We start from the raw sequence: 57671 nt of genomic DNA, 5'->3' as shown, positions 1-57671 counted from the left end.
AAACGACGCCCCGCTTGAACGAACGACCCCTCGTGAGCGACGGCAAGCAGGGCGGTAAGCTCATCAATATGTCGACTGTTCACTATATGAACTCTTTGTAGGGCTAATCAGTTATGGGTTAGTGGGCCACGTCAATCACAATCTTGCCGACATGACTCCCGCTGGCAAGGCGCTGGTACGCATCACGGTATTGCGCGAACGGATAAACCTTATCAATGACCGGCTTCATTTCATGCTGAGCCATGGCGGCGAGCAGCGCCTCGAAATTAATCCGAGGGCCAATGGCCGTGCCGGCAACCCGAAGAGAGCGCGCCAGTATGTCGATAGGTGGCAAGCCACCACCGACGCCGCTGGTGAATCCGACTTGCGCAATTTCTCCTCCAATTCGGCACGATGCCGCAGACTTGACGATGGTTTTCTCGCCCGCGATATCGATCACTTTGTCGACGCCCTTGCCATTGGTCAATTCAAGGATTTCTCGATCCCAATCCGGGAAGGTGCTGTAGTTGACCACCGACTCGGCACCCAATGTTTTCAGTGTCTCGGCCTTTTCATCGGTAGACGTAATTGCCAGGACGCGCGCACCGAACAACCGTGCCACCTGGAGCGAAAATAGCGCGACACCGCCAGTCCCCTGTACTAAAACGGTTTGACCCGGCTGAAGAGGAGATGACAGATTGAGGCCTGTCCAAGCCGTAACAGCTGCGCAGGGCAATGATGCTGCCTCAATGTACGATAGGTAATCAGGCAAATGCACAATGGCGTTCTCGTGCACAACAATATACTCACCCAACCACCCATCTGCTGATATTCCCAAGCTGTTCAAATGGTATTCTGCCAGCATAGGCCCGCCGATCCAGGATGGGCTGCAGCTTGCGGTGACCCGGTCGCCGACTTTGGTTCGGGTTACACGCTTGCCAACCGCAACCACCTCTCCCGCGCCATCCGATAGAGGGATACCGTTTTCTTGGGTGGGTCCGCCATATTGGCCATCCAGTATCACCTGGTCGCGAAAGTTCAGTGAGGCAGCATGAACGCGAACAAGCACCTCATGCTCTGTTGGGGTCGGCGTAGGTTCGTCATGGTGTTCCAGGTCTGGCTTTTCAGCAGTCGTCCATCTGACAGCTTTCATCTTTTTTCTCCTTGCGTGGAATAATTGGATATATCACTACCGGTCTGCCCACTTAGTCGGGCCAATTCAAAGACCGGTTAAGAGCGACGATATCGGCATGGGTCGGGTTCGAACTGAGTGCAGCAAATTGCTCAGGTAACTGAGCGCGCTTGCGAGGTGCCTCGCCTTCCACCGCGGCAGCCAGCGCTTTGCGCATTGTCTCGGCATCCCAATCGCAGCAGTAGGAGGGTGTGGATGGCTGCTGCCGCCACGATTCATCCAGAGTTCCGCCATCGACCGGGTCAAAACCGATCTCATCGACGAGCTCCATGACCTTCTGTTTCTGGTTAACGTCATCACCGGCTACCGCCACCGCAAGCCGGTCTTCTGCTCCTCGCGGGCGGCCCAACTCGGCCAAGGAGTAAGCCAGAATGTTATTGAAAGCCTTGATCACAGGGCGGCCAATTTGCTCCGCAACCCATACGCTCTCCACCTGTCCCGCATCAATGTCGGGAATACGCGGATCGCCTAGCTCTGGGTAGTAGTTGCTTGTGCTGACGATAGGCGTCGTTTGAGGCGTGTTTTCAAATAGCGTTTTAGGAAACGTTGCAATGGCTGATAGCGGGATCGCCAGGATAACCAGTTCCACTCCGTCGACCGCGCCGTGAGTGTCGGCCGCCTCAGCGCCGATTTCGTCCGCGAACGGCCGAACGTCGTCCCGCCCCTTGGAGTTTGCGACGCGAACCTGATGTCCCGCAGTGGTTAACTTGCGGGCAAGCGTGCCGCCGATGCTGCCCGTACCGATTACACCGATTTTCATTGCTATACCTAGCCTTCTAAGTTGCTTTACAGCAAAATAGAGACAAGCGAACATAAGTGCAAGAACCTACTAAAAAGTGCAATACCCACCAGAAGGTAAGTATGACTGATCGAGATTGGCGTTGCGAAGACCCTGAACAGCAGCTCGTTTGGGCTTCCGCAACCAGCGAAGCCTTACGAGTGCTGGAAGGAAAATGGAAAATTGTCATTATCATTCAGCTGTTTGCGGCAAAAAAACCGTTACGCTTTTCCGAGCTGGAACGTCGCGTCGACGGTGTCAACCAGAAGATGCTCATACAACAGCTCCGACAGCTGGAGAAAGACGGCATTGTGACAAGGACGATTTATCCGCAAGTGCCGCCAAAGGTGGAGTATACGTTGACCGAGATGGGCATCGCGCTCGGCCCTTCTCTGGAGGCACTGATTGACTGGGCCTTTATGCGTCGCGAAGCCCTTGGCAAATGATTTGAGAAGGTAGATAAGAGGCGAAACGACTCTTACATAGGTGTCTACCGGTCCATTTTTTTCCTAGTTGATAAATATCACTCGGTTTGAAGGGAGAGAATCCGTAACCCAGAATGTCCTTCTGATTAAATGAAAAAGCTGGTCGACAATACGAAACGGATTGGTATTCAACTGAAGGTGGAGAGGCGCATGCTGGGTGCCAAAGACAGCTAGCAATATATTGCAGGTGAAGTATGACCCGCACGAGCCTTTGTTTCGGAATGAGCACTCATCCCTCATTAACACCTGAACATAGGCGTTATATCAGTGTCACCTAAAAGACTGCTCTTGGCCGGGTAACGACGGCCCGAAATAGGCCGTCGTTTATCCTCATCAAACTTCTGTCTGTTCTGCCATTTCCAACGCATCATCTACCTCTATCCCTAGATACCTGACGGTGCTTTCCAGCTTCGTGTGTCCCAGGAGCAGTTGCACTGCCCTCAAGTTTTTCGTGCGGCGGTATATCAGCGAAGCTTTTGTACGACGCATCGTGTGCGTGCCATAAATTGATGCATCTAGACCTATTTCGGTAACCCAGGCTTTCACAATACGGGCATATTGCCGCGTTGAGAGATGCTTTGCGCTATTGATTCGACTGGGAAACAAGAAGTCCCCGCTCCCGAGCTGAGCAAGCTGTATCCAGTCGATAATAGCGATGCGAGTTTGCTCGGTAATTTCGAATTGGACAGGTCGATGTGTCTTTTGCTGCATCACAATGGCTCTTGGGGATATGCACGTACCATGGGCTATATCCCGTATTCGTAAATTGACGAGGTCGCAGCCTCGTAATTTGCTATCGATGGCTAAATTGAAGAGGGCGAGGTCTCTCGTCTTTTGGGCAAGCTGTAGGCGAACACGGATGGCCCAGATATCTCGAAGACGCAGAGGCGCCTTCTGCCCAACCAACTTGCCTTTATTCCAAGGTGTGGGTGTACAGGAGATTTCTGTCGAGACGTTCATGGCATTTTCCTCCATCGGGTGGAGGTCAAAGAATGGCTCAATACAAGCTCGACATGTGCTAAGGTTAATTTACAGTCGGGGGTCGACCCAAAGCAGCCTTTTAGGAGCTTTGTATATCCGCTCAAAACGTCTAGTTGGGTGCTGGATAGCCAATCACATGAGAGCTGATAGCTATTGGCCGTTACCGGCAGTCAGCATGCCGTAAAGAAATTGCGTAAAGATTTCTATGGTAAGAAAACGTAGATTTTTTCTAAAGTATCGTTAATAATTGTCGATATAACAAGATATGAACCAATAAATCCCGCTATGAAGAGGTTATGTAATGCTTAAATCAATGTTGAAGATCGCACAAAATACAATTAACTCAAGAACAGGAAGTGGGTATCGCCAAATTTATTTAAGCCGATACCCACAGGACGAGCATGTCTGTGCTGGGTGCAAAATGACTTTCCCTACTTCCCGTATTCAAGTTGATCACATCATTCCTCAAAAACATGGAGGAAGCAACGCCATAACCAACTTACAAGCCATGTGTGCTCCTTGTAACAATGCTAAAAGGGCTAAAATAGACCAGCTTTCTCTTCAGTACTCAGGAGCGGCCCTGGTAAGAGAAATCAAAAAATTATAGGAGTGATAAAATGTCAGAAAGTATATTCTACAATGGCGAAAATTCGACGCTCGTGAAGAGCGTTGATGCTAGTGATTTTTTAAAAAGGATAAGTATTAGCTCAAATAAATTAAGCAGCATCTCCATAAAGGAGTTTGAAAAAGGGAATGAGACGCTTTGGCTGTTAGAAGAAGAAGGAATGGTGTTAGCTATTTGTAGGCCGCCACCACGCGAGCCAACGGAAATACATAATCCTGTTCATAAAGAAATGGCTGAGACTTTCGGCGAAGTGATAGAGGTTTTAGGGAAGAAAGAGTTTGAAAACATATTTGAGATTTTTTCATTTGACGACCGGCTTGAAGAAGCTTTTTCTTTAATAAGGGAAGACTACACAAAAAAGGCCGGCGAGATTGAAGAGCCAATAGATTTAGATTGTTTGTATTATTTGGGTAGAGAGTCTGACGGAAAAATATACCTTTACGACAATCAGGGGAAAATATTGGTATATGCTTACGATCATGAAATAAATGATACGTCCCTGCTTGCTGTAGAAGGGCAGCCCTCTGATACATTCTATTACTCAAGCAGCTTTAAAACAGTCGCTGGAGTTTTGTGTAAGTGTATAAGTCAAGAGTAGTAAGAGATGATAATTTTTAGAATACTTCTTTTTTTTGCCATAAACTATGCATTCTTATGGCTTCATGTTTTCGTCTTTGTTGCGTTTTTTGTTCTTCTTGTAATAACCATACCTCTACATTTGGCTTATATAGGTAGCTCTTTGCGCCGCCTTAAGTCAGGTTGAAGGATAAAGTGCTATCATGTCAGGCTTGAACCTGCCTTATGCATCGTGAGAGGTGTGATTAAAAGTATATTGGCTAAAAATCTTAGGATTACATCCAGTGAATCCCTAAAGCTGGCTTCACCCAATCGGTGAAGCCAACTGCATATTCATTAATAAAATAACTCACTTATTTTCCAATTCTTTCATTATTCTTCTATTGTTTTCCATGGATAAGACGGGATGAAGCCATGCAGAGGCTGTATGCAGCCTATCCGCTGGGCACCATGACGTAGTATGCCATTCAACATTAGCATGAATGCCAACCAGGCTTAGTATGTAAAGAAAACGAAGGTTTCTTTACATCAGGGCTCACTAAACGTCCGCTCTTGGCCGATAGCTGAATTACCCAGCATCTCACTCACCACCAGAGGTGCACAAAACTGGTAAGGTTAAGTGCATTTACGTGACTGCTTACCAAGGATTTGGCATGGCGAATTCCCAACCATTCATTACGTCGATGCGTTTCTACGACGACCACGCCCATCAATTGCTTGACCAGTACCAGTCGCTAGGCTTTGAAAATGTCCATGGCGAGTGGCTGCATCAACTCCCTGAGCAAGTCGGCTTAGCACTAGACGTTGGCGCTGGAAGCGGGCGCGATGCTAAAGCGCTTGCAGAGCGTGGTTGGCAGGTAATGGCAGTAGAGCCAGCAGAAAAGCTGAGAACGTTAGGGCAAATGTATACGCACGAAAGGGATGTCAGTTGGATTGACGATACTTTGCCTGCTTTAAATTGCATCCGTCAGCTTTCACAGCGCTTTCAACTGATTCTGGTATCAGCGGTGTGGATGCATTTACCACCTAATGAACAGCAACGTGCTTTGAGGGTTCTTAGCTCCCTGCTTGCGCCGGGTGGGCTTATGGTAATCACCTGCCGTGAAGGCCCGGATAGCAATGAGCGCCAGCTTCATTCGGTCAACATGAGCATATTGGATAGCTGGGCTCGTGATCTGGCGCTACTCCCCGTGCAGGCAAGTCATAGCGACGACCAACTTGGCCGCCAGGGTGTTGCTTGGCATCTACGTGTTTTCAGGCTACCTGATGATGGCACTGGGGCACTGCCTTCCCTTCGGCATATTATCGTTAATGATGACAAGGCATCTTCTTACAAGCTCGGTTTGCTACGCACACTGACACGCCTTGCCGATAGCGCACCTGGCATAGTGATTTCACGAACAGAAGAATGGGTGACAGTGCCTCTGGGAGCAGTAGGTCTCTTCTGGATAAAGCTGTATCGTCCCTTATTGATAGAGCGTGATTTGCGCCAATCTCCCGGCGAGAAGGGGTATGGTTTCGCTAAGGATGATTTCTATCGCTTAAAGCAACTATCGCCACATGATCTGCGCATTGGCTCAGCCTTTTATGATCCTCAATGTGCTGCCACCGTCATGCGAGCAATCCGCGATGCCTGCCAAACAGTTCTAAAGATGCCTGCTCACTTCACCACCTGGCCCGGCAGCCAGCGGCCTGTGTTTGATGGAAGTTATCAAGGGCTACGTATACGCGAACAGGCCGTTCGACTTGATAGCGCCACGCTGGCTTCTTTCGGAATATTTCGTATTCCTACCTCACTATGGGACTCTATGAGCCGCTACGCCTGCTGGATCGAGCCCGCCATTGTTCATGAGTGGGCTCACTTAATGCAGCGGTATGACACCACCTACGATATCGGCACATTGCATCTCGCCTTGCAGTGGCAAGAAAGTCGCCGTGACACACAGCAGGCGCGGCAACTGGTCACTCAACGTTTACATGAACCGGCTCCACTGTCTTGCGTCTGGTCACAAAATGAACTGCACAGGCGAAATTACGCTATCGACCACTGCTTTCCCTGGTCACGCTGGAACAACAATGATCTATGGAATTTGCTGCCAGCGACAGCAAAAGCCAATCAATCCAAATCGGATCGACTGCCTGCAGCTCAAGTGATGCAAAAGGCTAAACAGGACATTATGCACTGGTGGCAATATCTCGATGCCAGTACAGTCTGTCAGCAATTTCGTGATGAAGCTGCCGTAGCACTGCCGCTTGCCACGCCAACGTCTTCTCTGGATGGAATTTTTAACAGCGCATTACTACAACGCCAACGATTGAAGGCGAATCAGCAACTTGCGGAATGGATGGGAGTGCACTGATAAGCCTGTGACACACCTTGTGTCAGGTAAGAGCTAAAGGTCATTAGCTTGATGACAGTTATTAGATCAAATGTTGATGAGCTTGGCACACTGATGACACAGATTTGACACACGCAAAACAAAAGGGCCTACGCGTTAACGTAAGCCCTTGATATTATGGCGCGCCCGGCAGGATTTGAACCTGCGACCCTCGGCTTCGGAGGCCGATACTCTATCCAACTGAGCTACGGGCGCATTGGGTGCGTATCGTACCTGTGCGGGCGTGCTGTGTCTAGCCGCGCGGCGGCTTTACTGCTCGCTTAATTGACCGTTTTGCCTCGTGTGATGCATGCTTTGCAGGCACTTTCCTTTATTACACATCCGGAACCTATAAAAATGAAAACATTCGCACAACATACGCTGGCACTCTCTGTTTCCTTGGCGTTTTGTAGCTCAGCCTTCGCGGCTAATTTTGACGATATGGACCCCGTGACCCTGCGCTTGGCGCACGTGGTCAACGAGCAGGATGGCTTTCATATCGCCGCCACCAAGTTTGAGGAGTTGGTGGAAGAACGCACCGACGGCAAGGTGATCATTGATATCTACCCCAATGCTTCATTAGGCGATGAGCGTACGTTGTTGGAAGGCATGCAGATTGGCACCGTGGATATGGGGCTGATTACCAATGGTCCGGTAGCCAACTTTGTAGAAGAGATGGCAGTGTTTGAGCTGCCCTTCCTGTTCCCGTCCCCTGAGGCGGCTTACGGGGTTTTGGATGGCGAAATCGGCCAAGAGCTTTTAGATAAGCTTTCCGACGTTAACCTGAAAGGCCTGGCCTACGCCGAACGCGGCTTTCGCAACCTGACCAATAGCGAGCGCGCAGTGAACACGCCGGCCGATATGGACGGCCTGCGCATTCGTGTGATGGAGAACCCGGTATACACCGATACCTTCCGCGAGTTGGGCGCCAACGCCATCCCGATGGCTTGGACCGAAGCACTCACGGCGATGCAGCAGGGCACCATCGACGGTCAGGAAAATCCGGTAAACGTGGTCTACTCCTTTAAGCTGGGCGAAACACAGAACTATATGACGCTCTCGCGCCATACCTATGCCCCGGCTATTTTTGTGATGGGCATGTCGGCCTGGAACCAACTGCCGGAAGAAGCACAGGCCGTTTTGGAAGAGGCTGCCCAGGAAGCCGCCGAGTATGAGCGTCAGGTTAATGCCGATATGGAAGCCGAACAGCTAGCCGCTCTGCAGGAAGCCGGTATGGAGATTAATGACTCGCCTGATATTGAGGCCTTCCAAGCTGCGGTGGTGCCGGTGTACGAGAAGTACGGCCAGCAGTTTGGCGACTATCTGCCACGCATCCAAGAAGCACTGGCGGAGTAAGCCACGCCTCACCAGTTGATTGATTGATGACCCCAACAGGCTACCTCACGGCGGCCTGTTGGCTGAATGCGATGACTAACCAAGTGCTCAGGCCAGAATTTTTCCGGGGTTAAGCAGCCCTTTAGGGTCCATTGCCTGTTTCAGGCGCATCATCAGGGCGATCTCTTCTGGTGAGCGTGAAAGTGTCAGGTAGTCGCGCTTTTCCAGGCCCACCCCGTGTTCAGCGGAGATCGAGCCGTTGTATTTCACCAGCGAGCCGTACACCAACTCTTCGACCTGACGCCGGGCATCCTGGCTGGCGTCACGCACCGTGACGATGATGTGCAGGTTGCCATCGCCCAAGTGGCCAAACACGACCAGCTCGCAGGTTTCTGGCCATTGCGCCTTCAACTTGCCTTCCAGTGCCGTTACGTACTCATCCATGTGGGTGATCGGCAGGCTAATGTCGTAGGAGAACATCGGGTCAAGCGCGTGCACCAGGGTTTCGATATCCTCGCGCACGGCCCAGATACCTTCGCGCTGGCTGCGGGAACTGGCCAGCACGGCATCTGTGATCAGCTCTGCTTCGAGGGCTTTTTCCAGTACGTTTGAAAACGCTTCGGCATCTTTCTCATCGTCCGAGCCAAGCGTTTCAATAATGGCGTAGAACGGCGAGTCGTTGGCCAGCAATGCGGTGTGTTTGGTCGTTGCGCAAGTCATCAACGCGTAGTGATTGTTCCATAGCGCTTCGAAGGCACTCAGGCTGTTGGCAAGCTCTTTGGAGGCCATATTTAACAGCGATGTCAGCGCGTCGAACGAGGGCACCGCGACGAACGCGGTCTGCTCGCTGGGCATATTCGGATGCAGGCGCAGCACGGCCCGGGTAACAATCCCCAAGGTGCCTTCGCTACCCATAAACATCTGCTTTAAATCGTAACCGGCGTTGTTTTTCAGCATAGTGTTCATGGAACTGACCACGGTGCCATCGCTGAGAACCACTTCCAGCCCCAACACCTGCTGGCGCATCATGCCGTAGCGAATTACCCGAATGCCGCCCGCGTTAGTGGCGATGTTACCGCCAATGGTGCAGGAACCGCGCGCGCCCAAGTCCAGCGCAAACTGCATGTCAATCTCTTGAGCGGCTTCCTGAACATGCTGCAGCGTCACGCCCGCCTGTACCTGCATCGTGGAACCCACGGCATCGATATGCTCAATCTGGTTCATTAGCTCCAGCGACACAACGAGTTCGTCTGGGCTGGCAACGGCGCCATGCACGACGCCGGTTAATCCACCGTGGGTGACCACCGGCTGATTGGCATCATAACAAAGCGTCATGACCTGGCTGAGCTGTTCAGTGGATTGCGGTCGAATAATTGCTTTTGCCTGACAAGACGCTTTGGTGAACCAGTCGACACTGCGCTGGGCAACATCATCACCCAGCAGTACGCCTGTTTTTCCTACGATGTCGGTAAGGCTATTAATCAGCGTGTCCATTCTCTGTTCCTGTCAGGGCCGGTCGGTGCGCGGCGTGAAGCCTGGCTATGTATTTATGCGTAGGCAGAGAGGCTATCGCCAACCGTGTATTTGCTCAAGGCTACGATCTAAAACGTTTTTTATTGCCAGCGTGGTTTTCCGGTAGGCTCTACGACGAATGACGGGATTACAATCAATTATTTGTTCGCTAAAACCAATATGGTATAGATGACGCGCTGATTAAGGCCTCCCCCTCTACACTATAAAAAACAGATCATTCCAAGGAGATAACGTGGATAACGTCCCCTCTTCCCACATGCCCCGCCATTTACTTAAACGCGCTACACGGGCGATTGCCTGCATAATGAATAGCGACGACAGCGCCCCAAGTGCGCCGGCATACCAAGAGCTACTTGGCGAACAGTTCAGTAACCGCCTTCCTCGCATCCAAGAGGCACTGCTGTAACGTGGCCACTTTCTCTCAACCTTTATTGGCACTATTAAGAGGCATAGAGCGCGGTCTGGATACGGTTCTCCAGCCGGTGGTCTTTGCGGGCATGGCGGCCTTGATCGGCGTGATTACGCTGCAAATTGTCTCTCGCGTATTTTTCACCGCCTTTGGCTGGACCGAAGAGGTCGCCCGTTTTCTGCTCATCTGGATTACCTTTCTAGCCGGCACGCTGGCCTTTCAGCGCGGCCATCATATCGCCGTTACCTTTGCCGTCGACGCGCTTCCCGCTCGTTTACGCCAAATAGCACGAATACTGGCGGTGATGGTGGTTATCGCTTTTATGATCACGCTGGTAGTGATCGGCTATCGCTACATGCAGGTACAGAGCTTTCAGAAATCCGCCTCGCTGCGCGTGCCGATGTCGTACGTGTATGCCGTGATGCCGATCAGTGCGGCCATCATGGCCTGGTATGCGTTGGTCGATCTGCTTGAACTGGTGCTTGAAGGCAAACCCTCGCAACCCATGGGAGAACAGACACCATGACCATGCTGCTATTTGGCCTGTTCTTCCTGTTTATGCTAATGGGCGTGCCGATTGCCTTTGCGATTGGCGCAAGCACTCTGTTTGCCCTGTACCAGTCGGGCGTGCCGCTGATGGTGGTGACCCAGCAGATGTTTCAGGGCATCAACTCCTTCGCGCTGGTGGCGATTCCCATGTTCATCCTGGCCGGAGACTTAATGGCCCAAGGCAAGGTGAGCGAACGGTTGGTGAGTTTTGCCGATTCGCTGGTGGGCTTTATGCGCGGCGGGCTTTCGATTGTATCGGTTATGGCGGGCATGTTCTTTGCCGCTATTTCGGGTTCGGGGGCAGCCACTACGGCGGCGGTCGGTTCAAGCCTGGTGCCGGAGCTTAAGCGAAAGGGCTACGACCCCGCCTCGGCAGCTAGCCTGATTGCCGCCAGTGGCACGATTGGCGTGGTCATTCCGCCCTCGGTGCCCATGATTATCTATGCGGTGATTGCCCAGCAATCGGTATCCAAGCTATTTTTAAGCGGCTTTTTGCCCGGTTTGGCCATGGGCTTGGGGCTAATGGCCATTGCTATCACCCAAGCCTATAAACGCCAGTACCCCAAGGGCACGCCGCTATCTCTGGCCACCATCTGGCGTACGTTGAAAGCTGCTAGCTGGGGGCTGATGACGCCGGTGATTATTCTGGGCGGCATCTTTTCAGGCATTTTCACGCCTTCCGAGGCGGCGGTGGTAGCCGTCAACTATGCGCTGCTGGTGTCGCTATTCATCTATCGTGATTTAACCCTGCCCCAGGTGTATCGGCTGCTGATCCGCTCAGCCATCACCACTGCAGTGATCATGCTAGTGATTGCCATGTCGGCGGTGCTGAGCTGGACGCTGTCTAGCTGGCAGGTGCCTGGTGCTATCGCGCAATCGGTGTTGTCGCTCTCCACCAACCCGCTGATTATCATGCTGCTGGTGGTCGCCGTCATCCTGCTGACCGGTGTGTTTATCGAAACGGCAAGCGCGCTGATTATCTTAACGCCGGTGCTGCTACCGCTGGTGCTGCAGTTGGGGATCGATCCGATCCACTTCGGTCTGATTATCGTGGTAGGGCTCTCGATAGGCATGATCACGCCACCCGTGGCGATCAACCTGTACGTTGCATCTTCAGTGACACAGCTACCGCTTGAGCGTATAACACGCGCCATCGTGCCTTATCTGCTGGGGCTAATCGGCGTGCTGCTGCTAGTGGTCTATGTCCCCATATTCATGGGGTGGTCGGGAAATTAATATCGTTCAGATATGCTCTTCAAGGGAGCCTGCCCGGCTCCCTTTGAACCTCGTATTTATCAGCACGCCGCCATTCATGCACAAGGTCACAGGAAACGGCCACCCTTTTGAAACGACTTTCTAAACTGGCCAGGGGACACGCCAAACAGTTGATAAAAGCAGTTTCTAAAGTGCGAAATACTCACAAATCCTGTCGCCACGGTCACCTCTGCTATCGGTTTATTTGTTTGCTGCAATAGCTGCCGCGCCCGTGTTAAGCGTAACTCCATGTAATACCGCGAAGGGCTAGCGACAATATAGCGGCAGAACAATCGCTCTAGCTGGCGCCGCGAAATACCCACCCAATTGGCTATTTCAACAATAGATAACGGCTCTTCAATATTGTTTTTCATCAACTGAAGGGCTGTTTTAAGCGTTTCTGGTAACGTATGGTTTTGATCAACGTTAATCGTTGAAATGTCTGGCAGCTCTATTTCTTTGTCACAGCTGAGCATTTCCTCAACCGCACTGGCTACCTGGTCACCGCAATCGGCTCTAACCACTTCTAGCATGAGACTTAGGGAGCTGCTCGCGCCCGCGCAGCTTAATCTCTTTCTATCCACAACGTAGCTTCGAGCAGAGATAGTAACGTCTTGAAACTCCTCAGCCATCATGGCGCGTCCGTCAGGATGGTACGCGCACTGATAGCCACTCAACAGACCTGCGTCTGCAAGAAAGTAGGCGCCATTCCATAAACCACCCAATACAACGCCGTGACTATCTGCCTTTCTTAGCTTATTACGCACAAGCGCTGAGGATTGCGCTTTAACTCTCAAGCCACCACACACTATCAATACATCTACTTTTTCGTTGGAAAGATCAAAATCCGCAAGAGATGCATCCGCGTTAATTTCAATCCCCAAGTCTGATTGCACAGCGGCGCTGCCATTACCGACAACCCTTATGTTGTAAGTGGTCGTTGCGTTCATCAAATTCGTTGTTACCAACGCATCAACAGCACCTGTAAATGCCATCATGGAAAAATTTTCCATCAACAAAAAAACGACTGTTTTCACTTTTGCGGGCACTGCCAGCGTTTGTTCTGGTGGTAAATAGGCCATATTTTTATTTTTCAACAAGCTACAAAACTTATCTTTCATATATTCCCTCAACCTGACCACGACGACGGTGCAAAAGGGGGCATTTTCAAGATACCAACATAACCTGAAAGGTAATCAATTGGCATCGCATCACTGCTGGCCAGGATAAGTGTGCAAGGAATTGTTAGCTATCCTATGGTCGCCCATCGCCATTCATGAATATAAAACCGTGCATGAAGCGTCAATAAGGGCGCTTTAAACATGCTTCTATCATGTTTTCCGCGATTGGCAGCTGATGATTGTTATCATTTATATCGTACCGGGTTGCTTCTTTGATGGCATATCGCTACTGCTAATGACGCTGCCTATTACGTTTCCCATGATCACAAGCCTGGGGTTTGATCCCATCTGGTTTGGCATCATTTTATGGATTACCAGCTACTAAACGCTCCTCCATCCAACGCTCCAGGATGAGCAAAACGGCCCGCTCTTGTGTTGAGGGCGGGCCGTTGAGTTTATTATGCAGGGGCTATAGGTTTGGGTTATTGATCGCTGGATAAGCGAAGTTCTGCTCTTCATGCACCCTGGTGTTTAACAGAGCACTCATTTTTTTGCCATGAGCACATCCTCGGGCCGCATCACCTCACCACACTGACTTGGGCTATAACCCGGCAGGCGCTTGACCGCTTCCTGAAAGGGCTCACCCTGCAATGCCTTCAGAAAGGCACATAGCCGTGGTTCTTCTAACGAACGGTGATGGCAGGCCAAAAGATAGTCTTCGATAGCCAGCGGTAAAAAATCAAGCCCAAACTTTTGAGCGGCAGCCTCGACACCAAAGCCGCAATCAGCCATGCCAGCGGCGACGTAAGCAGCTACCGCAGAGTGGGTAAACTCCTCTATTTCAAACCCACGAATCTTTTTGCTGGAAACCGCCGCCTCTTTTAACAGGCAGTCCAGCAGCGAGCGCGTGCCTGACGAGGCCTGGCGGTTGACGAACCGCACGGACTTATCCGCCAGCGATGCGACCCCCGTGATACCAAGCGGATTACCCGGCGCCACCATCAGCCCCTGAGTCCTGGCGATAAAGCCAATCACTCGGTGCTGGCGTGGCTTTAAAAGCGCCTGGTAAGTATCGCGTACGCGCTCGCCGACCTTGCCACGCGGCAGATGAAAACCCGCCACATCGCAACTGCCCCGGTGAAGGGCCGTTAACGACTCTTGCGGGCTGCAGTACTGTAAGTCCAGGGGTGTTTCGTGCAGGTATTTGGGAAGTAGCTCGACAGCAAAACCATGGCTGGCGTGCAGCCGCAACACCGATAGCGCCCCTTGCTGCTGCTGTTGAATCGCCAGGTTCAGCTCAGAGCCCAGGCTTTCCAGCTGCGGCCCCAGGCGGGCAATCGCACGCTGCTCGGCCCACAGTAACTTTTCACCTAGCAGTGAAAGCCGGGCGCCGCGCCCACGCTGCATCTCCACCAGCGGTACGCCAAAGAACTCCCCACCCTGGCGCAAAAGGTTCCAAGCGTGGCGATACGAGATGCCGACATCGCTTGCGGCGAGCGTGAGCTTTCCTCGTCGATAAACCGCTTCAAGCAAGCGAAGTAGGTGTATATCAAGCTGATTCCCCGCCTCATCACGAAAGCACCAAGAGGGGATAACGCTGATTTTTTGCATGGCTTTTTTCATAGGCATAATCTTTCATATTTTGTACTTATAGCGTTGATGCTAGCGTTGCACTGACCGTGGTGCACGCTCTTTTTAATACATCGCTTAAAATAGGCAGAGCTGTGCATGTTTACTAAATAATAAATCAGCACCAGGAGAGACATGATGAATGAGTCTCGAGAATGGTCGTCGCAGTCGATTCAGGCCGAGATCAATGCGCTACGCCACAAACCAGGCGCGTTGCTGCCGATTCTTCATGCCCTCCAGGACCGCTTCGGCTTTATTCCTCCGGATGCCGTGCCTCTCATCGCCGAGTCATTACAGCTGACCAGCGCTGAAGTACACGGGGTCATTAGCTTTTATCACCACTTTCGGACCGCACCGCCGGGTCGCCACGTGGTGCAGATCTGTCGCGCCGAGGCATGCCAGGCCGTCGGCGCGCGCCAGCTTGAGGCTCATGCCAAAGCGCGCCTGGGCATTGATTACCACCAGACCACCAGCGACCGCGACATCACCCTTGAGGCCGTTTACTGTCTGGGCAACTGCGCCTGTGGCCCCTCCGTTCGCGTGGATAATGGCGTGTGCGGTCGGGTAACGCCTGAAGCTTTCGATGCATTATTGGATGAGCTGCAAACCAGGCCGCTGGAGGTGATCGCATGAGCATTCGTGTTTTCGTACCCCGAGATACCACCGCGCTGGCGCTGGGCGCCGATGCCATCGCCAACCGGCTGGCACGAGAAGCCGCTGCCCGTGGTGAATCCATTACGCTGGTGCGCAATGGCTCACGCGGGCTTGCCTGGCTTGAGCCACTGGTTGAGGTGGAAACACCCACCGGCCGCTTTGCCTATGGCCCGGTGGCACTTGCCGATATCCCCGCGCTGCTGGACAGCGGCATGCTGCAGGGCAGCATCACCCATTCATTGGCCCTGGGGCCAACCGAAGAGATCGATTACCTCGCTCGCCAGCAGCGCCTGACGTTCGCCCGTATTGGTATTACCGACCCACTCTCGATTGAAGATTACCGGGCGCATAGTGGGTTTCGCGGTCTGGAGGCAGCGCTGCAAAGCGCGCCACAGGACATTGTTGAGGAAGTAAAAGCCTCTGGGCTGCGCGGGCGCGGTGGGGCGGCGTTTCCTACTGGCATCAAGTGGCAGACGGTGCTGGACACACCGGCCGATCAAAAGTATATCGTCTGCAACGCTGATGAAGGCGACTCCGGCACCTTCGCCGACCGGTTGGTGATGGAGTGCGACCCCTACCTGCTGATTGAGGGCATGACGATTGCCGGGCTTGCGGTAGGCGCAACCCAAGGCTATATCTACCTGCGCTCAGAATACCCGCTGGCCAAGGAGATTCTTGACGAGGCCATCGCCCATGCCGAACAGGCCGGTTATCTGGGTGAGAACCTGTGTGGCAGTGGCCGCGTTTTTCATTTGGAAGTGCGCTTGGGCGCTGGGGCATACATTTGCGGTGAAGAAACCTCGCTGCTCGAAAGCCTGGAAGGCAAACGCGGCCTAGTACGCTTCAAGCCGCCGCTGCCCGCTATTGAAGGACTATTCGGCCTTCCTACCGTGGTTAACAACGTGCTTTCGTTGGCAGCAGTGCCGTTTATTCTTGCCGAAGGCGCCGAGGCCTACGCCACCCACGGCATGGGCCGCTCCCGGGGCACTCTGGCGCTTCAACTGGCGGGCAACGTCAAACGTGGCGGGCTAGTAGAGCTAGCCTTCGGCACCACGCTGCGCACCCTAATGGAGGAGTTCGGTGGCGGCACGTTAAGCGACAAACCGCTGCGTGCCGTGCAGGTGGGAGGCCCGCTGGGCGCCTACCTGCCGGAGTCCCAGTGGGACTTACCGCTGGACTACGAAGCCTTTGCCGCCGAGAGCGCGGTGCTGGGCCACGGCGGTGTGGTGATGTTTGATGAGAGCGTGGATATGGCCGAACAGGCGCGCTTCTCGATGGAATTCTGCAAGGTGGAGTCCTGCGGCAAGTGTACGCCATGCCGTATCGGCTCAACCCGTGGCGTGGAAGTGATTGATCGTATCCGCGCCGACCAAAACCGCGAGGCCAACCTCGCCCTGCTCCATGACCTCTGCGAAACGATGGAGGATGGTTCGCTCTGTGCCATGGGGGGCATGACCCCCTTCCCGGTGCAAAGCGCCCTGAACCACTTCCCTGACGATTTCCAGCGGGCCGCGAACGGAGACAGATCATGATCGGACACTTTGACCCCAAACAGTACACCAGAAGCGCTGCCCACGATAAAGACCTGGGCACGCCTTTCCCAACCGGTACGGCGCTGGTGAACCTGGAAATTGATGGTATTACCATCACGGTACCGGAAGGCACTTCGGTACTGCGCGCAGCGGCACTGGCCGACATCAATATTCCCAAATTGTGTGCCACCGACAGCCTGGAGCCGTTCGGCTCTTGCCGGTTATGCGCCGTACAGGTAGAGGGCCGCCGTGGGCTGCCAGCCTCCTGCACCACCCCCGTGGTGGAAGGCATGCAGGTGACCACCCAGAACGAGCGACTCGCCAAACTGCGCCGCAACGTGATGGAGCTGTATATCTCTGATCACCCGCTGGACTGTTTGACCTGCCCGGCCAATGGCGACTGCGAGCTACAAGACATGGCGGGCAGCGTTGGTCTTCGCGAGGTACGCTATGGGTTTGACGGTGAGAACCATCTTCAGGCCACCAAAGATACCTCCAACCCCTACTTCAGCTTCGACCCCAGCAAGTGCATCGTCTGCTCCCGCTGCGTGCGCGCCTGCGAGGAGGTGCAGGGCACCTTCGCCTTGACCATCGACGGTCGCGGGTTTGATTCCAAAGTGGCCGCGGGACAAGACGAAGCGTTTATGGATTCAGACTGCGTTTCGTGTGGCGCCTGTGTACAGGCCTGCCCGACCGCCACGCTGATGGAAAACAGCGTCATTGATCACGGCGTGCCGGACCGCAGCGTAGTCACGACCTGTGCCTATTGTGGCGTGGGCTGCTCGTTTGAAGCGCAGATGAAAGGTGACAAGCTGGTGCGCATGGTGCCCTACAAGGGCGGCGACGCTAACCACGGCCACTCGTGTGTGAAGGGGCGCTTTGCGTTCGGCTACTCTTCTCACCCGGACCGCCTGACCACGCCGATGATCCGCGACAGCATCGACCAGCCCTGGCGCGAGGCCAGCTGGGAAGAAGCCATTGGCTTTGCCGCTAATCGCCTAAAAGCGATTCAGGCCGAGCATGGCCGCGAGAGCATTGGCGGCATCACCTCATCGCGCTGCACCAACGAAGAGACCTACCTGGTGCAGAAACTGATTCGCGCAGCGTTTGGCAACAACAACACCGATACCTGCGCACGCGTCTGCCACTCGCCCACCGGCTACGGCTTAAAAACCACGCTGGGCGAATCCGCCGGTACGCAGACCTTTGATTCGGTGATGAAAGCCGACGCGATTATCGTGATTGGCGCTAACCCCACCGACGCCCACCCGGTATTTGGCTCGCTGATGCGCAAGCGCCTGCGTCAGGGCGCGAAGCTAATCGTCGCTGACCCACGCTCTATCGATCTGCTCAAAACGCCTCACCTGAGCGACGCCCAGCATTTGCCGCTGCGCCCTGGTACCAACGTCGCGCTGATCAACGCACTTGGGCATGTGGTGGTCACTGAAGGTCTTGAAGACAAGGCGTTCGTGGCTAGCCGCTGCGACACCGAAGCGTACCAAAGCTGGCGTGCGTTTATCGCCGACCCGCGCCACTCTCCGGAAGCCAGCGAAGCGATTACCAGCGTGCCCGCCGAGGCTGTACGCCAGGCAGCGCGCACCTACGCCACCGCTGGCAACGGCGCTATTTACTACGGTTTGGGCGTCACCGAGCACAGCCAAGGCTCCACCATGGTCATGGGGATTGCCAACCTGGCCCTGGCCACCGGCAATATTGGCCGCGAAGGCGTGGGCGTAAACCCGCTGCGTGGTCAGAATAACGTGCAAGGCTCCTGCGATATGGGCTCCTTCCCGCATGAGTTGCCGGGCTACCAGCACGTGGCCGACCCGATTGCCCGTGGCCGCTTTGAAAGCGTCTGGGGCGTCAAGCTCGACGATGAACCGGGGCTGCGCATTCCCAACATGTTTGATGCCGCCATCGAAGGAACTTTCAAGGCGCTTTACGTGCAGGGCGAAGATATCGCCCAGTCTGACCCCAACACGCAGCACGTTGAGGCTGCGCTGCGTTCGCTGGACTGCCTGATTGTTCAGGATATCTTCTTGAACGAGACGGCCAAATTCGCCCATGTACTTCTACCGGGTTCCAGCTTTTTGGAGAAGAACGGCACCTTCACCAACGCCGAACGGCGCATTAACCGGGTGCGCAAGGTCATGCCGCCGCTGGCTGGTAAGCAGGATTGGGAAATCACCCAGGACCTGGCCAACGCGCTGGGCTACCCGATGCGCTACACGCACCCGTCTGAAATCATGGACGAGATCGCCCTGCTAACGCCGAGCTTTACCGGGGTGAGCTACGAAAAGCTGGAAGCCTATGGCAGCCTACAGTGGCCGTGTAATGCCGAGCATCCTGAGGGGATGCCGACCATGCACGAAATCAACTTCCCCATTGGCCTCGGGCGCTTTGCGATTACCGAATACGTGCCCACTGAGGAGCGCGCTACCCGCCGCTTCCCACTGCTGCTCACCACCGGACGGATTCTTAGCCAATACAACGTGGGTGCCCAAACTCGCCGCACCGACAACCAACACTGGCACGACGAGGACATACTGGAACTGCACCCCAGCGATGCCGAGCTGCGTGGCGTGCGCGACGGCGACTGGCTCGGCATTACCAGCCGATCAGGCCATACGGTGCTCCGTGCACAGCTGAGCGAGCGAATGCAGCCGGGAGTGGTCTACACTACATTCCATCATCCCGGTAGTGGCGCCAATGTGATTACTACCGATAATTCGGACTGGGCCACCAACTGCCCTGAATACAAGGTTACCGCCGTGCAAGTAGAAAAAGTCAGCCAACCCTCCGCGTGGCAGCAGCGTTTCTCCTCCTTTGATGAGGCCCAGCGTGGCCACCTGGCAAAGGCGCAGCAGGAGGCGTCATGAGTGAAGTGCGTGAATGCGACGCACGCACACAGCCGCCTGCTGCCCTGACACGCCAGCCGGTTGAGGTTCACAGTAGCGCGGCCTATTGGCGCGCTACTGTGCAGGAGGATGCACTGGCGCTAGAGGTGCCGGTAGCGATGGTTTACAACGGCATTTCTCATGCAGTAATGATGGCAAGTCCTTCGTATCTTGAAGATTTGGCCCTGGGGTTCAGTCTTTCTGAAGGCATCCTGGCCCATCCTCACGAGTGCTACGACCTTGAGCTTCATGAAGAGGCTCAAGGCTTGGCCGTTCATCTAAGCATTGCCAGCCAGCGGCTGGCCGAACTTAAGCAGCGCCGCCGTAGCACAACCGGACGCACCGGTTGCGGACTGTGCGGCACCGAAGCGTTGGAGCAGGCCATTCGACCCATCCCTACGGTGAGTGCGCCACACCTTGACGACACAGCCATTCAGCATGCGCTCTGTACACTGGACGACCATCAGCCTCTAAAGGAAGCGACAGGCGCCGTGCATGGCGCGGCCTGGTGCGATCTGCAGGGGCGCATTCAAAGAGTGCGCGAAGACGTGGGTCGTCACAACGCACTGGATAAACTGATCGGTTCGCTGGCGCATGATAACGTGCCGCTCCAGCAAGGCTTTGTGATGGTCTCCAGCCGAGCCAGCTATGAAATGGTACACAAGTGTGCAAGCGTTGGCATCGGCGCGCTGGTTGCCGTGTCGGCAGCCACCGCCCTGGCCGTTCAACAGGCGCAGGCAGCAGGCCTTCTGTTAGCAGGTTTTGCACGCCCAGGCCGTCATTTAATCTATCACCGCCCTGTCTCTGCAAAGGACTGAGCCCTTTACCGCGTTGAGGAGAGACCCTATGTCAAACAACAACGATGCCAATTTGGTCCGTATGACTAACCAGATCGCCACCAACCTGGGCAGCGGTCGTGATGAAGAGGCAGCAGCAGCGGCTATCTGCCGTCACCTGGAAACCTTTTGGGCACGCTCAATGAAGCAGCGCCTTGTTGCCAGCCTGGCACTTGAGAGCGTGGAGTTTTCCCCCTTGGCACGCCGCGCTGCAACACTGCTGGCTACCCGGCTATCAGAACAGCAAGTCTCTCGTTAGCACATCACAATAAAAGCTCAATAACATTAGCTTTTAGTCTTGCCACAGCGACTTACACGAGAAGCTCAATGGTTTTAGCAAAAGTTAATAAAAATCATTATTTCCGTTAAAAATCGGACATTTCGAGTCTACTAGTTGCTATTTTAGAATATAAACCTGTTTCCATAACCCAAGTTAAGGTGTTTACCGAGCATAAGGTGCACTGTGTGGATGTGGTGGCCAAGGATGGCCCGTTTTTGGCAAAGATGCCGACCTACAGTTTAGCTGCCATGACCTTGTACCGCCTGGTCATGGCAGCTTTTTATTGCACTGCATTTTACTTTTTAACGTCACGTTACTTTGGCAGCCATGTCTCAATAGCGGCTGTCCCGCAGCGGATTTTCAACAGCGAACGTTCAAAGACAGCGTTTCAACCACTACGCCAGCGCTGCCTGAGGGCGCCGCTCATCCAGCATTCCTTTATCAAGAATAAAGCGAACAATCTCTTCAAGCCCTACGCCATCGTAAAGGTTGGTAAATACAAAGGGCCGCTCGCCGCGCATTTTCTTTGAATCACGCTCCATTACCTCTAACGACGCGTGCACCTGCTCGGCGATATCGATCTTGTTGATAATTAGTAGATCCGACTTGGTAATCCCCGGCCCACCCTTACGCGGAATTTTGTCTCCCGCCGAGACATCAATCACATAAAGCGTGAGGTCAGAAAGCTCGGGACTAAACGTCGCAGAAAGGTTATCTCCCCCAGACTCTACCAATACCAGCTCAAGCTTAGGATGGCGCGCCTGTAATTCATCGATAGCCGCCAGGTTCATCGAGGCGTCTTCACGAATCGCCGTATGCGGACACCCCCCGGTTTCGACGCCCAGAATGCGATCAGCGGCCAAGGCGTCATGCTTAAGCAGAAAGTCAGCGTCTTCGCGGGTATAAATATCGTTCGTCACCACCGCGATATCGTAATAGTCGCGCAGCGCCAGACAGAGCTGCTTGAGTAGCGCCGTTTTACCCGAACCAACGGGGCCGCCCACACCAATACGTAAACAGTGAGTCATGGTAAGTATCTCCTAACTTCTAAATAGGCGTGAATATTGAGTTTCGTGTAGGGCACTGGCTAGCGCCAGCCCCGGCAATATGGGGCCAAGGTCGTGATCGTCGAGCGTTAATGCTTCATCTACCGCGCTAACCAGCGGCGATCGCAGCTGTTCGATAATCCGCTGAGCGGCCGTATGCCCAAGAGGTAGCGCTTTACAGGCCACCGCCAGCTGGTTTTCAAGCCATGCCCAGCCAAATCCAAGTAACGCCTGGCGGCAAGGCACGCGCCGCATGTGCGCGGTAAAGGCAAAGAGCGTGACATAGCCTGCATGGGGCGGTAGTAAGCCATTTGGCAATAGCTCAAGACTTCCCAGCAAGCGCTTTAATGAAGCGCCCAGGCGGCTATCTTCAGCAGACAGCTCAGCGGTTTCTCGCGTAGCGGCCAGCCATTCATCCCACTGAGCTATCGCATCCCGGTCGGCGTGCTCAAAAGCATGGTACAAGCGGGCAATCAGCGGCAACTCACAAAGCGTCAGGCCATCTTCCAGTACGCCAGTGAGCCACTCCGCCAGGCTGGACTCGTCATTTACCCAGCCAAGTTCAAAGGCACTCTCAAGCCCTTGAGAGAATGCGAAGGCACCAATGGGCAGCGCCGGACTAACCAGCTGCAACAAGCCCAACAGCGCCAAGTCTCCCGTTGCAGCCTGCTCAGTGAGCATGATGATGCTCGTGCGGATGGTCGTGATCGTGAGCATGAGAATGCGAGTGGCCATGTCCGCCTATCTGATTATAGGCGCCCGGCTCTGGATCAAACGTGGCTTCGTGGTGTTCAAGCGTCGCGCCCAGCAACACAGCCAGTTCCTCCAATACGTGATCAGGTGGGAAGCGTACCCAACCGCCGCGCTCGTCTTCACCCAGCGCCAGCTGCACATGGCGGTTGCCCAAATGGTAGGCAAGCCGCGCCAAGGGTAAGCCATTCCTTATTCGTGCGGTCACCACCGGCTCAATAGCAGCGCACACGCGAATAACTTCGCCGCTTTCCGCTTTTAAGCCTTCGCCACTTCGCAGTACCGGGCCACGATCCAAAAACAGCCCCAGCGCCTGGCCATTGTCGCTTTCCGCTTTTAGGCGCCCGCGGGTGCGAAGTTCAAAGGGTAACGTAAGCGTATCGCTGGCTGCGCTTTCATCCACCGGGCCTAAACGTTCTATCAGTTTCAGCATAATTAACCTCTTGATCGACCAATGAGTTGAGCCTTTGCAATGAGCCTACGCCCCCGCAGGAGCAGCTCACACACCCCCTGTAGGAGTAGCTCTTGCACCCCCTGTAGGAGTAGCTCTTGCACCCCCTGTAGGAGCAGCTTCAGCTAGCGATGCCGTGCGCAGCGCTGCCGGGGTTGGTGGCTAACACCATGCACCGCGCCCCGCCACCCAAGGGCGGCTGCGCCGCCATCGCCGAGTGGAACTCAGCTCCTACCAGTTAAAGTGCATGCACCTCCCTCACGCCCCTCTGTAGGAGTAGCTCACCCCCCTGTAGGAGTAGCTTCAGCTAGCGACGCAGTGCGCAGCGCTGCCGGGGTTGGTGGCTAACACCATGCACCGCGCCCCGCCACACAAGGGCAGCTGCGCCGCCATCGCCGAGTGAACTCAGCTCCTACCGGTTAAAGTGCATGCATCCCCTGTAGGAGCAGCTTCAGCTAGCGATGCAGTGCGCAGCGCTGCCGGGGTTGGTGGCTAACACCATGCACCGCGCCCCGCCACCCAAGGGCGGCTACGCCGCCATCGCCGAGTGAACTCAGCTCCTACCGGTTAAAGTGCATGCACCCCCCGCCGGAGTAGCTCACACACCCCCTGTAGGAGTAGCTTCAGCTAGCGATGCAGTGCGCAGCACTGCCGGGGTTGCATCTAAAACAGGTGATAGCGCTGGGCCAGCGGCAGCTCGGTGGCGGGCTCGCAGGTCAAAAGCTCGCCGTCGCAGCGCACTTCATAGGTCTGCGGGTCCACGGTCAGCTCGGGGCAGGCGTCGTTGAGCTTCATATCCTTCTTGCGCACCCCACGGACGTTCTTGCACGCGGCAAGCGCACTCTGAAGTCCCAAGCGCTCCTTGAGGCCTGCATCAATCGCCGCCTGGCTGACAAAATTGAGCCGAGTTTGGCTGGCCGCGCGGCCAAAAGCGCCGAACATGCGCCGATAATGCACCGGCTGGGGCGTGGGGATTGAGGCGTTGGGATCGCCCATGGGGGCAGCAGCAATCATCCCGCCTTTCAATATCAACGAGGGCTTCACACCGAAAAACGCCGGCTTCCAGAGCACTAAATCCGCCAGTTTACCCACTTCAATAGAGCCCACCTCATGAGCGATACCGTGAGTAATTGCCGGGTTGATGGTGTATTTGGCGATATAGCGCTTGGCACGCAGGTTATCGGCACCCAAGGCTTCGTCTTCAGGTAGCAAGCCACGCTGTACTTTCATCTTGTGCGCGGTTTGCCAAGTGCGGCAGACCACTTCGCCTACCCGTCCCATTGCCTGAGAGTCGGAGGCGATCATCGAGATCACGCCCAAATCGTGCAGGATATCTTCGGCGGCAATCGTTTCACGGCGAATGCGTGAGTCGGCAAATGCCACGTCTTCGGGAATGTTGGGGTCCAAGTGGTGGCAGACCATGAGCATATCCAGATGCTCATCAATAGTATTCACCGTGTAGGGCCGCGTGGGGTTAGTGGATGACGGCAGCACGTACTCTTTGGAACACGCAGTGAGGATATCCGGCGCGTGCCCGCCGCCCGCGCCTTCAGTGTGGTAGGTGTGAATGCCGCGCTCTTTAAACGCCGCCGAAGTGTCTTCCACAAAGCCCGATTCGTTAAGCGTGTCGGTGTGAATGGCTATCTGCACGTCATAACGCTCGGCCACGCTCAGGCAGGTATCAATCGAGGCGGGCGTCGTGCCCCAGTCTTCGTGAAGCTTGAGGCCCATGGCGCCTGCTTCCAGCTGGGCTTCCAAAGCTTCCGGCAGGCTGGCATTACCTTTACCCAGCAGGCCGATGTTCATGGGCAGGTCATCCACTGCCTGAAGCATTTTGCCAAGGTGCCACGCGCCCGGCGTACAGGTGGTGGCATTCGACCCGGTGGCCGGACCGGTGCCGCCGCCCAGCATGGTAGTGACACCGCTCATCAGCGCTTCGTCTACCTGCTGGGGACAGATAAAGTGGATATGCGCGTCGATGCCACCTGCGGTCAGGATCTTGCCTTCGCCCGAGATAATTTCAGTGCCGGGGCCAATCACGATATCTACATCGGGCTGCACGTCAGGGTTGCCCGCTTTGCCAATCGCAGCAATACGTCCGTTCTGTAGCCCCACATCGGCTTTGACGATGCCCCACCAGTCGAGAATCAGCGCGTTAGTGATGACGGTGTCCATGACGGTTTCATCGTTACGTTGGCTCTGACCCATGCCATCGCGGATCACCTTGCCGCCGCCGAATTTGACCTCGTCGCCATAGTGGGTGGCATCTTTTTCAACCTCGATCCACAGCTCGGTATCGCCCAGGCGCACCCGGTCGCCTACCGTGGGGCCGTACATATCGGCGTAGGCCTGCCGACTAATCTTGTTACCCGGTTTCATTGTTTATCTCCGTCCAGCGGTCCCATTACCTCGCCACGAAAGCCATAGATTTCCCGCTTACCCACAAACGGAATCAGCGTGACTTCACGGGTCTGGCCAGGTTCAAAGCGGATCGCGGTACCTGCGGCGACATCAAGGCGAAAACCGCGGGTCTTGTCGCGATCAAACACGAGCGCCGGGTTGGCCTCGGCAAAGTGGTAGTGGGAGCCGAGCTGAATCGGTCGGTCGCCGGTGTTCGCCACGTCTACCGTGATGCGCTCGCGGCCTACGCACAGCTCGATATCACCCTCTTTTAACTGATACTGTCCTGGAATCATTGGGCCGGGAATCATGGCAGCCTCCTGATGGCTGATTGCTGGTTGCTGATAACTAGTTGATAGGCGTATGAACAGTCACGAGTTTCGTACCATCCGGGAAAGTGGCTTCGACCTGAACTTCGTCGACCATTTCAGCCACGCCTTCCATCACGTCATCACGGCCAAGAATCTCGCGCCCGTAGCTCATCAAATCAGCCACACTGCGACCATCCCGGGCACCTTCGATAATCTCGAAACTGATCAGCGCGACCGCTTCGGGATAATTGAGCTTTAATCCTCGCGCTTTGCGCCGCTCGGCAAGCTGGGCGGCGGAAAACAGCAACAGCTTGTCTTTATCTCTTGGGGTTAATTCCATAGAGCGTCTCCAACAGAGTCGATTAAGTTAACCAAATACGCGGAATATGGGCCTCACGCTCAATCCAGCGCGGGCGCAGCAATTTCCAGGCCTGTTCGCACAACGCCCAGGCTTCATTTCGCGAGTTACCCAGATAGCGCAGCAATAAAACGCCCTGGCGCACCGTTACCGCCCAGCGTGGATTATCCGGCAGGGCATTACGCAACTCCTCAATCGCCGCTGGCGCATCACTCATTCCCACCGCCCAAAGCGTGGCCTGCACCGTAGCGCCGCCCTGCCCCCAGCGTCCCGTAAAGCGCGGGTGTAACGGGTCTAACGGCTGGCGTTCTAGCCATAGCGGCTTGCCATCCAGCGTCAAACGAAAAAACTGTTCAATGCGCCCTGACAAGTACGGCAACTCGCTCGCGGGGCGACCCAAGGCCATGACTTCCCAGCCTAAACAGCGAGCACTACCATGAAGATCAATATGCGTACGCTGTTCACCTTTAGAGCCATCAAAGGCAATGGTTTCCTGAGGTAGCCACTCAAGCGTTGCGCTATCGGCGACCTCAAGCTCGGTACACTGGCTCTAGGCAACCCCCTGGCTGTCAGCCTTATAAAGCTTATTCGCCGCGGGGGTAGTCAGCAGGGCATGTGCGCCTTGCTCGACGTGCGCCTTGATGGTGAGCGCATCGCCGCTGACCAATCCTCCGGGTGGGTGCAGCACGTAGATATGGCACGCCTCCTGGCGGCCTTCAGGATAAAACGGCCGCTGGACCCGAAGTGGCCCCTGGTGACGTGCCTGGATTAACCGCGTAGCGCCATCGCGCTTGGCAAAACGCAGCGCCAGTGAGGCCGCCCAGTGGCGTTCCTGATCAAAGCGGTGGCCGGACGGTGTAGCGAGTTCGCGCAAGGTCATGGAAGACGATCGCATCCTTTTGAATAGGTCATAGCCTTTCAAATGCAAGGAATGCGCCAAAATGGTGAAAAGTGGACTTTTACTATCGCTGCAAAGTTTTAGCCGTCATAACCCATCAGCACTAACGGCTTTTTGCACCAAAAAAGATCATTAAAAGGGTCGGCCGCACCAAAAAGAACAAGTAGTTAACCGCCCCTTGTGTGTCAAAAGACCACACGCCCAACACTTCTTATTTGGGAACTTTCCGATACTATTGGGCCATCCTCCGTCAACAGCTTGTCTGTTGCCCACCAAGGTAGATGGCTTCGTGCAGTTACAATGCTCAGCAAACAAGCTCTGGTATCGCATTGCGCTTTGTATGGCGTTTGTGGCGATGCAGCTGCTGTTAGTTGGGCCGCTGATTTCACAGTATCAGTCCGATGGGCAACATCACGCACATCACGAAGCTAGTCATCACTCTAACCATCAAGGCGGCGGTCATCATCAACATACTGCCCCTCAAGCAAACCACCACCATGCGGGCCATGCTGATGAAGTAGAACCGATATTTAACTGGTTCCACCAATGTGGTTACTGTGCCATCTGGCAACAGTTCCCAACGGCGCATACCTCTCTCCCTCCGATCAGCTTACAAGCGTTTATTACGCATAATAAGCTGCTGACGCAACCGACGCAGGCTATAAAGTCCTGTGATAACTACCCCCACGCGCTAACGCGCGCTCCGCCCTTTTTTCGGATCGTGTAACGCCACATCGTCAGCCTTTTTAGCCTGAAGTTTGCTTCTGGCTGGCGTCTGTCTACACCCAAAAAAGGGATCATCATGCCGCATCTAACTATTGGGCATGGCGTCGTTACGCCTGCCCGCTTAAAAAAACGTTTTCAACGACACGTACTGACATTAAGCGTCGCTGCCGCATCGAGCGTTGTTGCTCAAGGCGTATGGGCACAGGCGACTGCCGCTCACCACGAGCATCATCATGCGTTAAACACGATGGTCGTGACCGCTGTACCGCTAAGCTCACCGCTCACGGTGGAAACCGACCCGCGTATACCGCGGCAACCGGCCCCTGCCAGCGACGGCGCCGACTATCTTCAGACCATCCCTGGGTTCTCTGCCATTCGCAATGGCGGCACCAACGGTGACCCGGTGTTCCGTGGCATGTTTGGCTCACGTCTTCGCGTGCTGACCAATGGCAGCCAAATGCTAGGCGCCTGCCCGGCAAGAATGGATGCGCCTACGTCTTATATCTCACCTGAAAATTACGACAGCCTCACCGTCACCAAAGGGCCGCAGTCCGTTCTGTGGGGCCCCGGCGCTTCAGCGGCAACGGTGCGCTTTGACCGCGGCCCGGAGGAGTTCGATGAAGCCGGTGTGCGAGTGGATGGCAGCGTCATGCTGGGTACCTATGGGCGCTTTGATCGCCGCATTGATGCCGCTTTAGGCAATAAAGACGGCTACCTGCGCATTACCGGCAATCAATCCGAAGCTAATGACTATCAGGATGGCGATGGCAACGCCGTGCCCTCGTTATGGGATAAGTGGAACGGTGACATAGCGCTTGGATGGACACCCGACAACGATACCTGGCTTGAAGTCACCGCAGGCCGAGGAAACGGCGAAGCGCGCTATGCCGGGCGAGGTATGGATGGCAGCAAATTTCTGCGCGAAACCGTGGGCATCCGTTTTCAGCGCGAGAATTTAGGTGAACACTGGAAACGTCTGGAAATGCAGGCCAACTATGCCTATGCCGACCATATTATGGATAACTTCACGCTGCGCTCACCGGGCAGCATGGACATGGGTGGTGGCATGGACATGGGCAGCGGCATGGACATGGGTGGTGGCATGGACATGGGCGGCGGCATGGACATGGGCAGCGGCATGGATATGGATGGCGGTATGGACATGAGTGACGGCATGGCCATGCGGCTAGACCGTCGCACCCGCAGCGCGCGCGTCGCATCAACGTGGGAGTGGGAAAACACCACGTGGACGGCCGGTGTCGATGTCGAGCATCAGGTACATCGCAATCTGGATGGCGAACACTGGCAGCCCGACTACGAGCAGACCCAGTTTGGCGCCTTCAGCGAAGTCACCCGTTTTATCGATGAACGTGACCGTCTTATTGGCGGCGCCCGCGTAGACCGCTACCGCGTCAGTGACGAAAGCCTGGACACAGCTACCACAGGCCTCACCCGCCGCGACACTCTGCCCAGCGCTTTTATCCGCTATGAGCAGGATTTAGCCTCAGCACCGGTCACCTGGTATGCCGGGGTCGGGCATGTGGAGCGCTTTCCCGATTACTGGGAATTGAGCTCTAGTCAGGCAGGCCCGGCCGGTAGTTTGAATGCCTTTGACGGTGTTCAACCCGAAAAAACCACCCAGTTGGATATAGGCGCGCAGTATAACGACCAGCGCTTAAGCGCATGGGTGTCCGGGTATGCAGGATACGTTAACGATTTCATCTTGTTTGATTACAACACCGCGGGCATGGGCGGTACTCAGATCGATAACATTGATGCTCAGATTGCGGGTGCCGAAGTGGGCGCTAGCTATCAACTAACCGACAACTGGGTAAGCAATGCCTCGCTGGCCTATGCCTGGGGGCGAAATGCCAACGACGATGAGGCATTACCACAGATCCCACCGCTGGAAGCCAAGGTCGGCCTGACCTATGCACACGATGACTACTCTGTGGGTGGCCTATGGCGTGGTGTTGCGGCACAAAACCGTATTGCGCTCGAAAAAGGCAATGTCGTCGGCCAGGATCTGGAATCGTCGTCAGGCTTCGGGGTGTTCTCGCTTAACGGTGCCTATCAAGCAAGCAACCACCTAACGCTAAGTGTGGGGGTGGATAACGTTTTCGATACCACCTACACCGAACACTTGAATCTGGCGGGTAATGCAGCCTTTGGCTATCCCGCTGATTTGGATCGCGGCATTAATGAGCCTGGCCGCATGGTGTGGGCACGGGCCGACTTCAGCTTCTGATTCATTCAGGTGCTCAGTAGAGCACCTGTTTACCCTTACCGCTTAAAACCACCAGGCTAGATGCCTGGTGGTCTGGAGAGACTTCATGTCGACCACGTCACCCCCACAAGAAGGTAAACGCAAGACCTTCGACCTGTATCGCGCCGTTTGGCGCTGGCACTTTTACGCCGGCCTTTTGGTTCTGCCGTTCATGATCACCCTGGCAATTACTGGGGGCCTTTATCTTTTCAAGGACGAACTGGATGCACTCATACACGCTGATGTGAAGCGCGTAGCCGTTCAAGAGGCGACGCTCCCTCCCTCTACGCTGGTAAGCGCAGCCCTTACGGCTCACCCTGGCACTGCCGTAAAATTCACCGACCCCGCCACGCCGAAAAGCTCGGCGGAGATCACAGTGAATACTGCCTCGGGCGAGCGGTTAGCCGTTTACGTCAATCCGTATACTGCCAATGTGCTGGGGGCGCTGGATGACCGCGGCACGGTGATGTGGACCGTTCGCTATCTGCACAGTTTGAAATACTTTGGACCTACAGCGCGCAAACTGATTGAAATAGCCGGCGGCTGGGCAACCCTGCTAGTGCTCACCGGCATTTACCTCTGGTGGCCACGGCGTAAAGGCAAAGGCGGCGTGATTAGCGTGCGCGGCAAGCCAAAAAGCCGCGTGTTCTGGCGTGATCTGCATGCCGTGCTGGGTATTTTTGTCGGTGGGTTTATCGTCTTTCTGGCGATCACCGGAATGCCTTGGTCGGGCGTGTGGGGCGCGCAGGTTAATCAGTGGGCTAACGGTAACAATTTCGGCTACCCCTCTGGTGTGCGCGTTGAAGTGCCCATGTCGGAAGCGCGTTTAAACGCGCAAAGCCCGACAAACTGGTCACTCGAACAGGCACAAATTCCAGAATCCACACAGGGACCAGGCCAGGCAACGAGCATTGGCCTTGACGGCGCTGTCGCCATCTTCGATGAGCTGGGATTGCATCATGGCTATGCGGTCAGCCTGCCCACCACAGAGACCGGCGTGTACACCGGATCAGTCTATCCTAATGACCTTAGCCAACAGCGCGTGGTGCATCTTGATCAGTACAGCGGCGAGCGCTTGATCGACATGAGCTACTCCGATTACGGGCCCCTGGGTCGCTGGTTGGAATTTGGTATCAACGTGCATATGGGCCAGCAGTTTGGTCTGGCCAACCAACTGCTCTTTTTGACCGTGTGCGTGGCGATTATCCTGCTGGCGGTATCGGCCGCAGTAATGTGGTGGAAGCGCCGCCCCTCACGCGCAATGGGCGTACCGCCACTACCGGCAGACAAACGCGTTTTCCGGGGTCTGATTGCCATTCTGGCGATAGGCGGATTGATTTTCCCGCTGGTAGGCGCGTCGTTGATCGTCATGCTGCTGCTTGATTGGCTGATTGTGCGCCCGCTCCAGGAGCGGAGGCTGGTTAACCAGCCAAGGTAACACCTCAGTTTCTATCACTCCCTCTTTCTGGCCCCCTTGGGGCCAGAAGCTCAGGTTTATCTAAATCTCAATTTACGCCTCTCGCTCTATCTTTCCCGCTACTCACACGCGCCACAGAATAGCCACTATCGGTATGCCTTCAAGTATCGAACGATGCCAGCGCAAGACCCGTTGATGCCTTGGCCAACTAAAGCGATACATTAATAGCGCATTTGCGCTTATTGCCTCATAAACTCATGCCTATTTCAGTCTACCTCAGCACGTTTATCCGCTTGACATTAAATTATTTGCGCCACAAACTTAGCCGAGGCTATACTTGTTTCCACAGCGCAAAATGATTACACGGAGTAACACTGCTTCGTCTACTATCTACCTCATGTCGAGTCTGGAGCTTAATAATGGCAACAAAACATGCTGTGATTCTATTGGGAATGCTGCCTTTCAGTACCTTGGCAGCGGCTGATGAAACGCCCCTCAACGTGGTGGCAACCATTGGCATGATTGCCGATGTGGCACAGGAGGTAGGCGGCGAATGCGTTAGCGTCCAGGCCATGATGGGCCCCGGGATCGACCCGCATCTTTTCCAGGCCAGCGCCAGCGATGTTTCGCTGTTGCGCGGCGCCGAACAGATTCTTTACTCGGGCTACGCCCTGGAAGGCCAGCTGGGTTCGGTGCTGGAAAATTTCTCTTCGCGCACCCCGACGCTTGCTGTCGCGCCCTCTTCGATCGACCCTTCATCGCTGATTACCGCGCAGGATATCTACGGCATCGATCCGCACCTGTGGATGGATGTTTCGCTTTGGGCGCAAACGCTGCCGACGCTAAGCGATACCTTTATTGAAGCGCGCCCCGACTGCGCGGATACTATTGAGGCCAACACCGAACGATACCAGACCGAACTGTTGGCGCTCCACAAGTGGGTCAAGGAGAGTATCGCGACCATTCCCGAGAGTCAGCGCGTGCTGGTGACCGCCCACGATGCGTTTAGCTACTATGGGCGCGCCTACGATATCGACGTTGAAGGTATTCAAGGCATCAGCACCGAAACCGAAACCGGCATTGCCGATATCCGCAACATGGCGACGAGTGTGGTAGAGCGCGACGTACCGGCGGTGTTCGTTGAAAGCACCATCAATCCGCGCACCGTCCAGGCGGTGATCGACGCGGCCAAGCAGCGTGGCCATGACGTTGTGGTTGGCGGCGAGCTTTATTCCGACGCCATGGGCGATGACGGTACCGTCGACGGCACCTATATGGGTATGATCTACCGTAATACCCAGCATATCGTTAACGCACTCGGCGGCACACTTTCCCCACTGCCCGATGAGCTCAACGACTGGGCAAGCGAGTGGCAGCTCGACCAACAGGGATAAAAGGGCATACTCTCGATGGTAACATCTGCAAGTGCCGAGCCCGCTCTCAGCATCAACAATTTGACCGTGAGCTATCACAACCAGCCCGTGCTTTGGGATATCAATCTCGATATCCCGGCGGGCGTGATGGCGGGAATTGTCGGCCCCAACGGCGCAGGCAAAAGCACGCTGATCAAAAGCCTTTTAGGGCTGGTGCCATCGCTTTCCGGCGAGGTGCTGGTGCACGGCAAGCCTTATGCCGCCCAGCGCAAGCGAGTGGGCTACGTGCCCCAGCGCTCGAGCGTGGATTGGGACTTTCCCACCACCGCGCTCGATGTGGTGACCATGGGCCTTTACGGGCGCCTTGGCTGGTTCAAGCGCCCCGGGCGCCGAGAACGTAAAGAGGCGATGGACGCGCTCGACATGGTCAGCATGAGCGAGCTTGCCCACCGCCAGATCAGCCAGCTTTCCGGCGGCCAGCAACAACGCGTGTTTCTGGCCCGCGCACTGGTGCAACAGGCCGACGTTTACTTTCTGGACGAACCCATGGCCGGGGTCGATGCCACCACCGAACGGGCGATCATCGATATACTGCGCCGCCTGCGTGATGCGGGAAAGACGCTTATCGTCGTCCACCACGATCTGCAAACTGTCGGTACCTACTTCGACTGGCTATTGCTACTGAACGTGCGCGTGATTGCCAGTGGCGACGCCAAAGACGTTTTCAAGATCGACAACCTCCGCCAGGCCTACGGCGGCCAGATCGCGCTGCTGGGTGACCACGAGTCATTAACGTTTCCCGCCTCAAAAGTGACCTGACCCATGCAGTGGCTCGAACTTCTATCGGATTATACCTTTCAAAACGTGGTGATCGGCGCCTCGCTTCTGGGCCTGATCAGCGGCCCCTTGGGCTGCTTTGCGGTGCTGCGCCGTCAAAGCCTGCTGGGCGACGCCATCTCCCACGCGGCTCTTCCGGGAATATGCCTGAGCTTCATCATTACCGGCAGCCGCGATATTGGCGGCATCATGATCGGCTCGCTTGCTACCGGCTCTCTTGCCGCGCTGATCATGCTGCTGCTCACCCGCAAAAGCCGCCTGAAAACCGATGCGGGGCTAGGCGTTTGCCTGAGCCTCTTCTTTGCCGTTGGTATCGTGCTGCTCACCTACATTCAAGGCACCAGCAACGCCGCCCAGGGCGGGCTTGAGGCCTTTTTATTCGGCCAGGCCGCCGCCACGCTGCGCTCGGATCTGTGGGTGATGGGTGGCGTGACGCTGGTAACGCTTTCGCTGCTCGCCGCCTTCTGGAAGCAGGCCAAGCTGGTCACGTTCGACGCCGAGTACGCCCGAACGCTTGGCATGCCCGCCACGGCCATCGAGGCGACACTGACCGCCATGGTCGCACTGGCGGTGGTGGTCGGCTTGCAGATGGTCGGCGTCATTTTGATGGCGGCGATGATCGTTGCCCCGGCGGCGGCCGCGCGCCAGTGGAGCCGCCACCTGGGCACCATGCTTGCCATCGCGGCGGGCGTGGGTATCGTCAGCGGAGTCTCCGGCGCGACGATCAGCACGCTGTCGCGCGGGCTTGCTACCGGCCCGCTGATCGTACTAACCGCCACGGCCATCGTGCTGCTGTCGCTGGCGCTGGCGCCAGGGCGCGGGCTTTTATGGGGCATCATGAAACACTACCTCCAGAAAGCCGAGCTTCAAAAACGCCAGCTTCTCTACACGCTATATAAACACCCGGCCCGGCCTGCATCACGGCGTTTATCGCTGAGCGCACGGCTCACCCTTGCCCTGTTAAAACGCCAAGGCTACCTGACCCGCTCACAAGGTGAAGCGGACTGGGGGCTGACGACAACAGGGCAGGCAAAAGCGCGCCAGGTGGTCGCCACGTTCGAGGAGGTCGCGCCATGATCGCAGAGCTTCTCAACAGTACCGCGCTTCCCATCATTCTGGTCGGCGCCATGGTGGGTATCGCCTCATCAGCGGTGGGCACGTTTTTGGTGCTGCGCGGCAACAGCATGCTGTCGGATGCCATCAGCCATTCGATCGTGTTCGGCATCGTGATCGTCTGGATACTGACCAAGCAGCAGAGCGGGCCGGTGCAGCTCATCGGCGCCGCGCTGACCGGGCTTTTGACAGTATTTCTCACCGAGGCGCTGGCCAATACCAAGCGGGTGAAGCAGGACGCCGCCATCGGACTGGTGTTCCCAGCACTCTTCTCCATTGGCGTGTTACTACTCAATATCTACGCCCACGACGTGCATATCGACACCCACACCGTGCTGTTGGGTGAAATCGGGTTTGTCTGGCTGGATACCGTCGAGCTTTTCGGCCTGCCGATTCCCCAGGCGCTGGTCTCGATGAGCGTAATGACGCTGCTCAACTACGCGTTTATCGGGCTCTTCTATAAAGAGCTGAAGCTCGCCACCTTCGATCCCGCGCTGGCCAAAACCTTTGGCTTCATGCCGACGATCCTGTTCTATGTACTTTTGATGCTGACCAGCTCCACCGCCGTGGCGGCCTTCGACGCCGTGGGGGCGGTGCTGTTCATCGCCTTTGCCATTGTTCCCGCCTCCGCCGCCTATTTGCTGACTGACCGCCTGTGGATGATGTTCATTTTCGGCGCGCTGATCTCGATCGCCTCGAGCATTTCCGGCTATTTCCTCGCGGTGCATTTCAACGTCTCCATCGGTGGCATGATGGCGGTAATGACCGGCGTATTTCTGATACTGGCCTTTTTGGGCGGGCCGCGCTACGGGCTGATTACCCAAATGCTGAAGCGCCGCCGGGCGCGGCAGGCGCCGATGGAGCCGCCTTCATTGTTTTGAAAGGCTAAACGCCAGACCAGGGCGCCACTTGCAACGACGAAGACGCACGCTTTTATAAAGGCCCTATCCACGTGAGCGCTCGTTCAGTATTACTAGCGCACCAGTAATAAGCGCTCGCATACCTTCCTCTAATTCCGCCTCCATTTCGGCCTCCTCCAGGCCGCGGCTCGCCCCCTCGACAGGCTCTTTCCCCACTACCGAATAAATCGTATCGGCGACGGAAAAGCATTGAAAAGCTATAGTCGCCAGAAGCCAGCGAGCTTGCTCCTGGGAGATATCATAAACCTCAGCAATATGGTTTTGATGTGCACGAATTTTTTCAATCATGGGCTGAGTGGCAGCCAAGCGACGGATCACATAGGGCGTTAATCCTGGGTGAGCTTTGACAAACTCGCTTATCGATGCGGCAAAAGTGGATAGATACTCTTTCAATTCCCCGGGCGCATCATTGGAAGCTCGTGGAATATTCCAACGTTGAAATATTTCTTCGGCCACTAAGCATTTCAGCGCCTTTAAATTGGGCACATGCTTATAAAGCGCCATATGGCTGATGCCTAGCGCGCTGGCCACCCCGACAAAGGTGATGTTGGGTAGGCCGATTTCGATACCCGCATTCGCAATACGCTCAAGCGTGATGGTAGGCGGCCGCCCGCGTGCTTTAACTGGCTGTTGCGTGGTCATATTGCATCCTTAATCGCTGACGTTCCTTATCTAGCCACTCACTCACTTTAGGGTCAATTAGTTGATTGGCATGCAATTATATTAATTAGTTTATTGCCATGAAACTAATTATCTATTAGCCTATTTAAACGCGACTAATTCTCGTTACAAACTACTGCTATGCAGGTTCGATAATCCCCTATGGCCGAGTCATAACGCTTCATGAGCACGCACGATACATCGAGATCCCAAGGTAAGAGCCCCATCAGCCAAGTGTTGGCCCCTATACGCACACGGCTTTTTGCCGCGGCAATGCTGGCGGGCATCGGCACGATATTAACGATGGTGCCGCTTGCCGGTATGGCACATATCGCCAAGATTCTTGTGTCTGATCCAGGCGCCGCCTGGGAGTTATCAACCGCCAGCATGCGTGAAATCGGCTGGGTGGTAGCAGCCAGCATCGTGAGCCTCTTTGTCGGCATGGGGTGCATGTTTCTCGGCGAGCTGGTAGCGCACCTGGCGGATAACAAACTCACCTACCAGCTACGCTTGGCTGTTATGCGACGCTTGTCCCAAGCACCGCTTGGCTGGTTTACCAGCCGCGCATCCGGCGACGTAAAACAGGCGATGCAAGACGATATTGCGACGCTGCACAGCCTGACCGCGCACTTTTACACGGCGGTAGGACGCGCGTTTGGCGCCTTACTGATCTCGGTGGTCTACCTGATCATGCTGGATTGGAAAATCGCCGTTATTACGTTACTGCCTCTTCCCGGTTTCTTTCTTTTCCTGCGCCGACTCATGCAAGCCAGCAAAGCCAATATGGGTGAGTTTATTGCCCAGCTTGAGCGCATGAATAACGCCATTAATGAATTTGTCTGCGGCATTCCCGTCGTCAAGGCCTTCGGTACGACCGGACAAGCCTATCGTGGCTACCAAGCAGCAGTGGATAGCTTTGCCCATGCATTTGAGCAATTTACCCGCCCTCTGGTCGCTTCTATGGCACATGTTCATGCGATGGTGACAACGGTGACGATATTGGGACTGGCGCTCACGGTTGGCATATTTTGCGTCGCCAACGGCTGGTCAGAACCGGTCGATCTGTTGCCATTCATTCTAGTAGCCCCCGGTATCTGTGCTCCGTTACTGCTGCTGCATACCTTGCTGCACGACTTAGGCAGTGCCGTTGGCGCCGCCCAACGCGTCATGGCACTGCTTGAAACGCCGGTATTGCCATCAATCCCCTCCAGTGAGTGCCAGCTCCCCAACGATCATGAAGTTCGCTTTGAAAATGTCAGTTACGTCTATAACAATGCCCAAAACGGGCTATCGAACCTGCACTTTACTCTTGCACCTGGCAGCGTTACGGCGATTGTTGGCCCTTCGGGGGCAGGCAAATCCACCCTGGCACGCCTGATGCTGCGCTTTTTTGACCCCACCCATGGGCGCATTACGTTAGGCGGGGTGGATCTGCGCCATCTTGAGATGTCAACGCTCTACCAGCGGATTGGTTTTGTTCTGCAGGACGTGCGTCTGATCCATGCCAGCATTCGAGACAACATTGCGTTGGGCCGCCCTTCGGCCAGCCAACAGGAAATCGAGGATGCCGCTCGCGCGGCGAATATTCACGAACGTATCGCCGCACTCCCTAACGGCTATCGATCGATGGTTGGCGAGGATATTCAACTGTCAGGTGGCGAGCAACAGCGCGTCAGTATTGCCCGCGCCATGTTACTTGATCCGCCTCTATTGGTGCTGGACGAGCCGACAGCAGCGGTTGACGCCAGCAATGAGCTGGCCATCCAGCAGGCTCTGTCGCGTTTAACCCGGGGGCGGACGCTTGTGATTATTTCGCATCACCTAAAGTCGATCATCCACGCCGACCATATTCTGGTACTCGATGGCGGCACGGTTGCTGAGCAAGGCAATCACGACCAGCTACTGGCCAGCAATGACCTTTATGCTCGCCTTTGGGCACTGGAAGAGAAAACAAACTCACTGGAATCGAAGGTGGCAGCGTGCTGAAAATGCTCAATCAACTGCTTGGCGAAGACACCGCGCTCTTGCGTCGCTATCTCGGTCTGGTCACTGTCTATGGTGTGCTAAGCGGTCTGACCATCTTGGCCCTTATCCCTCTTCTCTATTACCTCCTGATTGGCCAACTCAGTGTGGCCACCACATGGCTAGTAGTGCTGCTTTTCGGCATCCTAATCTGTTGGGGAGTGCGATGGCACGTGGAGCAGGCAGGCGTCCGTGTCGGCGTCGCCATCTTGCAGTCGGGCCGCCATCGCCTTGGCGAACACGTGATCCATCTGCCGGTTGGCTGGTTTACCGCGACAAATACCGCGCGCCTTAGCCATGTAACCACGCAGGGTATGATGGCGGTGGCCCAGCTTCCTGCTCACGTCTTTACACCGGTGATCAGCGGGCTTGTCACGCCTATCGTTCTCCTTGCCGCGCTATTGGTGTTGCATGCACCGCTGGGCATTGCGGCGCTGGTCGCGCTGCCGCTACTTTTGGGGGTTTTATTACTCACCGCCAAGCTTGCCCAGCATGCCGACAGGGCCTTCCAGCAACACTTTTCTGATACCAGTCAGCGCATGGTCGAGTTCGCCAGTGCCCAGACAGTCTTACGCGCCTTTAGTGGGAACAACCACAGCACACGCTTCTTAGAACAGGCCATGGAACAACAGCACCGCTCGGGAACAAGGCTGGCTTGCCTATCGGCACTTTCGGCGCTGCTCAATGCCTGGGCAGTGCAGACAGTCTTTGCCGTGCTGCTGATCGTCACAACCCTGTGGATCAATACGCTTTTGGAAGGATCACTGACGGCAGCGAGCATTATAAGCGTCATCATTGCGCTGGTACTGGTAAGCCGGTTCGTCGAACCGCTGCTGGACATCGCTCAACACAGCGACATTTTGCGTAGTGCAAGGGGGCAACTCGAAGAGATCCAGGCGATTTTCGACGCTGCCCCCCTAACCGAGCCAACGGTCCCTCAGCCACCGCGCGATGCCTCCATCGAATTGAGAGCCGTCCGCTTTCGCTATGCGCCGCATGAGCCCGACGTGCTCAACGGGGTTAGCCTATCTATCACGCCCGGTAGCATGACCGCATTGATCGGTGAGTCAGGTTCAGGCAAGACCACTCTGGCGCGCCTGGTCGCGAGATTTTTCGATGCAGATCACGGTAGTGTGCTCGTCGGCGGCGTGGACGTCCGCGATATGTCTAGTACCCAGCTGGCGGATCACGTCAGCCAGATCTTCCAGGAGAGCTACCTGTTTGCCGGCAGCATTGCTGACAATATTCGCTTTGGCCATCCCGACGCCAGCGATGCCGACCTGATGGACGCCGTGCGTCTGGCCGGTGTCATCGAGATCGTCGAACGCCTGCCCCAAGGATTGGACACACCAGTGGGCGAGGGAGGCGCCCGCCTTTCCGGCGGCGAACGGCAGCGTATCGCCATCGCCCGAGCACTCATTAAGAATGCGCCCATTCTGCTGGTGGATGAAGCGACTGCCGCACTGGATGCGGAAAATCAAGCCATCATTACCCAGGCGCTGGTGCGACTGAGAGGCCAACGTACGCTATTGGTGATCGCCCACCAACTCTCTACGGTGAGCATGGCTGATCAGATCATCGTGCTAGATGACGGACGCATCATTGAGCAAGGCGCGCCCGATGAACTGCTCGCTCAGCAGGGGCGATACGCCACGTTTCTTGACCAACGCCAAACCACCAAAGGGTGGCGCATCACCCCGGATAAAACGGGAGAAACCTCACAGTGATGCGCGTGTATCTGCCTCTCCTGTTTGTATTGCTGTGCGGGATGTCATTACTGACAGGCGCGCGGCAGATAAGCGGGTACCAACTTATCACCCTGTCAGATGATGCTTGGTTGACGTTGACGGCCAGCCGACTGCCGCGCCTGATCACGGTGTCCTTGACCGGAGTGGGCCTCGCGATTTGCGGTGTGATTTTGCAGCATATCGTGCGCAATAAGTTCGTGGAGCCCGCCACCTCGGGTGGGCTTGATGCCGCCAAACTGGGCATTCTCGTATCGCTGTCTCTAATGCCTACGGCTGGCGCTGGATCACGAATGCTTGCAGCCCTGCTCTTCTGCTTCGCTGCGAATGTTGTCTTTATCGCTATCGTTCGCCGCATCAAGTTCACCAACACGGTACTGGTTCCCGTCATCGGTTTGATGTACGGCGGCGTGCTAAGCGCCCTAGCCGAGTTCTACGCCTACCGCCATAACATCCTGCAAAGCATGCAGGGCTGGCTGCTGGGAGATTTTTCAAAGATCGTCCAGGGCCATTACGAAATCATCTACCTAATCCTGCCGGTCGTTGTGCTCGCCTACGTCTACGCTCATCGCTTCACGGTGCTGGGCATGGGCGAAGACATGGCGACGAGTTTAGGCGTGAACTATCTCGTCACCTCCGCCATTGGGCTGATGCTGGTGGCCATTACTGTCTCGGTCACGGTCATCGCGGTGGGCGCCATCCCCTTTGTCGGATTAGTGGTTCCCAATCTGGTAGCGCTCTACTACGGCGATAACCTGGCTCGCACCCTACCCGCCGTAGCACTGTCGGGGGCAACACTGCTGCTGGTCTGCGACATTGCGGGACGCCTGCTGATCTATCCCTTTGAAGTGCCCATCGGCTTAACGTCGGCTTGTGTCGGAGGCGTGCTGTTTCTGATCCTGATTGTCAGGAGGGCACAGTGATGACTATCAAAGCTCGCCACACCGTTTGGGCGGCCGTGATCGCTCTTGCGCTCGCTTTTGTCTTTGTACGCTCCGGTTTCGACTTCGAGTATGTGATACCGAAACGACTTGAGCGCTTGGCCACCATGGTGATCGGTGGCATTTGTGTCGCCTGGTCCGCCATTACGTTTCAGAGCCTTACCGGTAACCGGATATTAACGCCTGCCATCATGGGCTATGAGGCCGTCTATCTGCTGTTTCAGGCCCTGTTGATGCTGGTGCTGGGCACCCACAGTCTGATGGTGCTCGGCGAGCATGGCAACGCCGCACTCTCGGTCCTGCTGATGCTTGGCTACTCCTGGACGCTGCATCGATGGCTGTTTAGAGACGGCAGAGACAATGTCTATTTCCTGCTGCTGGTAGGACTGGTACTGACAATGGTCATTACCACTTTCACACAGTTCGTTCAGCTCAAAATGAGTCCAGGCGAGTTTTCCATTCTGATGGGTTACAGCCAAGCCGCTTTCGGTAACGCCAGCACCACACAACTGCTATACGCCACACTGATCGTGGCCGCGATTTGTCTGGTGGGACTGAAAAGCCTCCCAATGCTAGATGTGCTCTTGCTGGGCAGAGAGCAGGCCATGTCACTTGGCATCGATTATCGACGCTGCGTGCAACACCAGCTCTTTCTGATCGCCTCGCTGGTGGCTGTATCGACCAGCCTGCTTGGCCCCACGGCGTTCATGGGCATTTTCGTGGCCAATACGGCCTATGCGCTTGCAGGCACTTACCGTCATCGGGTCACGCTACCGGTGGGTTGTGCCCTCGCCATCGCCCTTTTCATCCTCGCCCAACTGCTGGTCGAACATCTCTTCAACTACACAACCACCGTCGGCATCCTCGTCAACCTCGTATGTGGGGCTTACTTCCTGTCGCTGATGGTGCGTACGCGAGGCGCAGCATGATCACGGTTCAAGACCTTCATAAAACCTACGGCGACCGTTCGGTGCTATCGGCGATCAATCTCTGCTTTCCATCAGGTCAGTTGACGTCCCTGGTGGGCCCCAACGGCGCGGGTAAGACGACGCTTCTGATGATGCTCGCGAGACTACTTAAGCCCTCTCGGGGGGATATTCGACTCGACGGCTCCCAGGTAACGCGCATTCCCATCAGCGAGTATGCCAGGCAGGTGGCCACGCTACGCCAGACGCCTGAGTTCAACCTACGCCTGACCGTCGAGGAGTTGGTCGCCTTTGGCCGCTTTCCCTATAGCCGTGGCACACTCACTCGGCACGACCATCGTGTGATTGACGACGCCCTGTCGTTTCTATCGCTGACGGCACTACGCGGTGCTTATCTGAACGAGCTCAGCGGCGGCCAACGCCAGATGACGTTCCTGGCCATGACCATTGCACAGCAAACCGATTACCTGCTGCTCGACGAGCCACTGAATAACCTCGATATCAAACATGCCGTTCAGATCATGCAGGCTCTTCGCCGTCTCTGCGACGAGCATGGACGAACGGTCATCCTGGTCGTTCATGACATCAACTTTGCCGCCAACTACTCCGATTACATCGTCGCCATGAAGGATGGGGAAGTGCACTGCGATGGCAACGTCACCGACGTCATCACCGAACGGCGCTTGAGTGAGCTTTACGGACTGAAGTTCGACATCGCCCATAACGAACGCGGTTATCTATGTAATTACTTCAAGCCCTCAGGAAACCTGGAATGAAACGATCTCTAAACAACCGCTTGGCACGCCTTCTCCCACTCGCCTTGGTGGCGTTGCTACAAGGGTGCGATCAGCCCTCAGCCAACAATATGTCCGCACAGGAGGCCATAACACCGATCACGATTCACCACGCGCTGGGAAGCACCGTGATCGATCACCGTCCACACCGGGTAGCGGCATTAGACATGAATGAAGTCGATTTTCTGGATCAGTTGGACGTTCCGGTGGTGGGCATGCCAAAGGACTTTATTCCCCATTTTCTGGAGAAGTATCGAGACGACCCGACGATTGAAGATCTGGGCGCTATCGTACGCCCTAACCTTGAGCGAGTGCATCGCGCTAACCCTGACCTCATTCTTATGACGTCGTTACAGGCCAACGACTATAACGAGCTGACTCAGATCGCACCCACGCTGCACTTTGACGTGGATTACCGCAACAGTCAGACCAACCACATTGACGTTGTCATGGATCATCTCATGGATCTTGGGCAGATCTTTGGCAAACAGAAATTGGCCCGTCAGCGGGCAGCCGAGCTGGTTCATACCGTCGAGGAGGTCCGGCGTGTTACCCAAGGCCGCCCTGAGAAAGCCCTTATCCTGCTGCATAATAATGGGGCCTTCCACTCCTTTGGCGTGCAGTCACGCTACGGCTTCATCTTCACTGAATTCGGCGTTGCCCCCGCCGCTCCCGACATCGATACCGGCCTGCACGGCCAGCCGGTTTCTAGCGAATTCATCCAGCAGGCCGACCCCGACATCATCTATGTCGTGGATCGTACTGCCGTAATGGAGCACCGGCCCACCATGAGTACCGACAGCCTGGCCAACCCCCTATTACGCCAAACTAACGCCTGGCGAAATGACCGGGTGGTCTTTGTCGACCCCGAAGCCTGGTATGTCACCGCCGCCAGCGTCAGCGCTCTGGCGATCATCGCGGATGACATTATCGACGGCTACCGGCACTAGCAGACCATAGCACTAAAGCACTAAAGCACCTAAAAAAACGCTTTCATCGACTGCTTCAATGCGCCTTTTAACAGGCGCTCAATTGAAGCGGTGTAGTTCCTCTGTGTTTAAAAATGGAGATCGACATGCCCTTACATTGCCACCACCGTCCCCTACAGCCGACGAGAGCACTACATTGCGCCTCTTGCTCAAACCCTTTATCGCTCGTCAGGAGCGCATTTCTGCTCGCTCTGAGCGCGAGTGCTGTCATGCTGCTGTCTTCACAAGCTCTCGCACAGGCCCAGGAGACCGAGACCCGCAGTACTACTGCCCTAGCACCCATCACCGTACACGGAGAAGCGACATCCGTTAACGATACGTATGCCGGCGGCCAAGTCACCTACAGCAACCGGGCGGGCTTCCTGGGGAAAAGAGACTTCATGGAGACGCCTTTCAATGCCATCAGCTATACGGATCGCTTTATCCAGGATCAACAAGCTCAGAGTATTACCGATGTAATTGCAGCGACGGATCCGAGTGTCTTCAGCAACGGCGTCACCAGTGCCTGGAGCGAAACCTATTCGATCCGTGGTTTTGACGCCAGCACACGTGACGTCACGTTCGGTGGTCTGGCCGGGATGGCCCCCTACTACCGTACGTCTCCAGAAATGTTCGAGCGTATCGAGGTGCTCAAGGGGCCTTCGGCACTACTCAACGGGATGCCGCCAGGTGGCTCCGTTGGCGGTGCCATTAACCTGGTTCCCAAACGGGCTGGCGATGAACCGTTGACGCGTTTCACCACCACGTATATGTCCGACGCCCAGATTGGCGGGCACCTTGATGTCGGCCGACGCCTGGGTGACGACCAGCAGTTTGGCGTTCGCGTTAACGGCGTATACCGCGACGGCGAGGGGGCTGTGGATAACCAGACACCAAAGGTTCAAATGGGCTCTCTGGGGTTGGACTGGCGCGGTGATCACGCTCGACTATCAGCCGACTTGTACAGTGCGGACGACCATATTGATGGACCCGCTCGAGGTATCAACCTGGCCCCCGGCCTGGCAGTTCCGACGCCTCCCGCCCCCGATACACTGATCAACCCGGACTGGGCCTTTGCCGACACGCGCGACAAGGGGGCCATATTGCGTGGCGAATTCGACTTTACCGACGAGATCATGGGGTACGCGTCAATAGGTCAAAGCGAAACCAATTACACCTACAACGGTGCCATGTCAGCCCAGGTGCTTGATGATCAAGGCAACTATCGCACAAGCGTTGGTCAGCTTGCCTTCGATGTCGAAAAAACATCGGCGGAAGTCGGGGTTCGCGGTCACTTCCAGACCGGCGCTGTCAGTCACGACATCAGCGTCAATGCCACCCATTATGAGCACGAGCAGCACGATTACGGGCGCAGAAGCGTTCCCGATGCGGACTGGATCACCAACCTATACAATCCGCAATGGGGCCCCGCCGCTGATTTCATTACACCGCACATCATGCATACAGAGCTACGCTTGAACAGCTACGGTTTGGCAGACACGCTCTCGTTTGCCGATGATCGCATACAGCTGACGCTCGGCGCCCGACGCCAGGAAGTGGTGAGCGACACCTACAGCGTGATGACCGGCACACGTATCTCCCGCTATGATGAAAGCGCGGTCACACCCGCCGCAGCACTACTTTTCAAAGCGACCGACCAGGTATCGCTCTACGCCAACTATATCGAGGGGCTCAGCCAGGGGGCCACGGCACCTATGACTGCCGCCAACGCTGGTGAGGTGTTCGAGCCTTACAAGACCAAACAGAGCGAGGTTGGCGTGAAACTTGATCTGGGTGATTTTTCACACACGCTTAGCCTGTATGAAATAAAGCGGCCCAGCAGCTACACCGACCTGGCAACCAATATCTTCTCGGTTGGGGGCGAGCAGCGGAACCGAGGAGTGGAGTGGAGTTTCTTCGGCAGTCCTCTCAGCAACCTGCGCCTGATGGGGGGCATCGCTTATGTAAACCCAGAAATCACGCGCGCCGCGAGCGATGAAGAACAAGGCAATCAGGCAACCGGCGTACCAGACCTGCAAGCCAAGCTAGGCACTGAATGGGATCTATCCGTAGCACCAGGGCTGACACTGACCGCTAATGCCACCGCGATGTCAGAGCAGTACATTAATAGTGACAACTCCCTATCAGTACCCGGACACACTATTTATGACGTTGGAGCACGCTACGCCTCTAACCTTTCCGGCTATCCACTCACACTGCGTGCCACTGTTAACAATGTGACCGATAAAACGTACTGGGCAATGCCACAACTCTCAAGCCTCGCATTAGGCGCCCCCCGCACCTTTATGTTTTCGGCCTCACTGGACTTCTAGACGACTGTAACAAGCGGTGCTAATGCCATAACACCGAATATTTTTCACTACTAACTCCGTAAAACCTCCCCACCTACGCTCGCCGAGCGGGCGTAGGTGTGGATAACTTAAACCGTTAGGTGCTGCTTGATCAGCTCGTTGGAAAGCTCGCTGATATCACCTTTGGCCACCGGGCGGCCGCGGTCCATTATCACAAAGCGGTCGGCGTATTTGCGCGCAAAGGGCAGCTTCTGCTCGACCAGCAGCACCGTTAGGGCGTCTTCGGCAATCAGCTGGCGAATCACCTGGCCAATTTGCGCGACGATATTGGGCTGAATGCCCTCCCCCGGCTCATCCAGAATCAAGAGTTTGGGCTCGATTACCAGCGCTCGGCCAATGGCAAGCTGCTGCTGTTGCCCGCCGGATAAGTCACCGCCGCGGCGGTGCTTCATCTCCTTGAGCACTGGAAACAGTTCATAGATACGCTCGGGGATTTTTTTCAGCTTGTCACTGCGTGCAGCAAGGCCGGTACGCAGATTCTCTTCTACGGTGAGTAGCGGGAAAATCTGCCGCCCTTGCGGTACAAAGCCAATGCCCAGCCGTGAACGTGCTTCCACGGCTTTTTGGGTTAACTCAACCGCTTCGCTGCTCGACTGGTAGCGCAACTGGCCACTTTTTACCGCCACTTCACCCATGATGGCTTTCATCAGCGTGGTTTTACCCACTCCGTTGCGGCCCATCACGCAGGTGCACTGGCCAGCGGGTACGTCCAGGTCCAGATCCCAAAGTGTATGGCTTTCCCCATAAAACTGGTTGAGCTTTTCAATTGCCAGCATCAGGCAGCCTCCTCATCGTCAGCACCCAGGTACACTTCGACTACGTTGGGGTCGCTTGAGACCTGATCCATGCTGCCTTCGGCCAACACACTGCCTTGGTGAAGCACGGTCACTTTGCGGGCAATTGAGCGCACAAAGCCCATATCGTGTTCCACGACGACCACCGACTGCTTACCCGCCAAACCGGTCAGCAGTTCGGCTGTACGCTCCATTTCCTGCTCGGTCATACCGGCGACCGGCTCATCCACCAGCAGTAACCGTGGGCGCTGCATTAACAGCATGCCGATTTCCAACCACTGTTTCTGACCATGAGAGAGAATGCCCGCAGGCTGAAAGCGCAACTGAGTCAAACCAATGGTCTCCAGCACTTCGTCGATGCGGTCTTTGATCTCACCGGTCATACGCGCAGTCAGGGTGGGAAAGATCCGTTTGTCGGCGGCCATGGCCAGCTCCAGGTTTTCGAACACGCTCAGTACTTCAAACACCGTGGGCTTTTGAAACTTGCGCCCGATCCCGAGGCTGGCAATTTCCGGCTCGTTCATATTGAGCAGGTTATGACGGCTGCCAAACCATACGCTGCCCTCAGTGGGCCGCGTCTTGCCGGTGATAATATCCATCATGGTGGTCTTTCCCGCCCCGTTGGGGCCAATAATGCAACGCAGCTCGCCGTCGTCGATGGTCAAATTCAGCTTGTTGATCGCTTTAAAGCCATCAAAGCTCACCGTGACGTCTTCCATATACAGAATCGGGCCGTGGCGTACGTCCACCGGGGAGGCGGCTGGCGCTATAAAGTCAAATACCCGGTCGCGGGTTTTGAATGACTGCAGCAAGCTCATGCAATAGCCTCCTTGGTGCCTGCGTTATCGGATTCAACAGCGCGACGGCGCTTGCGCAACAGCCCCGCCACGCCCTTGGGCAGCAGTACCGTGACGAGTACAAACATTGCGCCCAAAGCAAACAGCCACGCATCAGGCATGACACCGGTGAAAATAGTTTTGGCATAGTTGACTAGAATTGCGCCGATCACCGCGCCGTACAGCGTGGCCCGACCACCCAGCGCCACCCATAGCACGATCTCAATCGAGAACAGCGGCGAGAATTCGCTAGGGTTGATGATGCCCACCTGAGGTACGTAAAGCGCGCCTGCCAGGCCCGCGAGCATCGCGGACACCACAAACACGAAGAGTTGAAAGCGCTCTACCCGGTAGCCGATAAAGCGCGTGCGCGCCTCGGCGTCGCGAGTGGCCACGCACACACGCCCCAGCTTGCTGGTCACGATCGCCCGACAGAGGATATAACCCAGCGCCAGCGCCACGCCGGTGGCCAGAAAAAGTCCCAGACGAGTATCGTTGCTGCGCAGGTTGAAGCCCAAAAGTTCGCGGAAGTCGGTCAGCCCGTTATTGCCGCCAAAGCCCATCTCATTGCGGAAAAATGCCAGCATCAGCGCAAAGGTCAACGCCTGGGTAATGATCGAGAGATAAACCCCCGTCACCCGCGAGCGAAACGCCAAAAAGCCGAACACCAGCGCCAGCATACCCGGCGCCAGCAGCACCATGGCAAAGGCGAACCAAGCCATATCAAAGCCCTGCCAGTACCAGGGCAGACTTTCCCAGTTTAGGAACACCATGAAGTCCGGCAGCACCGGGTGGCCGTAAGTGCCCCGGTCACCAATCTGGCGCATCAGGTACATGCCCATGGCGTAACCGCCAATCGCAAAAAACGCCCCGTGGCCCAGGCTAAGAATGCCGAGATATCCCCACACCAGATCAACCGCCACGGCCAGCAGCGCGTAGCTTAGGTACTTGCCAAACAGGTTCACCGTGTAGGCGTTCACATGCAGCGGGCTGCCTTGAGGCAGTGCCACGTGGAGTACCGTCACGACCAGCAGCGCGGTGAACAGTACTCCTAAAAAGACCTGTGTGGCACGCTCACCAAACGGGCGGGTTAGCCAAAACTGGCTTGAAGGTAGTTGTGACATCATGGGTTAGCCCTCCGCAGCCCGGCCCTTCTGCGGGAAGAGTCCACGCGGGCGTTTTTGAATAAACAGAATGATAAAGACCAGCACGATAATCTTGGCGAGTACCGCGCCCGCCCAGGGTTCCAGCACCTGATTGATCACCCCCAATGACAGCCCGGCCACGAGCGTCCCCCAGAGATTGCCCACACCGCCGAACACCACCACCATGAACGAGTCGATGATGTAGTTCTGGCCGAGGTTCGGGCCGACATTGGTAAGCTGGGAAAGCGCCACGCCGGCAAGGCCGGCTACACCAGAGCCGAGTGCAAAGGTCAGGATATCCACACGGGTCGCGCGAATTCCCATGGAGCGTGCCATAGCGCGGTTCTGGGTCACGGCACGTACTTCAAGGCCCAGGCGGGTGCGGCGCATGATCAGCATCAAACCGGCAAACACCACCAGCGCAAAACCCAGTACCACCATGCGGTTTATGGTCAGCGACAGCGCGTCATTGATAATGAGCGACCCGCTCATCCACTCCGGAGTAATTACCGTGCGGTTGAGCGGCGAGATCACCGTACGCACCAGCTGCTGCAGGATCAGACTGATACCGAAGGTGGCGAGGAGCGTCTCCAGCGGGCGGCCTTTCAAAAACTGAATCACGCTGCGCTCAATGGCAACCCCCACCAATGCGGCGACCAGAAAACCTGCCGGAATAGAGAGAATCAACGCCAGCCCCGGCTGGCCGGGCAACAGCTGTTGCATCATCCAGGTAGTGTAGGCGCCCAGCATCATCAGCTCACCGTGGGCCATGTTGATGACGCCCATCACGCCAAAGGTAATCGCAAGACCAATGGCGGCCAGTACCAGCACTGACCCCAGGCTCAAGCCAAAGTAGAGCGTTTCAACCCCACGGTTGATTTTCAGGTTCTGTTCCACGCTGGCAAGCGCGGCGCGGGCGGCATCCGCAGCTACGGTGTCGTCGCCATTGGCCGCACGACTTAGCGCAACTCTAGCGCGTGGATGAAGGCTTCCGGTTAGCGCTTCGATACCCGCCATTTCACCCTGCTCAGCACGGTAAATGGCGACCGCTTGGCTCAGCCGATAACGTACCTGGCTATCCTTTTCTTCCAGAATGAGCGCATTGATGGGTTCAAGCAGCTCACCATCGACTTCACCCAGCAAACGTTCGGCAGAGATACGGCGGCGATCCAGATTGGGCGAGTAAAGGTCCACCACAGCAATCGCGCTGCGCAGCTGGTTTCGCAGGGCGTTATTGATGCCCATGCGGTCCAGGTCGCGGCGTGACATCTCACCCAGCGGTTCATTCGTCAAGGCGTCGGCCACCGGCCACTCTCGGCCACTGTTATCGAGTACGACAACAAACTGACCATCGTCGGCACGCTGCAAGCGGCCATCCAGCAGAGCCTGCAGCCAATCACGGGCGCGCTCGTCGTCGCTTTGCAATATGGCGGTAATCGCCTCGCCTTTATCGCGGTAGGAATCGACATCCAGCGCCTCAAGAAGCTCAAGCGCGGCGTCATTATCAGAAGTATCGGGGCCTGTCTGTGCCTGTACGTTGAGTGTTATGCCCAACAACACAGCGCACAAAAACCCCCAGGAAAGGAAACGCCTCATGGGGTTGTTCCTTTGGTGGTCAAGGTGGAGAGTTAGCGTGCTCCCTTGCCGCCCGATCAGGCGGGCGGCAAGGGGTGGCCAGTATTATTCGGCGAGCGCCGCTTCGGCTTCTTCAGTAGCGGTGCTGCCACCGCATGAGCCGTTCACAACGTTGAAGTTGCCGCACTCCATGGGCTTGCGCCAATCGGCAATCAGGTCGCGCGAGCCGGGCAAGTAGTCGGACCAGGCATCGCCGGCAACGGTTGAGGGCGTTTGCCAGACGATATCGAACTGGCCATTGTCCTGCACTTCGCCAATCAGTACCGGCTTAGTGATGTGGTGGTTGGGCATCATCGCCGCATAGCCACCCGAGAGATTGGGCACACTCACGCCGATAATGGCATCCTTCACCGCGCCTACATCGGTGGTACCCGCTTTACGCACCGCCTCGGCCCACATGTTGAAACCGATGTAATGGGCTTCCATTGGGTCGTTGGTGACCGCTTCTTCATTACCGGTGTGCTCAATCCAGGCGTCGATAAAGTCGTAGTTGTCATCGGTATCCACGCTCATGAAGTAGTTCCAGGCAGCCAGATGGCCAACGAGCGGCGCAGTGTCGATACCGGAAAGCTCCTGCTCACCTACCGAAAACGCAATCACTGGAATATCAGCGGCATCAATACCCTGGTTGGCAAGCTCGCGGTAGAACGGCACGTTGGCGTCGCCGTTGATGGTCGAGATCACCGCGGTAGACTTGCCCTCTTCACCGAAGCGACGAATCTCGGAGACGATGTTCTGCCAGTCGGAGTGGCCGAAGGGCGTGTAGTTGACCATGATGTCGTCGCCTGCCACGCCGTGCTCATCTTTCAGAAACGCTTCGAGAATGCGGTTGGTGGTGCGCGGATAGACATAGTCGGTACCCACCAGAGCAAAGCGCTCAATGCCGACTTCGTTAATCAAATACTCGACAGCGGGAATCGCCTGCTGGTTGGGCGCGGCACCGGTGTAGAAAACATTTTCAGACGACTCTTCTCCCTCGTACTGCACCGGGTAGAACAGCAGACCATTGAGTTCTTCAAACACCGGCAGCACCGCTTTACGTGATACCGATGTCCAGTTGCCGAACACCACGTCTACCTCATGCTGGGCCAGCAGCTCGCGGGCGCGTTCGGCAAACAGCGGCCAGTTGGAGGCCGGGTCCACTACCACGGCTTCCAGCTGACGACCCAGCAGACCACCGGCTTCGTTCTGCTGCTGGATCAGCATTTCAACAGTGTCTTTTAACGTCGACTCACTGATAGCCATGGTGCCAGAAAGGGAGTGAAGGATACCCACCTTGATAGGGTCATCATTGGCTGACGCATGAAACGATACCGAAAGGGCCAGTGCAGAAAGACCCAGCAGTGCCTGTTTTTTCAAGTTCATGTTTCGCATCCCCAAGCTGCAAGCGGGCAGCTAGATATTTGTCATTAATCAGGTGTACTCAATTGCCTGAAAGCGCCTGTAACTCGTCCTGCACATTGCACGATGCGTTCCACACTTTAAAAAAACATAAAAAATTCAAACATATAAAAAGTATACAAGTTACTTTACAGGAGTTTTCCATCTTTGATTCAGGGTCTTAAAGCACTTCATTGGTGCTAAAGCGGTCTGATTCGCACGATAAAAGTGCATAAAAACTGTCCATTTTTATCCTTTTATCGCCAAGCTTCTGTTTTTAAAACATTTAGCGTTTTCTTGGCCTGTGGTTTGCAAAATGACTTGTATACAAGACCATGGATAACCAAGGGCCAAACATGATGACCACACGCGGCTGGACACTCGAACAATGGCGGCAGGCATATAACGAGGGCGCAACCCCGGAAGCCTTACTCGGTGAGTTGATCACGCAACTGGCCAAACCTGACAGTACCGACAATGCCTGGATTTCACTTCTCGACCAAGAGGGGCTGGCTCATGCCCTGGCAGCACTTCAAACACGCCTGGACGAGGCGGACGGCAAGATAGACAAGCTGCCGCTTTACGGCATTCCGTTTGCGGCGAAAGACAACATTGATGCCGCCGGGTTTGCCACCACGGCGGGCTGCCCGGCCTATGCCTATCAACCCACCCGTGACGCTGCTCTGATTGATAAGCTGCGCACCGCGGGCGCAGTACTCATCGGCAAGACCAATCTGGATCAGTTTGCCACCGGCCTGGTGGGTACCCGCTCTCCGTTTGGTGCCGTGGCCAATAGCTTCAATCCTGAAGTGGTGAGCGGCGGCTCAAGTTCTGGGTCGGCGTCCGTGGTGGCACGCGGGCTAGTGCCGTTCTCACTGGGTACCGACACGGCAGGCTCCGGTCGCGTGCCCGCCGGCTTGAATAACCTGGTCGGGCTTAAACCCACCAAAGGCCTGTTCAGCATCGATGGGGTGGTACCGGCGTGCCGTTCGCTGGACTGTGTCTCCATCTTCTCGTTGACTGTCAATGATGCCGGGCAGATCGCCGAGCTAATGGCCGGCTTCGAGCCTGCCGACGCTTTCTCACGCAAGGCGCCAAGCGCCCTCCCCCTGGATGCCCCGGCCATACGCCGTCCTGGCCCGCTAGCCAAGCTTGCCATTCCCCAGTCGCCCCAGTTCTTCGGCGACGTGGTGGCTGAAAAGGCATGGCAAACGGCCGTGGAAAAATGGCAAAAGCTTGAAGGGGTAACGCTCGTCGAACTTGATTTTGCCCCCATGCTTGAACTGGCCGCCCTGCTTTATGAAGGGCCGTGGGTAGCAGAGCGCCACGCCGCCGTGGAAACCTTCATGGCCGAACATGCCCAGAACATGAATGACGTGGTGCGCGGCATTATTAGTAACGCGGGTAAATACAGCGCCACCGATACGTTCAAGGCGCAATACCGCAAGGAAGAGCTGGTTAGGGTGATCGATAATCTTTTGGATGATATCGATGGCCTGTTAGTCCCCACCGCCCCTACCGCGCCCACTATCGAAGCGGTTAATGCTGACCCGGTAACGCTCAATAGCCAGCTCGGCACCTATACCAACTTCGTTAACCTGGCCGATTTTTGCGCATTGGCGGTACCCGCCGGGTTCCGCGACGATGGACTGCCTTTTGGCGTTACCTTGGTGAGCGGCGCCTGGAAGGATCGGGAACTGCAGACCCTGGCCAGCCGCTGGCTAAATGCCCACCCGACGCCGCTGGGTGCCACTGACCAGGCACGCCCGCCGGAAACCGTTCATACCACCCTTGCCGTCCCCACCGTTCAGGTCGCTGTGGTAGGCGCTCATCTTTCCGGCATGCCGCTGAATACCCAACTGACCGAGCGCCATGCCTGGCGCGTGGCATCCACGACAACGTCCGCCAATTACCGCTTGTTTGCCCTGCCCAACACCGTACCGCCCAAGCCCGGCCTGCAGCGCGTTCACGAAAACGGTGCCGCCATCATTGTTGAAGTATGGGAAATGGCCGCGTCGGAATTTGGCTCGTTTGTCGACCTGATCCCCGCGCCGCTGGGTATCGGGAGTGTCGAGCTTGCCGACGGCCGCTGGATCAACGGCTTTATCTGCGAAGGGCATGGAACCACAGATGCTCAGGATGTCACCGAGTTTGGTGGCTGGCGTGCCTATATCAAGGCGCAAACCTCCCACGCATAACGAGGCTATGACTCATGTTCAACAAAGTATTGGTTGCCAACCGCGGTGAGATTGCCGTACGTACCAACCGCACGCTTAAGGCGCTCAGTGTCGGCAGCGTTGCTGTCTATTCCCATGAAGACCGCCACAGCCTGCATGTGGAAAGCGCCAGCGAAGCCGTGGCCCTTACAGGCAATGGCGCCAGCGAAACTTACCTGGATAAACGCCAGATTCTGGATGCCGCCCGAAAGACCGGTGCGCAGGCCATTATCCCCGGCTACGGCTTTCTGTCTGAAAATGCCGACTTCTCCGAAACCTGTGAGCGTGAGGGCATCGTCTTTATCGGCCCCACGCCCACACAGATGCGCGAGTTCGGGTTAAAGCACCGTGCCCGTGAGCTGGCCGAAGCAGCAGGCGTGCCGCTAGCCCCAGGCAGTGGGCTGCTCGACAGCGTGGAAGAGGCACTGACCACCGCTGAACGCCTGGGTTACCCGGTCATGCTCAAAAGCACCGCAGGCGGCGGCGGAATCGGACTGACCCGCTGCAATAGTGCCAAAGAGCTGCAAGACGCCTTTGAAACCGTTCAACGCCAGGGCAAAAATTTCTTTAACGACAGCGGCGTCTTTCTTGAGCGCTTTATCGCCCGTGCCCGCCACGTGGAAGTCCAGATTATCGGCGATGGCCACGGCAACGTAGTGGCATTAGGTGAGCGTGACTGCTCACTGCAACGCCGCAATCAGAAAGTCGTGGAAGAGACGCCGGCCCCCAGCCTGCCCACGGCCACCCGTCAAAGGATGCTGGATGCGGCCGTGGCGCTGGGTGAATCGGTCAACTACCGTTCAGCGGGTACCGTTGAGTACATCTACGACGCCGAGCGTGATGAGTTCTACTTTCTGGAGGTCAACACCCGACTGCAGGTAGAGCACCCAATCACCGAAGCCGTGACCGGCCTTGACCTGATCGAATGGATGCTCAAGATCGCCGCGGGCGACCACCTGGACCTGGCTAATTTTACGCTCAGCTTGAGCGGTGCGGCCATGGAAGTGCGCATCTATGCCGAAAACCCGTTAAAGGATTTTCAGCCCTCGCCCGGTGAATTAACCGACGTACACTGGCCCGGTGATGGCGTGCGTATCGACACCTGGGTCGAAAATGGCAGCCAGGTATCCGCTCACTACGACCCCATGATCGCCAAGCTGATCGTGCATGGTAACGACCGCGCGGATGCTCTGGCCAAGCTGCGTAAAGCACTGGATGAAACCCGCCTGATGGGTATTGCCACCAACCTTGACTACTTGCGTCAGGTGGTCGCCCAAGCGAGTTTTGCCGAAGGCAAGGTCTCGACCCGCGCGTTGGAAAGCTTTCACTTTCAACCCTGCGTTGCCGAGGTAGTCTATCCAGGTACTTACACCACGGTGCAAGACTTCCCGGGACGGGTCGGCTACTGGAACATCGGCGTGCCGCCCAGCGGCCCGATGGATGACTTCGCCTTTCGCATCGCCAACCGGATTGTCGGTAACCACCCGGAGGCTGCCGGGCTGGAAGCTACGCTGATAGGCCCAAGTCTTACGTTTCATCAGGCAACCGTCGTGGCGCTGACCGGCGCTGTTACCGACGCTACGCTCGACAATACCCCGGTGGATTTCTGGACGCCTATCCACGTCAACGCCGGCCAAACGCTCGTGGTGGGCAAGGCCAGCCAGGGATGCCGCACTTACCTTGCCGTGCGTGGCGGATTCGATGTACCAGTGTATCTTGGCAGCCGGGCAACCTTTGCCCTCGGCCAGTTTGGCGGTCACGGCGGACGACCACTGCGCCCGGGCGATCTGCTCGGCATCAGCCAGCCGGGGTTACCTGCCTGCACCACGCCAGCGCCCACCCACGACCCCGCCCCCGTTGACCCGGCGCTCATCCCGAATTACCCGAGCCACTGGGAAATAGGCGTGCTCTACGGCCCGCACGGCGCGCCCGACTTCTTTACCGAAGACTCCATTGAGCGCTTCTTTCAACAGGACTGGGAAGTCCATTACAACTCCAACCGGTTGGGCATTCGCCTGAATGGCCATAAACCTGAATTCAGCCGGGCAGATGGCGGTGAAGCGGGGCTACACCCTTCAAATATTCATGACTGCGAATATGCGATCGGCTCGATTAACTTCACGGGTGATATGCCAGTTATTCTGACCCGAGATGGCCCGAGCCTCGGCGGGTTTGTCTGCCCGGTGACCATCGCCAAGGCCGAGCTATGGAAAGTGGGCCAGGTCAAACCAGGCGACACCATCCGTTTCGTGGCCATCGACAACGCCACCGCCGTCAAGCTCGCAGAACGCCAGGAGCTGGCCGTCAAGTACCTGTCCGCGCCACCTGCCGTGACCCTAAACAGCGCCGACCTGGCGCCGTTCAACGGCCTCTCCGCCACTGTGTTGGCCCACCTTGAGGCGATGCAGGAGCGCCCGGAAGTTACCTACCGTCAGGCAGGCGATCAGTACATTTTGTTGGAATACGGTCCTAATGTGCTGGATTTAGGCGCGCGTATGCGCCTCCACGCACTGATGGAGGCGATTGCCGATATCCAGCCGCGTGGTCTGCTTGAGCTTTCCCCCGGCGTGCGTTCGCTTCAACTGCGCTACGACCCGCTGACGCTGACCCAGCAGGCATTGATGACCTACCTGCTCGACCTGGAAGCCACCCTGCCACCGACCGACGAGCTGAAGGTGCGCAGCCGGGTGATTCATCTTCCCATGGCGTTTGAAGATAGCGCGACGCTGGAAGCGGTGGAAAAGTATCGTCAATCGGTGCGCGACACCGCCCCTTGGCTGCCTAACAACGTCGATTTCATGCAGCGCATCAATGGCCTCGCCAACCGTGACGAGGTCAAGGATGTGCTCTATTCGGCGCGTTATTTAGTGTTGGGGCTAGGCGATGTGTATTTGGGAGCGCCCTGCGCCGTGCCCTTGGACCCTCGACATCGGCTGCTGACCTCCAAATACAACCCGGCGCGCACCTATACTGCCGAAGGCACCGTCGGCATCGGCGGCATTTATATGTGTATTTACGGCATGGACTCGCCCGGTGGCTATCAGCTGGTGGGGCGCACTCTGCCCATCTGGAACAAGCATCTAAAAAACAAACAGTTTTCAGAAGGCGCTCCCTGGCTACTGCGCTTTTTCGATCAAGTGTGCTACTACCCGGTCAGCGAGGATGAACTGGATAACCTGCGCGATCAGTTTAGGGCGGGTAAGCTAGCTATCGAGATCGAGGAAGATACGTTTGACCTGAAATCACACCAGGCATTTTTAGATGTCAACCAGCAGGCCATCGCCGAATTTCGCGCCCTTCAACAGGATGCCTACGCGAAAGAGGTGGCGCTATGGCGTGAAAGCGAAG

48 protein-coding genes, 1 tRNA gene and 2 pseudogenes (2 of these 51 running past the window's edge) are annotated in these 57671 nt (G+C 56.1%); 29 read left to right on the top strand and 22 right to left on the bottom strand.

What is annotated here, in order from left to right; all coding sequences use genetic code 11:
* The 3 genes in view from FKN99_RS05640 to FKN99_RS05630 are tightly spaced (at most 52 nt apart) and all read right to left on the bottom strand, a layout consistent with a single transcriptional unit that may run on beyond the window.
* Window positions 1-83 carry the beginning of a LysR family transcriptional regulator gene (locus FKN99_RS05640; RefSeq protein WP_216657979.1) on the bottom strand. 832 nt of this gene lie to the left of the window's left edge, so 83 of the gene's 915 nt are visible here — the first part of the coding sequence; the start codon lies at window positions 81-83; the stop codon falls past the left edge of the window.
* 35 nt (window positions 84-118) lie between these two features.
* The gene (locus tag FKN99_RS05635) at window positions 119-1132 is read right to left on the bottom strand and encodes a zinc-dependent alcohol dehydrogenase family protein (RefSeq protein ID WP_172116976.1); all 1014 of its coding nucleotides are present in this window, start codon (window positions 1130-1132) and stop codon (window positions 119-121) included.
* A 52-nt stretch (window positions 1133-1184) separates the two neighbouring features.
* A complete protein-coding gene (locus FKN99_RS05630) occupies window positions 1185-1931 on the bottom strand; it encodes an NADPH-dependent F420 reductase (RefSeq protein ID WP_172116975.1) in 747 nt (248 codons plus the stop codon).
* A 101-nt stretch (window positions 1932-2032) separates the two neighbouring features.
* On the opposite strand from FKN99_RS05630, the gene FKN99_RS05625 reads away from it, so the two are divergent.
* Window positions 2033-2395: a winged helix-turn-helix transcriptional regulator gene (locus FKN99_RS05625; protein ID WP_172116974.1), complete on the top strand. Its 363-nt coding sequence runs from the start codon at window positions 2033-2035 to the stop codon at window positions 2393-2395.
* Window positions 2396-2767: 372 nt separating this feature from the next.
* Here FKN99_RS05625 and FKN99_RS05620 read toward each other — a convergent pair whose 3' ends face one another.
* Window positions 2768-3394 carry a tyrosine-type recombinase/integrase gene (locus tag FKN99_RS05620; RefSeq protein ID WP_172116973.1) on the bottom strand — a complete coding sequence of 209 codons (627 nt, stop codon included), beginning with the start codon at window positions 3392-3394 and terminating at the stop codon, window positions 2768-2770.
* Between the two features lie 322 nt (window positions 3395-3716).
* Between FKN99_RS05620 and FKN99_RS17760 the strand changes: the two genes are divergently transcribed.
* The 3 genes from FKN99_RS17760 to FKN99_RS05605 all read left to right on the top strand — a co-directional run bounded on the left by FKN99_RS17760 (window position 3717) and on the right by FKN99_RS05605 (window position 6976).
* Complete coding sequence (locus FKN99_RS17760; RefSeq protein WP_216657977.1) at window positions 3717-4022, top strand: HNH endonuclease; 306 nt, start codon at window positions 3717-3719, stop codon at window positions 4020-4022.
* 10 nt (window positions 4023-4032) lie between these two features.
* Entirely contained in the window at window positions 4033-4638 is a 606-nt protein-coding gene (locus tag FKN99_RS05610; RefSeq protein WP_172116972.1) for a hypothetical protein, read from the top strand.
* A 631-nt stretch (window positions 4639-5269) separates the two neighbouring features.
* Entirely contained in the window at window positions 5270-6976 is a 1707-nt protein-coding gene (locus FKN99_RS05605; protein WP_172116971.1) for a class I SAM-dependent methyltransferase, read from the top strand.
* Window positions 6977-7133: 157 nt separating this feature from the next.
* Here FKN99_RS05605 and FKN99_RS05600 read toward each other — a convergent pair.
* Window positions 7134-7210: transfer RNA gene (locus FKN99_RS05600), tRNA-Arg, on the bottom strand.
* Window positions 7211-7351: 141 nt separating this feature from the next.
* Here FKN99_RS05600 and FKN99_RS05595 point away from each other — a divergent pair.
* On the top strand, window positions 7352-8350 hold the full coding sequence (locus FKN99_RS05595) for a TRAP transporter substrate-binding protein (protein ID WP_172116970.1): 999 nt from the start codon (window positions 7352-7354) through the stop codon (window positions 8348-8350).
* Window positions 8351-8437: 87 nt separating this feature from the next.
* Here FKN99_RS05595 and FKN99_RS05590 read toward each other — a convergent pair whose 3' ends face one another.
* On the bottom strand, window positions 8438-9823 hold the full coding sequence (locus tag FKN99_RS05590; RefSeq protein WP_172116969.1) for an FAD-binding oxidoreductase: 1386 nt from the start codon (window positions 9821-9823) through the stop codon (window positions 8438-8440).
* Window positions 9824-10094: 271 nt separating this feature from the next.
* On the opposite strand from FKN99_RS05590, the gene FKN99_RS05585 reads away from it, so the two are divergent.
* From FKN99_RS05585 to FKN99_RS05575, 3 genes are read left to right on the top strand one after another with little or no spacing between them, the layout of a single operon-like run.
* On the top strand, window positions 10095-10268 hold the full coding sequence (locus FKN99_RS05585; protein ID WP_172116968.1) for a hypothetical protein: 174 nt from the start codon (window positions 10095-10097) through the stop codon (window positions 10266-10268).
* A gap of 1 nt (window position 10269) precedes the next feature.
* A complete protein-coding gene (locus tag FKN99_RS05580) occupies window positions 10270-10797 on the top strand; it encodes a TRAP transporter small permease (RefSeq protein ID WP_172116967.1) in 528 nt (175 codons plus the stop codon).
* On the top strand, window positions 10794-12056 hold the full coding sequence (locus FKN99_RS05575) for a TRAP transporter large permease (protein WP_172116966.1): 1263 nt from the start codon (window positions 10794-10796) through the stop codon (window positions 12054-12056). The genes FKN99_RS05580 and FKN99_RS05575 overlap by 4 nt, the downstream gene beginning before the upstream one ends.
* An 86-nt stretch (window positions 12057-12142) precedes the next feature.
* Here FKN99_RS05575 and FKN99_RS05570 read toward each other — a convergent pair whose 3' ends face one another.
* Window positions 12143-13195: a GlxA family transcriptional regulator gene (locus FKN99_RS05570; RefSeq protein ID WP_172116965.1), complete on the bottom strand. Its 1053-nt coding sequence runs from the start codon at window positions 13193-13195 to the stop codon at window positions 12143-12145.
* A gap of 232 nt (window positions 13196-13427) precedes the next feature.
* Between FKN99_RS05570 and FKN99_RS05565 the strand changes: the two are divergent.
* Window positions 13428-13562: pseudogene (locus tag FKN99_RS05565) on the top strand (TRAP transporter large permease subunit); the annotation flags it as partial.
* A gap of 176 nt (window positions 13563-13738) precedes the next feature.
* On the opposite strand, the gene FKN99_RS05560 reads toward FKN99_RS05565, so the two are convergent.
* Window positions 13739-14806 carry a substrate-binding domain-containing protein gene (locus FKN99_RS05560; RefSeq protein WP_172117038.1) on the bottom strand — a complete coding sequence of 356 codons (1068 nt, stop codon included), beginning with the start codon at window positions 14804-14806 and terminating at the stop codon, window positions 13739-13741.
* Between the two features lie 156 nt (window positions 14807-14962).
* Between FKN99_RS05560 and FKN99_RS05555 the strand changes: the two genes are divergently transcribed.
* The 5 genes from FKN99_RS05555 to FKN99_RS05535 are packed head-to-tail and all read left to right on the top strand — an operon-like array spanning window position 14963 to window position 21002.
* The gene (locus FKN99_RS05555; RefSeq protein ID WP_172117037.1) at window positions 14963-15457 is read left to right on the top strand and encodes a formate dehydrogenase subunit gamma; all 495 of its coding nucleotides are present in this window, start codon (window positions 14963-14965) and stop codon (window positions 15455-15457) included.
* Window positions 15454-17010, top strand: coding sequence for a formate dehydrogenase beta subunit (locus tag FKN99_RS05550; protein ID WP_172116964.1), 1557 nt, complete (start codon window positions 15454-15456; stop codon window positions 17008-17010). The genes FKN99_RS05555 and FKN99_RS05550 overlap by 4 nt, the downstream gene beginning before the upstream one ends.
* A complete protein-coding gene (gene fdhF, locus FKN99_RS05545; RefSeq protein WP_172116963.1) occupies window positions 17007-19889 on the top strand; it encodes a formate dehydrogenase subunit alpha in 2883 nt (960 codons plus the stop codon). The genes FKN99_RS05550 and fdhF overlap by 4 nt, the downstream gene beginning before the upstream one ends.
* Complete coding sequence (gene fdhD / locus FKN99_RS05540; RefSeq protein WP_172116962.1) at window positions 19886-20725, top strand: formate dehydrogenase accessory sulfurtransferase FdhD; 840 nt, start codon at window positions 19886-19888, stop codon at window positions 20723-20725. The genes fdhF and fdhD overlap by 4 nt, the downstream gene beginning before the upstream one ends.
* A 28-nt stretch (window positions 20726-20753) precedes the next feature.
* Window positions 20754-21002, top strand: coding sequence for a formate dehydrogenase subunit delta (locus tag FKN99_RS05535; protein WP_087110736.1), 249 nt, complete (start codon window positions 20754-20756; stop codon window positions 21000-21002).
* Between the two features lie 416 nt (window positions 21003-21418).
* Here FKN99_RS05535 and ureG read toward each other — a convergent pair whose 3' ends face one another.
* From ureG to FKN99_RS17865, 8 genes and pseudogenes are all read right to left on the bottom strand, one after another.
* Window positions 21419-22051, bottom strand: a complete 633-nt coding sequence (gene ureG / locus FKN99_RS05530; RefSeq protein WP_087110734.1) for an urease accessory protein UreG — start codon at window positions 22049-22051, stop codon at window positions 21419-21421.
* A gap of 12 nt (window positions 22052-22063) precedes the next feature.
* Entirely contained in the window at window positions 22064-22750 is a 687-nt protein-coding gene (locus FKN99_RS05525) for an urease accessory protein UreF (protein ID WP_172117036.1), read from the bottom strand.
* On the bottom strand, window positions 22740-23252 hold the full coding sequence (gene ureE, locus FKN99_RS05520; protein WP_172116961.1) for an urease accessory protein UreE: 513 nt from the start codon (window positions 23250-23252) through the stop codon (window positions 22740-22742). The genes FKN99_RS05525 and ureE overlap by 11 nt, the downstream gene beginning before the upstream one ends.
* Window positions 23253-23933: 681 nt before the next feature.
* The gene (ureC, locus tag FKN99_RS05515) at window positions 23934-25649 is read right to left on the bottom strand and encodes an urease subunit alpha (RefSeq protein WP_172116960.1); all 1716 of its coding nucleotides are present in this window, start codon (window positions 25647-25649) and stop codon (window positions 23934-23936) included.
* Window positions 25646-25966 carry an urease subunit beta gene (locus tag FKN99_RS05510; RefSeq protein ID WP_172117035.1) on the bottom strand — a complete coding sequence of 107 codons (321 nt, stop codon included), beginning with the start codon at window positions 25964-25966 and terminating at the stop codon, window positions 25646-25648. The genes ureC and FKN99_RS05510 overlap by 4 nt, the downstream gene beginning before the upstream one ends.
* A gap of 52 nt (window positions 25967-26018) precedes the next feature.
* Window positions 26019-26321, bottom strand: coding sequence for an urease subunit gamma (locus FKN99_RS05505; RefSeq protein ID WP_172116959.1), 303 nt, complete (start codon window positions 26319-26321; stop codon window positions 26019-26021).
* A 22-nt stretch (window positions 26322-26343) separates the two neighbouring features.
* Window positions 26344-27219: pseudogene (locus FKN99_RS05500) on the bottom strand (urease accessory protein UreD).
* 403 nt (window positions 27220-27622) lie between these two features.
* Window positions 27623-27826 carry a hypothetical protein gene (locus tag FKN99_RS17865; protein WP_253926969.1) on the bottom strand — a complete coding sequence of 68 codons (204 nt, stop codon included), beginning with the start codon at window positions 27824-27826 and terminating at the stop codon, window positions 27623-27625.
* A 213-nt stretch (window positions 27827-28039) separates the two neighbouring features.
* Here FKN99_RS17865 and FKN99_RS05490 point away from each other — a divergent pair, with 213 nt between their 5' ends.
* From FKN99_RS05490 to FKN99_RS05465, 6 genes are all read left to right on the top strand, one after another.
* Window positions 28040-30211 (top strand): TonB-dependent receptor domain-containing protein, encoded by a 2172-nt coding sequence (locus FKN99_RS05490; RefSeq protein WP_172116957.1) that lies wholly within the window; start codon window positions 28040-28042, stop codon window positions 30209-30211.
* 85 nt (window positions 30212-30296) lie between these two features.
* Complete coding sequence (locus FKN99_RS05485; protein ID WP_087110715.1) at window positions 30297-31667, top strand: PepSY-associated TM helix domain-containing protein; 1371 nt, start codon at window positions 30297-30299, stop codon at window positions 31665-31667.
* Between the two features lie 398 nt (window positions 31668-32065).
* Entirely contained in the window at window positions 32066-33040 is a 975-nt protein-coding gene (locus tag FKN99_RS05480) for a metal ABC transporter solute-binding protein, Zn/Mn family (RefSeq protein WP_087110713.1), read from the top strand.
* Between the two features lie 15 nt (window positions 33041-33055).
* Entirely contained in the window at window positions 33056-33838 is a 783-nt protein-coding gene (locus FKN99_RS05475) for a metal ABC transporter ATP-binding protein (RefSeq protein ID WP_087110711.1), read from the top strand.
* 3 nt (window positions 33839-33841) lie between these two features.
* Window positions 33842-34933 (top strand): metal ABC transporter permease, encoded by a 1092-nt coding sequence (locus FKN99_RS05470; RefSeq protein ID WP_087110709.1) that lies wholly within the window; start codon window positions 33842-33844, stop codon window positions 34931-34933.
* The gene (locus FKN99_RS05465; RefSeq protein WP_087110707.1) at window positions 34930-35850 is read left to right on the top strand and encodes a metal ABC transporter permease; all 921 of its coding nucleotides are present in this window, start codon (window positions 34930-34932) and stop codon (window positions 35848-35850) included. Before FKN99_RS05470 ends, FKN99_RS05465 begins: the two co-directional genes overlap by 4 nt.
* 63 nt (window positions 35851-35913) lie before the next feature.
* Here FKN99_RS05465 and FKN99_RS05460 read toward each other — a convergent pair whose 3' ends face one another.
* Entirely contained in the window at window positions 35914-36531 is a 618-nt protein-coding gene (locus FKN99_RS05460; RefSeq protein WP_087110705.1) for a TetR/AcrR family transcriptional regulator, read from the bottom strand.
* A 201-nt stretch (window positions 36532-36732) separates the two neighbouring features.
* Between FKN99_RS05460 and FKN99_RS05455 the strand changes: the two genes are divergently transcribed.
* The 7 genes from FKN99_RS05455 to FKN99_RS05425 all read left to right on the top strand — a co-directional run bounded on the left by FKN99_RS05455 (window position 36733) and on the right by FKN99_RS05425 (window position 46278).
* A complete protein-coding gene (locus FKN99_RS05455; RefSeq protein WP_087110703.1) occupies window positions 36733-38535 on the top strand; it encodes an ABC transporter ATP-binding protein in 1803 nt (600 codons plus the stop codon).
* Between the two features lie 2 nt (window positions 38536-38537).
* Window positions 38538-40298 carry an ABC transporter ATP-binding protein gene (locus tag FKN99_RS05450; protein ID WP_225733845.1) on the top strand — a complete coding sequence of 587 codons (1761 nt, stop codon included), beginning with the start codon at window positions 38538-38540 and terminating at the stop codon, window positions 40296-40298.
* Entirely contained in the window at window positions 40298-41239 is a 942-nt protein-coding gene (locus FKN99_RS05445; protein WP_087110699.1) for an ABC transporter permease, read from the top strand. Before FKN99_RS05450 ends, FKN99_RS05445 begins: the two co-directional genes overlap by 1 nt.
* The gene (locus FKN99_RS05440; protein WP_087110697.1) at window positions 41239-42186 is read left to right on the top strand and encodes an iron chelate uptake ABC transporter family permease subunit; all 948 of its coding nucleotides are present in this window, start codon (window positions 41239-41241) and stop codon (window positions 42184-42186) included. The genes FKN99_RS05445 and FKN99_RS05440 overlap by 1 nt, the downstream gene beginning before the upstream one ends.
* Window positions 42183-42959: an iron ABC transporter ATP-binding protein gene (locus FKN99_RS05435; protein ID WP_172116956.1), complete on the top strand. Its 777-nt coding sequence runs from the start codon at window positions 42183-42185 to the stop codon at window positions 42957-42959. Before FKN99_RS05440 ends, FKN99_RS05435 begins: the two co-directional genes overlap by 4 nt.
* A complete protein-coding gene (locus tag FKN99_RS05430) occupies window positions 42956-43927 on the top strand; it encodes a siderophore ABC transporter substrate-binding protein (RefSeq protein ID WP_172116955.1) in 972 nt (323 codons plus the stop codon). The genes FKN99_RS05435 and FKN99_RS05430 overlap by 4 nt, the downstream gene beginning before the upstream one ends.
* A gap of 248 nt (window positions 43928-44175) precedes the next feature.
* Window positions 44176-46278 carry a TonB-dependent receptor gene (locus FKN99_RS05425; protein ID WP_303393867.1) on the top strand — a complete coding sequence of 701 codons (2103 nt, stop codon included), beginning with the start codon at window positions 44176-44178 and terminating at the stop codon, window positions 46276-46278.
* A 107-nt stretch (window positions 46279-46385) separates the two neighbouring features.
* Here the strand turns inward: FKN99_RS05425 and urtE are convergent, their stop codons facing one another.
* The 5 genes from urtE to urtA form a co-directional block, all read right to left on the bottom strand.
* Window positions 46386-47093 carry an urea ABC transporter ATP-binding subunit UrtE gene (gene urtE / locus FKN99_RS05420; protein WP_087110689.1) on the bottom strand — a complete coding sequence of 236 codons (708 nt, stop codon included), beginning with the start codon at window positions 47091-47093 and terminating at the stop codon, window positions 46386-46388.
* On the bottom strand, window positions 47093-47929 hold the full coding sequence (gene urtD, locus FKN99_RS05415; protein ID WP_087110687.1) for an urea ABC transporter ATP-binding protein UrtD: 837 nt from the start codon (window positions 47927-47929) through the stop codon (window positions 47093-47095). The genes urtE and urtD overlap by 1 nt, the downstream gene beginning before the upstream one ends.
* Window positions 47926-49074 (bottom strand): urea ABC transporter permease subunit UrtC, encoded by a 1149-nt coding sequence (gene urtC / locus FKN99_RS05410; protein ID WP_087110685.1) that lies wholly within the window; start codon window positions 49072-49074, stop codon window positions 47926-47928. The genes urtD and urtC overlap by 4 nt, the downstream gene beginning before the upstream one ends.
* Before the next feature lie 3 nt (window positions 49075-49077).
* Window positions 49078-50688 carry an urea ABC transporter permease subunit UrtB gene (urtB, locus tag FKN99_RS05405; RefSeq protein ID WP_172116954.1) on the bottom strand — a complete coding sequence of 537 codons (1611 nt, stop codon included), beginning with the start codon at window positions 50686-50688 and terminating at the stop codon, window positions 49078-49080.
* An 84-nt stretch (window positions 50689-50772) separates the two neighbouring features.
* On the bottom strand, window positions 50773-52092 hold the full coding sequence (gene urtA / locus FKN99_RS05400) for an urea ABC transporter substrate-binding protein (protein WP_172116953.1): 1320 nt from the start codon (window positions 52090-52092) through the stop codon (window positions 50773-50775).
* Between the two features lie 371 nt (window positions 52093-52463).
* On the opposite strand from urtA, the gene atzF reads away from it, so the two are divergent.
* On the top strand, window positions 52464-54305 hold the full coding sequence (gene atzF / locus FKN99_RS05395) for an allophanate hydrolase (RefSeq protein ID WP_172116952.1): 1842 nt from the start codon (window positions 52464-52466) through the stop codon (window positions 54303-54305).
* Between the two features lie 14 nt (window positions 54306-54319).
* Window positions 54320-57671, top strand: the 5' portion of a protein-coding gene (uca, locus tag FKN99_RS05390; protein WP_172116951.1) for an urea carboxylase. 281 nt of this gene lie beyond the right edge of the window; only the first 3352 of its 3633 coding nucleotides appear in the window; its start codon is at window positions 54320-54322; its stop codon lies beyond the right edge, outside the window.

The sequence above is a fragment of the Halomonas hibernica genome (assembly GCF_013183775.1).
Classification (GTDB): domain Bacteria; phylum Pseudomonadota; class Gammaproteobacteria; order Pseudomonadales; family Halomonadaceae; genus Vreelandella; species Vreelandella citrativorans.
The sequence above is the reverse complement of the archived record's forward strand: the minus strand, read 5'-3'. Positions and strand labels throughout refer to the sequence as shown.

Excerpts from the sequence above, each read along its gene's own strand:
- FKN99_RS05595 (WP_172116970.1), top strand. The coding sequence starts at position 7,352 with ATGAAAACATTCGCACAACATACGCTGGCACTCTCTGTTTCCTTGGCG.
- FKN99_RS05440 (WP_087110697.1), top strand. The coding sequence starts at position 41,239 with ATGACTATCAAAGCTCGCCACACCGTTTGGGCGGCCGTGATCGCTCTT.
- FKN99_RS05485 (WP_087110715.1), top strand. The coding sequence starts at position 30,297 with ATGTCGACCACGTCACCCCCACAAGAAGGTAAACGCAAGACCTTCGAC.
- FKN99_RS17865 (WP_253926969.1), bottom strand. The coding sequence starts at position 27,826 with ATGCGCCGTTGGGAACTGTTGCCAGATGGCACAGTAACCACATTGGTG.
- FKN99_RS05555 (WP_172117037.1), top strand. The coding sequence starts at position 14,963 with ATGAATGAGTCTCGAGAATGGTCGTCGCAGTCGATTCAGGCCGAGATC.
- FKN99_RS05590 (WP_172116969.1), bottom strand. The coding sequence starts at position 9,823 with ATGGACACGCTGATTAATAGCCTTACCGACATCGTAGGAAAAACAGGC.
- FKN99_RS05475 (WP_087110711.1), top strand. The coding sequence starts at position 33,056 with ATGGTAACATCTGCAAGTGCCGAGCCCGCTCTCAGCATCAACAATTTG.
- ureG (WP_087110734.1), bottom strand. The coding sequence starts at position 22,051 with ATGACTCACTGTTTACGTATTGGTGTGGGCGGCCCCGTTGGTTCGGGT.
- FKN99_RS05435 (WP_172116956.1), top strand. The coding sequence starts at position 42,183 with ATGATCACGGTTCAAGACCTTCATAAAACCTACGGCGACCGTTCGGTG.
- FKN99_RS05610 (WP_172116972.1), top strand. The coding sequence starts at position 4,033 with ATGTCAGAAAGTATATTCTACAATGGCGAAAATTCGACGCTCGTGAAG.
- FKN99_RS05505 (WP_172116959.1), bottom strand. The coding sequence starts at position 26,321 with ATGGAATTAACCCCAAGAGATAAAGACAAGCTGTTGCTGTTTTCCGCC.
- FKN99_RS05455 (WP_087110703.1), top strand. The coding sequence starts at position 36,733 with ATGAGCACGCACGATACATCGAGATCCCAAGGTAAGAGCCCCATCAGC.
- FKN99_RS05480 (WP_087110713.1), top strand. The coding sequence starts at position 32,066 with ATGGCAACAAAACATGCTGTGATTCTATTGGGAATGCTGCCTTTCAGT.
- FKN99_RS05445 (WP_087110699.1), top strand. The coding sequence starts at position 40,298 with ATGCGCGTGTATCTGCCTCTCCTGTTTGTATTGCTGTGCGGGATGTCA.
- urtD (WP_087110687.1), bottom strand. The coding sequence starts at position 47,929 with ATGAGCTTGCTGCAGTCATTCAAAACCCGCGACCGGGTATTTGACTTT.
- urtA (WP_172116953.1), bottom strand. The coding sequence starts at position 52,092 with ATGAACTTGAAAAAACAGGCACTGCTGGGTCTTTCTGCACTGGCCCTT.
- FKN99_RS05570 (WP_172116965.1), bottom strand. The coding sequence starts at position 13,195 with ATGAAAGATAAGTTTTGTAGCTTGTTGAAAAATAAAAATATGGCCTAT.
- fdhD (WP_172116962.1), top strand. The coding sequence starts at position 19,886 with ATGAGTGAAGTGCGTGAATGCGACGCACGCACACAGCCGCCTGCTGCC.
- FKN99_RS05450 (WP_225733845.1), top strand. The coding sequence starts at position 38,538 with ATGCTCAATCAACTGCTTGGCGAAGACACCGCGCTCTTGCGTCGCTAT.
- FKN99_RS05525 (WP_172117036.1), bottom strand. The coding sequence starts at position 22,750 with ATGCTCACTGAGCAGGCTGCAACGGGAGACTTGGCGCTGTTGGGCTTG.
- FKN99_RS05620 (WP_172116973.1), bottom strand. The coding sequence starts at position 3,394 with ATGAACGTCTCGACAGAAATCTCCTGTACACCCACACCTTGGAATAAA.
- FKN99_RS05510 (WP_172117035.1), bottom strand. The coding sequence starts at position 25,966 with ATGATTCCAGGACAGTATCAGTTAAAAGAGGGTGATATCGAGCTGTGC.
- FKN99_RS17760 (WP_216657977.1), top strand. The coding sequence starts at position 3,717 with ATGCTTAAATCAATGTTGAAGATCGCACAAAATACAATTAACTCAAGA.
- urtE (WP_087110689.1), bottom strand. The coding sequence starts at position 47,093 with ATGCTGGCAATTGAAAAGCTCAACCAGTTTTATGGGGAAAGCCATACA.
- urtB (WP_172116954.1), bottom strand. The coding sequence starts at position 50,688 with ATGAGGCGTTTCCTTTCCTGGGGGTTTTTGTGCGCTGTGTTGTTGGGC.
- atzF (WP_172116952.1), top strand. The coding sequence starts at position 52,464 with ATGATGACCACACGCGGCTGGACACTCGAACAATGGCGGCAGGCATAT.
- FKN99_RS05470 (WP_087110709.1), top strand. The coding sequence starts at position 33,842 with ATGCAGTGGCTCGAACTTCTATCGGATTATACCTTTCAAAACGTGGTG.
- FKN99_RS05630 (WP_172116975.1), bottom strand. The coding sequence starts at position 1,931 with ATGAAAATCGGTGTAATCGGTACGGGCAGCATCGGCGGCACGCTTGCC.
- FKN99_RS05425 (WP_303393867.1), top strand. The coding sequence starts at position 44,176 with ATGCTGCTGTCTTCACAAGCTCTCGCACAGGCCCAGGAGACCGAGACC.
- FKN99_RS05430 (WP_172116955.1), top strand. The coding sequence starts at position 42,956 with ATGAAACGATCTCTAAACAACCGCTTGGCACGCCTTCTCCCACTCGCC.
- FKN99_RS05605 (WP_172116971.1), top strand. The coding sequence starts at position 5,270 with ATGGCGAATTCCCAACCATTCATTACGTCGATGCGTTTCTACGACGAC.
- FKN99_RS05560 (WP_172117038.1), bottom strand. The coding sequence starts at position 14,806 with ATGCAAAAAATCAGCGTTATCCCCTCTTGGTGCTTTCGTGATGAGGCG.
- FKN99_RS05625 (WP_172116974.1), top strand. The coding sequence starts at position 2,033 with ATGACTGATCGAGATTGGCGTTGCGAAGACCCTGAACAGCAGCTCGTT.
- FKN99_RS05550 (WP_172116964.1), top strand. The coding sequence starts at position 15,454 with ATGAGCATTCGTGTTTTCGTACCCCGAGATACCACCGCGCTGGCGCTG.
- FKN99_RS05460 (WP_087110705.1), bottom strand. The coding sequence starts at position 36,531 with ATGACCACGCAACAGCCAGTTAAAGCACGCGGGCGGCCGCCTACCATC.
- FKN99_RS05535 (WP_087110736.1), top strand. The coding sequence starts at position 20,754 with ATGTCAAACAACAACGATGCCAATTTGGTCCGTATGACTAACCAGATC.
- FKN99_RS05465 (WP_087110707.1), top strand. The coding sequence starts at position 34,930 with ATGATCGCAGAGCTTCTCAACAGTACCGCGCTTCCCATCATTCTGGTC.
- FKN99_RS05635 (WP_172116976.1), bottom strand. The coding sequence starts at position 1,132 with ATGAAAGCTGTCAGATGGACGACTGCTGAAAAGCCAGACCTGGAACAC.
- FKN99_RS05490 (WP_172116957.1), top strand. The coding sequence starts at position 28,040 with ATGCCGCATCTAACTATTGGGCATGGCGTCGTTACGCCTGCCCGCTTA.
- ureE (WP_172116961.1), bottom strand. The coding sequence starts at position 23,252 with ATGCTGAAACTGATAGAACGTTTAGGCCCGGTGGATGAAAGCGCAGCC.
- FKN99_RS05575 (WP_172116966.1), top strand. The coding sequence starts at position 10,794 with ATGACCATGCTGCTATTTGGCCTGTTCTTCCTGTTTATGCTAATGGGC.
- ureC (WP_172116960.1), bottom strand. The coding sequence starts at position 25,649 with ATGAAACCGGGTAACAAGATTAGTCGGCAGGCCTACGCCGATATGTAC.
- fdhF (WP_172116963.1), top strand. The coding sequence starts at position 17,007 with ATGATCGGACACTTTGACCCCAAACAGTACACCAGAAGCGCTGCCCAC.
- urtC (WP_087110685.1), bottom strand. The coding sequence starts at position 49,074 with ATGATGTCACAACTACCTTCAAGCCAGTTTTGGCTAACCCGCCCGTTT.